This window comes from Nitrosomonas sp. JL21 (assembly GCF_009833095.1).
In the GTDB taxonomy this organism is placed as follows: domain Bacteria; phylum Pseudomonadota; class Gammaproteobacteria; order Burkholderiales; family Nitrosomonadaceae; genus Nitrosomonas.
The window spans coordinates 1-51765 of sequence record NZ_QRCB01000047.1 but is presented as its reverse complement, the minus strand read 5'-3'; the positions used below and the strand labels follow the sequence as shown (position 1 = coordinate 51765).

Annotated in this window: 41 protein-coding genes, 1 pseudogene and 1 riboswitch; of the genes and pseudogenes, 30 read left to right on the top strand and 12 right to left on the bottom strand. The window is 45.0% G+C overall.

Translation table 11 applies throughout. The features are described 5' to 3' along the window. The first annotated feature begins 402 nt into the window (after window positions 1-402). Window positions 403-558 (top strand): hypothetical protein, encoded by a 156-nt coding sequence (locus ABF87_RS12965; protein WP_160829536.1) that lies wholly within the window; start codon window positions 403-405, stop codon window positions 556-558. Between the two features lie 203 nt (window positions 559-761). Here ABF87_RS12965 and ABF87_RS12960 read toward each other — a convergent pair. Next, a pseudogene (locus tag ABF87_RS12960) lies at window positions 762-1268 on the bottom strand (IS5 family transposase); the annotation flags it as partial. A gap of 285 nt (window positions 1269-1553) precedes the next feature. Here ABF87_RS12960 and ABF87_RS12955 point away from each other — a divergent pair. Both ABF87_RS12955 and ABF87_RS12950 read left to right on the top strand, forming a co-directional pair. Further along, a complete protein-coding gene (locus tag ABF87_RS12955) occupies window positions 1554-2042 on the top strand; it encodes a type II secretion system protein (RefSeq protein ID WP_160829535.1) in 489 nt (162 codons plus the stop codon). A gap of 131 nt (window positions 2043-2173) precedes the next feature. Next, window positions 2174-4945: an EAL domain-containing protein gene (locus ABF87_RS12950; protein ID WP_160829534.1), complete on the top strand. Its 2772-nt coding sequence runs from the start codon at window positions 2174-2176 to the stop codon at window positions 4943-4945. Between the two features lie 176 nt (window positions 4946-5121). Here the strand turns inward: ABF87_RS12950 and ABF87_RS12945 are convergent, their stop codons facing one another. Further along, window positions 5122-5514 (bottom strand): hypothetical protein, encoded by a 393-nt coding sequence (locus tag ABF87_RS12945; protein WP_160829533.1) that lies wholly within the window; start codon window positions 5512-5514, stop codon window positions 5122-5124. 427 nt (window positions 5515-5941) lie between these two features. On the opposite strand from ABF87_RS12945, the gene ABF87_RS12940 reads away from it, so the two are divergent. Further along, complete coding sequence (locus tag ABF87_RS12940) at window positions 5942-6793, top strand: endonuclease/exonuclease/phosphatase family protein (protein WP_240143679.1); 852 nt, start codon at window positions 5942-5944, stop codon at window positions 6791-6793. A 29-nt stretch (window positions 6794-6822) separates the two neighbouring features. Here ABF87_RS12940 and ABF87_RS12935 read toward each other — a convergent pair whose 3' ends face one another. The 6 genes from ABF87_RS12935 to gcvT all read right to left on the bottom strand — a co-directional run bounded on the left by ABF87_RS12935 (window position 6823) and on the right by gcvT (window position 12734). Then, window positions 6823-7758 (bottom strand): carbohydrate kinase family protein, encoded by a 936-nt coding sequence (locus tag ABF87_RS12935; protein WP_160829532.1) that lies wholly within the window; start codon window positions 7756-7758, stop codon window positions 6823-6825. A 20-nt stretch (window positions 7759-7778) separates the two neighbouring features. Then, entirely contained in the window at window positions 7779-9230 is a 1452-nt protein-coding gene (gcvPB, locus tag ABF87_RS12930; RefSeq protein ID WP_160829531.1) for an aminomethyl-transferring glycine dehydrogenase subunit GcvPB, read from the bottom strand. Window positions 9231-9253: 23 nt separating this feature from the next. Then, the gene (gene tpx, locus ABF87_RS12925; RefSeq protein ID WP_160829530.1) at window positions 9254-9748 is read right to left on the bottom strand and encodes a thiol peroxidase; all 495 of its coding nucleotides are present in this window, start codon (window positions 9746-9748) and stop codon (window positions 9254-9256) included. Between the two features lie 32 nt (window positions 9749-9780). Then, on the bottom strand, window positions 9781-11136 hold the full coding sequence (gcvPA, locus tag ABF87_RS12920) for an aminomethyl-transferring glycine dehydrogenase subunit GcvPA (protein WP_160829529.1): 1356 nt from the start codon (window positions 11134-11136) through the stop codon (window positions 9781-9783). A 73-nt stretch (window positions 11137-11209) separates the two neighbouring features. Beyond that, entirely contained in the window at window positions 11210-11599 is a 390-nt protein-coding gene (gcvH, locus tag ABF87_RS12915) for a glycine cleavage system protein GcvH (RefSeq protein ID WP_160829528.1), read from the bottom strand. A 43-nt stretch (window positions 11600-11642) separates the two neighbouring features. Further along, window positions 11643-12734 carry a glycine cleavage system aminomethyltransferase GcvT gene (gene gcvT, locus ABF87_RS12910; protein ID WP_160829527.1) on the bottom strand — a complete coding sequence of 364 codons (1092 nt, stop codon included), beginning with the start codon at window positions 12732-12734 and terminating at the stop codon, window positions 11643-11645. A gap of 42 nt (window positions 12735-12776) precedes the next feature. Further along, window positions 12777-12874, bottom strand: a riboswitch (glycine riboswitch). 993 nt (window positions 12875-13867) lie between these two features. Here gcvT and ABF87_RS15165 point away from each other — a divergent pair. Then, window positions 13868-14059 carry a hypothetical protein gene (locus ABF87_RS15165; RefSeq protein ID WP_240143677.1) on the top strand — a complete coding sequence of 64 codons (192 nt, stop codon included), beginning with the start codon at window positions 13868-13870 and terminating at the stop codon, window positions 14057-14059. Window positions 14060-14326: 267 nt separating this feature from the next. Here ABF87_RS15165 and nadB read toward each other — a convergent pair whose 3' ends face one another. Continuing rightward, a complete protein-coding gene (nadB, locus tag ABF87_RS12900; protein ID WP_160829525.1) occupies window positions 14327-15931 on the bottom strand; it encodes an L-aspartate oxidase in 1605 nt (534 codons plus the stop codon). Window positions 15932-16227: 296 nt separating this feature from the next. On the opposite strand from nadB, the gene rpoE reads away from it, so the two are divergent. The 14 genes from rpoE to lpdA all read left to right on the top strand — a co-directional run bounded on the left by rpoE (window position 16228) and on the right by lpdA (window position 28831). Next, window positions 16228-16824, top strand: coding sequence for an RNA polymerase sigma factor RpoE (rpoE, locus tag ABF87_RS12895; protein WP_160829524.1), 597 nt, complete (start codon window positions 16228-16230; stop codon window positions 16822-16824). A 1-nt stretch (window position 16825) separates the two neighbouring features. Then, the gene (locus tag ABF87_RS12890) at window positions 16826-17374 is read left to right on the top strand and encodes a sigma-E factor negative regulatory protein (RefSeq protein ID WP_160829523.1); all 549 of its coding nucleotides are present in this window, start codon (window positions 16826-16828) and stop codon (window positions 17372-17374) included. Window positions 17375-17483: 109 nt separating this feature from the next. After that, entirely contained in the window at window positions 17484-18356 is an 873-nt protein-coding gene (locus tag ABF87_RS12885; RefSeq protein ID WP_160829522.1) for a MucB/RseB C-terminal domain-containing protein, read from the top strand. A gap of 196 nt (window positions 18357-18552) precedes the next feature. Beyond that, on the top strand, window positions 18553-19965 hold the full coding sequence (locus ABF87_RS12880) for a DegQ family serine endoprotease (protein ID WP_160829540.1): 1413 nt from the start codon (window positions 18553-18555) through the stop codon (window positions 19963-19965). Continuing rightward, window positions 19949-20233, top strand: a complete 285-nt coding sequence (locus ABF87_RS12875) for a glutaredoxin family protein (RefSeq protein ID WP_205012701.1) — start codon at window positions 19949-19951, stop codon at window positions 20231-20233. Before ABF87_RS12880 ends, ABF87_RS12875 begins: the two co-directional genes overlap by 17 nt. Before the next feature lie 103 nt (window positions 20234-20336). Continuing rightward, the gene (lepA, locus tag ABF87_RS12870; RefSeq protein WP_193568015.1) at window positions 20337-22133 is read left to right on the top strand and encodes a translation elongation factor 4; all 1797 of its coding nucleotides are present in this window, start codon (window positions 20337-20339) and stop codon (window positions 22131-22133) included. Window positions 22134-22230: 97 nt separating this feature from the next. Beyond that, complete coding sequence (gene lepB / locus ABF87_RS12865) at window positions 22231-23034, top strand: signal peptidase I (protein ID WP_160829520.1); 804 nt, start codon at window positions 22231-22233, stop codon at window positions 23032-23034. A 26-nt stretch (window positions 23035-23060) separates the two neighbouring features. Next, complete coding sequence (locus ABF87_RS12860) at window positions 23061-23426, top strand: DUF4845 domain-containing protein (protein WP_160829519.1); 366 nt, start codon at window positions 23061-23063, stop codon at window positions 23424-23426. A gap of 23 nt (window positions 23427-23449) precedes the next feature. Then, window positions 23450-24142, top strand: a complete 693-nt coding sequence (gene rnc / locus ABF87_RS12855; RefSeq protein WP_164503240.1) for a ribonuclease III — start codon at window positions 23450-23452, stop codon at window positions 24140-24142. 59 nt (window positions 24143-24201) lie between these two features. Continuing rightward, on the top strand, window positions 24202-25092 hold the full coding sequence (gene era / locus ABF87_RS12850) for a GTPase Era (RefSeq protein WP_160829518.1): 891 nt from the start codon (window positions 24202-24204) through the stop codon (window positions 25090-25092). A gap of 38 nt (window positions 25093-25130) precedes the next feature. After that, a complete protein-coding gene (gene pdxJ, locus ABF87_RS12845; RefSeq protein WP_160829517.1) occupies window positions 25131-25856 on the top strand; it encodes a pyridoxine 5'-phosphate synthase in 726 nt (241 codons plus the stop codon). Continuing rightward, the gene (gene acpS, locus ABF87_RS12840) at window positions 25853-26230 is read left to right on the top strand and encodes a holo-ACP synthase (protein WP_160829516.1); all 378 of its coding nucleotides are present in this window, start codon (window positions 25853-25855) and stop codon (window positions 26228-26230) included. The genes pdxJ and acpS overlap by 4 nt, the downstream gene beginning before the upstream one ends. 2 nt (window positions 26231-26232) lie before the next feature. After that, entirely contained in the window at window positions 26233-27285 is a 1053-nt protein-coding gene (gene nagZ / locus ABF87_RS12835; protein ID WP_160829515.1) for a beta-N-acetylhexosaminidase, read from the top strand. 85 nt (window positions 27286-27370) lie between these two features. Continuing rightward, a complete protein-coding gene (lpdA, locus tag ABF87_RS12830; RefSeq protein ID WP_160829514.1) occupies window positions 27371-28831 on the top strand; it encodes a dihydrolipoyl dehydrogenase in 1461 nt (486 codons plus the stop codon). A 227-nt stretch (window positions 28832-29058) separates the two neighbouring features. Here lpdA and ABF87_RS12825 read toward each other — a convergent pair whose 3' ends face one another. After that, a complete protein-coding gene (locus ABF87_RS12825; RefSeq protein WP_160829513.1) occupies window positions 29059-29490 on the bottom strand; it encodes a hypothetical protein in 432 nt (143 codons plus the stop codon). 384 nt (window positions 29491-29874) lie between these two features. Here ABF87_RS12825 and ccmA point away from each other — a divergent pair, with 384 nt between their 5' ends. The 10 genes from ccmA to ABF87_RS12775 all read left to right on the top strand — a co-directional run bounded on the left by ccmA (window position 29875) and on the right by ABF87_RS12775 (window position 37737). Next, window positions 29875-30489, top strand: coding sequence for a cytochrome c biogenesis heme-transporting ATPase CcmA (gene ccmA / locus ABF87_RS12820; RefSeq protein WP_160829512.1), 615 nt, complete (start codon window positions 29875-29877; stop codon window positions 30487-30489). Between the two features lies 1 nt (window position 30490). Continuing rightward, window positions 30491-31150, top strand: coding sequence for a heme exporter protein CcmB (ccmB, locus tag ABF87_RS12815; protein WP_160829511.1), 660 nt, complete (start codon window positions 30491-30493; stop codon window positions 31148-31150). 203 nt (window positions 31151-31353) lie between these two features. Beyond that, on the top strand, window positions 31354-32100 hold the full coding sequence (locus ABF87_RS12810; protein WP_160829510.1) for a heme ABC transporter permease: 747 nt from the start codon (window positions 31354-31356) through the stop codon (window positions 32098-32100). Continuing rightward, the gene (gene ccmD, locus ABF87_RS12805; protein ID WP_160829509.1) at window positions 32097-32294 is read left to right on the top strand and encodes a heme exporter protein CcmD; all 198 of its coding nucleotides are present in this window, start codon (window positions 32097-32099) and stop codon (window positions 32292-32294) included. Before ABF87_RS12810 ends, ccmD begins: the two co-directional genes overlap by 4 nt. Further along, the gene (ccmE, locus tag ABF87_RS12800; protein ID WP_160829508.1) at window positions 32278-32727 is read left to right on the top strand and encodes a cytochrome c maturation protein CcmE; all 450 of its coding nucleotides are present in this window, start codon (window positions 32278-32280) and stop codon (window positions 32725-32727) included. The genes ccmD and ccmE overlap by 17 nt, the downstream gene beginning before the upstream one ends. Window positions 32728-32811: 84 nt before the next feature. Beyond that, window positions 32812-34872 (top strand): heme lyase CcmF/NrfE family subunit, encoded by a 2061-nt coding sequence (locus ABF87_RS12795; RefSeq protein ID WP_160829507.1) that lies wholly within the window; start codon window positions 32812-32814, stop codon window positions 34870-34872. Continuing rightward, window positions 34869-35399 carry a DsbE family thiol:disulfide interchange protein gene (locus ABF87_RS12790; protein WP_160829506.1) on the top strand — a complete coding sequence of 177 codons (531 nt, stop codon included), beginning with the start codon at window positions 34869-34871 and terminating at the stop codon, window positions 35397-35399. The genes ABF87_RS12795 and ABF87_RS12790 overlap by 4 nt, the downstream gene beginning before the upstream one ends. An 80-nt stretch (window positions 35400-35479) precedes the next feature. Then, complete coding sequence (locus ABF87_RS12785; protein ID WP_240143676.1) at window positions 35480-35935, top strand: cytochrome c-type biogenesis protein; 456 nt, start codon at window positions 35480-35482, stop codon at window positions 35933-35935. Further along, window positions 35932-37254: a c-type cytochrome biogenesis protein CcmI gene (gene ccmI / locus ABF87_RS12780; protein ID WP_160829505.1), complete on the top strand. Its 1323-nt coding sequence runs from the start codon at window positions 35932-35934 to the stop codon at window positions 37252-37254. Before ABF87_RS12785 ends, ccmI begins: the two co-directional genes overlap by 4 nt. 12 nt (window positions 37255-37266) lie before the next feature. Next, window positions 37267-37737, top strand: a complete 471-nt coding sequence (locus ABF87_RS12775) for a peroxiredoxin (RefSeq protein ID WP_160829504.1) — start codon at window positions 37267-37269, stop codon at window positions 37735-37737. Between the two features lie 71 nt (window positions 37738-37808). Here the strand turns inward: ABF87_RS12775 and ABF87_RS12770 are convergent, their stop codons facing one another. Next, window positions 37809-40721, bottom strand: a complete 2913-nt coding sequence (locus ABF87_RS12770) for a calcium-binding protein (RefSeq protein WP_160829503.1) — start codon at window positions 40719-40721, stop codon at window positions 37809-37811. A 1115-nt stretch (window positions 40722-41836) separates the two neighbouring features. Between ABF87_RS12770 and ABF87_RS12765 the strand changes: the two genes are divergently transcribed. Beyond that, entirely contained in the window at window positions 41837-44713 is a 2877-nt protein-coding gene (locus ABF87_RS12765; protein ID WP_160829502.1) for an FG-GAP-like repeat-containing protein, read from the top strand. Between the two features lie 148 nt (window positions 44714-44861). On the opposite strand, the gene ABF87_RS15360 is transcribed toward ABF87_RS12765, so the two are convergent. Next, the gene (locus ABF87_RS15360) at window positions 44862-51677 is read right to left on the bottom strand and encodes a putative Ig domain-containing protein (protein ID WP_275689470.1); all 6816 of its coding nucleotides are present in this window, start codon (window positions 51675-51677) and stop codon (window positions 44862-44864) included. Window positions 51678-51765: the final 88 nt, after the last annotated feature.

Genomic DNA, 51765 nt, shown 5'->3' with positions numbered 1-51765 from the left:
GTTAAAAATGGGAGGATTACCCATCGACCATGTGTCATTGGGCCGTTCTGGCACAGCCAATGGCTCCGGGGGCTTTATTGCACCACTACTTTGGCACTTTGATGCCGTTTAGGGTAGCGGACGTCCACTCCATTATTTTTACACCGCTATTTATGCTTATCAGCAGATAAGCATTCCTATTTTGCTGCTTAATGACAATAAATGTCATATTGAATCGGCATGGAATGGATATTGGCATAGATTATCAAAGCGACCGCATCGACCAAGACAATTAAATAACCCCGCCGTAAGCGGCAAAGTATTTTTGCTCAGAATAACACAAGCTGATAAACCGAGAAGGTCGGTGGCTACACCCCACAAGGAAGGCCTGGTGGTCGGCATGCGTAGTTTGCCCGGCAATCCATGCGACGGTCCACGCTCCCCGAAGCCATTGAGCAGATCACCATCCTGACTGACCAGAAACCCGAGGCCGTGTTTGTCGACAAGGGTTATCGCGTGTCAGCGTTAAGGGGGTGGCGATCTGGCGCAGTGGTCAGAAACGCGGCGTCATACAATTGATCAGGAAAGCTATTCGCTGACGAAGCGCTATTGAGCTTGCGACCAGTCACATGAAAAGCGAAGGTCAACTGCGGCGAAACTGGCTCAAGGGCATCTCGGCGATGCCCCAATGCCGTTCTATGCGGTGCCGGGCGCCAATCTACGGAGATTCTGCGAGCCATCTGGCTTTTTTGTCCTTGGATGCTGTGCTTCTCGACTGCCTAGACTAATTGGATGTCCGCAACAATCGCTTTCGCGTCAGGTAATCTGGCAATCAAATCAGGTGCTGCAGAACAATCATTGACTTTTCCGCCGGTGATTTTAAACTCAACTGGCAAGCCATAACTATCAACTACCAGGTGAATCTTGGTGGTATTACCTGCGCGGCTTTTTCCAATCGCTTGGGGTTCCTTGTTTGCTGCCCCTGCACTATGCTGGTGCGCTTTAACATAGCTGCCATCAATAAATTTCCATTCACAATCCGGATCAATAACCAACGTCTTGAAAATCCTTAATCATTTACTGTTTAACGACCACGCATTAAATCTTTTGTAGATGGAATTCCAGCATCCGAATGTTTTGGGTAAGTCTCGCCATGGACAGCCAACTCGCATTCGATACAGCATTCCTTCTACCGTCAGGCGCAAATTGCGCTTGTTATAAATCGCTTCTTGAAGCAAAATCTTTTCCAGCTTCGACCAGAACTCATCACTGAGCATCAATCGGGGCATCGCAAACTCGTCTTAATGGTGGTATAGGACTCAATATTACGAGTTTGCTTCTTTCCTTGAAATACTTATCTCAAAACGTCAACAGACCCTAGTCTAAAGCTTAAAATTTTTTACTCCCAAGATATTTTCTCTATGTAGCATCGTAGATAATAAATACATTAAATAACAATGAGTTATTCAGATAAAATTTTATTTTAGTTTTTTTCTCACTAACCGTTAATTATTACTATTCATAGAGTAATGAGTATGAAATAACGACATTAACAATGAACCTTAGTATTGGTTATGAGCAATAAATCCATTCATTACCATGCCCAACAAGCATTTACACTAGTCGAACTGCTGGTGACGATCGCGATATTGGCGGTTGTGTCGACGGTTGCCGTTCCGGCTTACACAGATTATTCAGAACGAATCAAAGTTGAACAAGCGATCTTCGATATCAGCAAAATTGAAATGCGTATCGAAAGCTATATTCCGACAGGACCGAATCTTTATCCAAATTCCCTGGCTGAAGTTGGTATGGATGGCCTTATTGATCCATGGGGCAATCCTTATCAATATTTGAATCATTCTAATCCCAATATCAAGGGAATCAACGGGAAAATACGCAAAGACCATAACTTGCATCCCATCAGTTCAGATTATGACTTGTACAGCATGGGAAAGGACGGCAGCAGCCAGTCGCCGCTGACAGCAAAAGCAAGCCGTGATGACATCGTTCGCGCTAATAATGGCCGTTTTATTGATTTGGCATCAAAATATTCGAGCTAAATAGTCCAATGAAAATAAAAGATACTCTATTGCGCAGTCAAGTTGGCCGTAGGATGTTGATATTTTTTATGCTGTCAACGTTCATTCCCATTTTCGCTTTGGCACTTCTGTCATATTCGGAATCGAATGACATGCTACTTAAAAAAGCACATCATCAACTTAATGCAGCGGGTGATACATACAATAAAGCCATTTACGAGCGCTTATTGATGATTGAGCAATTATTCATGGATAGTACGCAGTTTTCTGATGAATCTCATCTTCCGGAGATAGGGAGTCAGTTCAAACAACGGTTTCGCAATTTGGCAATTGTTCTTTCCGATGATCAAGTAATGAATCTGTATGGCACACTGTATCTCACGGAAAAAATTAGTTTGACGGCTAGTGAATTACGGCATTTATCGCTTGAACGCTCGATCATTAAAATGCAAAAGGCTGGGACAGAGACCAAGTTACTGTTTCTCAAAGCACTGCACGTGGATGCTCCTGAGAAAGGTATAGTCATTGCAGAAATTGTTTCGGATTATGTGTGGGGCGACCCCAGCGCATTTGCTTACAATTTGGAGCAATGTGTTTTAAGCAACCAGTACGTAACGCTTTTTTGCGCTCACCAAAGTGATATCTCATTAAAAAAAGAATTTATCGAGCCTATTACTCAAGAAATTAAAGGAGAGTTTGATTGGTATAGTAATCATGAACATTATATTGCCAACTACCATGAGGTTTTTCTCGATGCGCATTTCATGACACCACGCTGGTTGGTCGTATCGATGCAATCCAAAGCGGATGCGATTGGCAATACGTCTAACCTTAATACGATTTTTTGGGGCAGCGTGGGTTTATCGATATTGCTCATCATGTTGTTCAGCATGATACAAATTCGACGTATTCTCGTGCCACTGGAAAAATTGATTGAAGGAACCCGACGGCTGGGAAATCATGATTTTTCTTCTCATATCGATGTCATCAGTTCGGATGAATTCGGCGAACTGGCAACATCCTTCAATACCATGACCACGCAAGTAGGTGAGCAATTCGAAATGCTGACTGCGTTGTCGCGTATAGATCAGGAAATATTATCGGGCCTGAATATCGATAAGATTGTCTACTTGACATTGATTCACATGAATAAGATTGTTAAAGCAGATGTGGTCAGCATTACTGTACTCGATCCGGATGATGCCGGAAAAGGTTATGTATATGAACTAGCTATTAAAGATCACTCTGTGATGACTGCTGATTGCAAAGTTTTAGATTCCATTCAACAATTGCTTCAAAACCATTCCAAAGGAATGTGGATAGATTGCACTGCCTTGCAGCAATTACCTCTGGAAGAATTATCGCGCGAAGGGCAGGGAAAGAATTTGGCATGCTCATTTCTGCTGCCTTTAAATTGGAATCACCAGTTGGTCGGATATGTTTTGTTAGGTTTTGTTCACGCGCTTAGCAGGAGCCAGGAAAACATCCAATACATCAATGATTATGCTGATCGAGTTGCAGTGGCGCTATTCACCAAAAATCGTGAAGAATTATTGCTGCGTCAAGTACGTATCGATGCATTGACGGGTTTGCCCAATCGCTTTTTGTTTATGGAACAATTGCAGAAGGAAATTGCACAGAGCCAACGGGGCGAGCGTAAATTGGCTGTGCTATATGTTGATTTTGATCGATTCAAAATGGTTAATGACAGTTATGGGCATGCGATTGGCGATGAATTACTGTGTGAAGCCGGCGAACGTTTTCTTCAATGCATTGATGCAGGAGATACTGCGGCTCGTCTGGGAGGTGACGAATTTGCGGTCATTGTCTGTGACTTGGACTCGAGTCAGGCCATTCAATCGATAGCCCAGAAGATTATTCTCGGTCTGGCTGAACCCTATTTCTTTCGTGGCGAGCAAAATATACTTACAGTGAGTATCGGAATTGCTGTCTATCCCCAGGATGGAGCAAATACTGCCGATTTGATGAGAAACTCCGACATCGCTTTGTATCGTGCTAAAGCGAATGGGGGTAATCAATTTGTTTTCTTTGAAGAAAGCATGAATACCGAGATCAGTAAGCGTTTGATGATCGAACGAGAAATGCGAAAGGCCGTTTCTGAACAACAATTTGTGTTGCATTATCAACCGCAAGTAGATCCCAAAACAAACCGTGTTCGCGGTGTTGAGACATTAGTGCGCTGGAACCATCCGGAACTTGGTTTTGTGCCTCCCGGCGTGTTTATTCCGATTGCAGAAGATACGGGATTGATTATCGACATCGGGCGTATCGTACTCGATGGAGCTTGCAGGCAGTACCGTGAATGGATTAATCAAGGCATTTGCCTGGACTACGTTGCTGTTAATGTGTCGGTCAAGCAGTTTCGCCAGCCTGATTTTTTCCAAATGGTTGAGAGTGTTCTGAAAAGAAATGAGCTGGATCCACACTGTTTGGAACTTGAGATTACCGAAAGTGTTTTTATGGAAGATATGCAAGAAGTGTTGAGAATGTTGGAAAAACTTAAACACTTGGGCATTCAACTTTCAATCGATGATTTTGGCACTGGCTATTCTTCCATGTCATATCTGGAGCAGTTGCCATTTGATACGCTTAAAATTGACATCTCATTTGTGCGTAAAATCAACGAGAATGGTGAAGGCGGTACAATAGCAGCTACCATTGCCGCCATGGCACACACTCTTGATAAAAGAATCGTTGCTGAGGGTGTTGAAAATCAAGCTCAGTTAGAATTTCTGAAAAAATATGATTGTGAGCTGATTCAAGGTTATTTTTATTGTCGGCCATTGCCCGCTGATGAACTCGCCAATTTTGTGGCGCAGAATCATGCCAAAAACGCTCATTTTATTCCCTCGCATCACCCTCATTCACAGCCTATTCGACTTGTCTCAAACGCTCCGTCTTAATCGTTTGCAGCAGAATTAACAATTATTATCAGTCTCTGAAATAAGTGCCTAAGCCATTTGAGTAATTAGCACATTAAAAAAGAAACAGCCTGGAGACATCACAGAAGGGGAAGATGTTCCAGGCTGTATTTTACGATCAGTAAGAGGGGTATTACTGACCGAGTGCTGCTGACCTCTTATCGTGAACGGCAAGTTCTGGTGGATTGGGCAACCGTGAATCCATTCTCATTGATGAGTTGTCCCGTGACTGTTCCGTGAATGAAATTGCGGCTGATACGAGTCGCACCTGCAGCCACATCACCTGGATCGCTATCAAAATCAAATTCTACTTCATCGCCAGTGGTTGATTTAGGCGCAGATTTCTTTGTATTGCTGCCAGATATAATTTTTGCAGTGTAATTACCTGCCACAAGATTAGTGCCATCGACAGATACTTTTGAACGATTGGCTCTTTTTTCGCACTCTACACGAATGCCTGCTGCATTTGCGTCAGCGACAGGAAGTGAGGTTGCGAATACCGTTAATACTGCGGCTAAAGCCGTTGAAGTTTTGATCATTGATAATTTCATTTTCTTTCTCCATTGATATATTGATTAATCAGATCGCTTCTTCCACTGTTCAGGCTGTGGAGTTCTGTGTGAATATTTCCCACGAACAATTGCGACTATACGTGGGAAATAATCCCATGTCAATAAGTGTGTCAGATATTTTGAGTTAATTTTTCGAGAATGTATTTAATTTATTGTTTTTAAATACAATTTATCTATAAGAAATTCATGGCATTGTTTTGTATCTAGTGGTGAAGAAAAATTGATTGAAGATATCGGAGACAGTTGAGCATCAAGTGTAAAAATATTTCTCTCCGTTGATTAACTGAAATCAGGAATGCATGAAATGAGTCATTGAAGGGATGGATTTCGAAAAAAGCGAAATATGCATATTTAATCCCTCATTACAGAGTCGACCGAGGTTCTATGGAGAACGATTGTGAGAAAAATGATGAAATTATTGAGCTGGAATATTCAGTGGGGAAAGGGCTTGGATGGATGTGTTGATTTGCCGAGAATTGTTCAGACCATCCAACGACAAGGCGATTTTGATATTATTTGCCTGCAAGAGGTAGCGGTTAACTTCGTTGATTTACCAGGAAGTCGGGGAGAAAATCAATTTGATAGGTTATCAAGTGCGTTAACTGGCTTTAACGGTATTTGGGGGGTAGCCACCGACATACCAGATAAATGCGGAGGCAGAAATTTATTCGGTAATGCAATCTTTAGCCGTTTCCCGGTAGGTCAAATTTGGCGCCATTTGCTACCTTGGCAAGCTGAATTGATGACTCCCAGCATGCAGCGTGTTCTGATAGAAGCAGTTATTTATACGAATCTAGGCGCTGTAAGAGTCATGACGACTCATCTTGAATATTATTCACAACATCAACGCGAAACCCAGATTAATGCAATCCGGGATTTACATCGAAATGCTTGCGCCATGTCACGTCGCGAATCTTTGAAAGAAGAAGAGGGAGGGCCATTCGAAGTTTTTTCTCGCCCAGAGCAAGCTCTGCTATGCGGAGATTTAAATTTTCCGGCTTGGGCGCTGGAACGTGAACAAATTCTTGCTCCCTTTGAAGATGCTGTACCCAATTTCTTTGATGCATGGTCAACCTTGCACCCTGATACTCAGCACTCACCTACCGTGGGCATTCATTCAGGCGACTTTGTCGATCGCCCCGAATGTTTTGATTATATTTTTGTAACCGATGGATTGATTCCCCGGCTCAGGACTTATGGCATCGATATGATGACACAAGCCTCAGATCATCAACCCATATGGGTTGAGTTTGAATAGATACAACGGATATAGGAGTTGAAATTGGATTAAAAAATACGGTGACCAAAATTTTCAAAGTAATACTGGTCAATTTCGTCGCGTGAGAACTGATGGTTTTGTCCGCCGCGCCGAGCGATTTTCAATGAACCCATCAATGAGGCAAGTTGACCTGCCATGTTCCAATCCATATGATTCACAATACCGTACAGTAAACCAGCACGATAGGCGTCGCCACAGCCGGTAGGATCGATGATTTCCGTCGGCGTGACGCAGGGAATCTCAAATTTCTCTCCATTGGCGTAAATGACCGAGCCTTGGGCACCCAAGGTAATAATCAATGCCTTGGCTTTGCTTGCCAACGATTCAAGATGGCATCCGGTGCGATCTTGCAGCATCTGACCTTCATAATCGTTAACTGCGATGTAATCTGCCATATCGATGAAATCGAGAAGTTCGGTACCATTGTACATAGGCAAACCCTGGCCCGGATCAAAAATAAAGGGAATCCCGGCTTCATGAAATTCTCGAGCATGTTGCAGCATGCCATCGCGCCCGTCGGGCGCTATGATGCCGAGACTGATATCGTGCGCATTTTCTACGGAATTGAGATGGGAAAAGTTCATCGCGCCCGGATGAAATGCAGTGATCTGGTTATCTGCCAAATCAGTGGTGATGAAAGCTTGAGCTGTAAAAGTATCAGGAACATGCTGCACGTATTCCTGAGTAATGCTCAACTGTTCAAATCGTGTGGAATAGGGTGAGAAATCATCGCCGACAGTCGCCATCATGACCGGTTCTCCACCCAGCATTTTTAAATTATAAGCAATATTGCCTGCGCAACCGCCAAATTCACGGCGCATTTCCGGAACCAGAAATGCGACATTCAGCATGTGAATTTTTTCCGGCAGAATATGATTTTTAAAATGATCCGGAAAGACCATGATATTGTCGTAGGCGATGGAGCCGCAAATCAATGTACGCATATTGTCTTAATATTGTATCTTCAAGCGCTTGGTTTCCAGGATAGATCCAGCTCCCTAGCTGCCTTGACATCATCCAATTTCCGTACCGGCATAGAATGAGGTGCCCCTTTGACCAAATCGGGTTGTAATTCGATTTCACGCAGGATCTCTTTCATTGATAAAACGAAAGCATCCAGCGTTTCTTTCGATTCTGTCTCTGCTGGTTCAATTAACAAGCATTCTGGAACCAATAAGGGAAAGTACGTCGTAGGCGCATGGTAACCTTTATCCAATAATCGCTTGGCAAGATTCATCGCAGTCACGCCGGTGTTATCCTTGATGTCTTTCAGCGTCACAATGAATTCATGACTTGCGCGACGGTTATCATAGGCGATTTGAAAGCCTGCTTTTCGTAATTCTGCCATCAGATAATTGGCATTCAGGGTAGCAAATTCAGAAATGCGGTGCATGCCGTCAACGCCCAACAGTCGAACGTAAATATAAGCGCGCAGCAGAACGCCCGCATTGCCCATGTGTGCTGACAATCGACCTATTGACTGGGGTTTGTCCTTCTCGGTGATCCAGCGATAGGTTTCGCCTTCCTTGGCAACGATCGGGATTGGCATGAAGGGTAATAATCGTTCGGCTACACCCACCGGTGCGGAGCCTGGGCCGCCGCCGCCATGAGGTGTAGAAAATGTTTTATGCAAATTAATATGAATGACGTCGAAACCCATATCGCCCGGTTTTACCTTTCCGAGCACTGCATTCAGATTTGCGCCATCGTAATACAGTAGCCCGCCGGCTTGATGTACGACACGACTCATTTCCGCCACATTTTTTTCAAAGACACCGAGGGTGGATGGGTTGGTCAGCATCAATCCGGCTGTTTGAGGACCCACGGCTGCTTTCAATGCTTCCAGATCGACATTGCCATCCTTGTCGGTTGCAATTTCTACTACTTTGAAGCCACACATCACTGCCGTCGCGGGATTGGTGCCATGAGCTGCGTCCGGCACAATGATTTCAGTACGTGCAAAATCACCACGAGATTCATGGTAGGCACGTATCATCATGACACCAATCAATTCGCCTTGGGCACCAGCCATCGGGGTTAAGCTGACGCCAGCCATACCGGTGACTGATTTCAGGATTTCCTGCAACTCATACATACAGGCGAGAAAACCTTGACCGGTGTCTTCGGGAGCCAGCGGATGCCGAGATAAGAATTGCGGCAACATGGCCAATGAATTACAGGCGCGAGGATTGTACTTCATCGTGCAAGAACCCAAAGGATAAAACTCAGTGTCTATCGAAAAATTCTTTTGCGACAAACGCGTGTAGTGACGAACCGTATCCATTTCCGATACTTCGGGCAGAAGTACAGGGGATTTACGCAACAGATTTTGCGGGATAGCGGATTTACTCGCCGGTTTGATCGGTGACTGTGAGTAATTTCGACGGCCTGGACGTGAGTGTTCAAATATCAGCATGATGTGTAATTGCGATCGTTAATTTATTTTAAGGCGGCTAATGCGGCTTCATAATTGGGTTCATCGGCGATTTCAGGAACTAATTCGGCATGAATTACAGTGTCGGATTCATCCAGTACAATCACTGCCCGGGCTGTAATGCCAGCAAATGGGCTGTCAGCTATGAATACGCCATAATCTTTCATGAAATTGGCGCCGCGCATTGTCGATAGCGTGATCACCTTATCTAATCCTTCGGCATCAATGAAGCGGCTCATCGCGAACGGCAAATCAGCCGCAATGATCAAAACGACCGTATTTTTCATATCGCTGGCTTGCTGATTGAATTTGCGAGTGGAAATCGCACACACCGGTGTATCTAAGCTTGGGACGATGTTGAGCACTTTCTTTTTGCCGGCGAAATTCGCTAAAGTGGTATCGATCAAATCTCTATTGACTAGTGAGAATGCAGGTGCTTTTTGTCCAACCTGAGGGAATGTGCCTTCAATTTTGATGGGTTTACCTTTGAGAGTGACCATGGTGTTTCCTGTATGAAGAATTGAAAAGATCGTTACGAGCTGAGCGCATGTTTCAAGGCATCGGTATAAGCACGAATGTCAGTCGCGGTTTTGGTTTCAGTGGCGCAGACGAGTACTGCATTGCCTAAGTCAGGATAATATCCGTGCAGATCCAAGCCACCAACGATGCCTTTCTGTTTCAATTTTGCCAGTACACCAGCAGCTGGAGCTGGTAGACTGAGTGCCGCTTCATGGAAGATGGTGCCGGTGAAGATTCTTTTCACACCCTTGATGGCTTCTAATTGGTCTACCAAATCTAAAGTATTTGCATGTGATTGCGCGGCGACTCGGCGCAATCCTTCCGGTCCCACCAAAGACATATAAATTGTTGCAGCAGTGACCATGAGACCTTGATTGGTGCAAATATTGGAAGTGGCTTTCGAGCGGCGAATATGCTGCTCACGGGCCTGTAACGTCAGTACGAAGCCCGATTTATTATCCAGATCTGTGGTACGGCCGATGATACGCCCAGGCATTTGACGAACCAGATCATTCTTGCACGCCATGAAGCCAAAATAAGGGCCGCCGCTGGATAATGGGATACCTAATGGCTGACCTTCACCTACGGCAATATCAGCACCTTTGCTGCCCCATTCACCCGGTGGAGTCAGTAACGCTAGAGCGGTCGGATTGACTACTCCGATGGCGAAGGCATTTTTGCTGTGTGCCCAATCGGTTAAGGCATCGACTTGTTCCAATACACCGAAGAAATTAGGTTGAGGTATGACCAGTGCTGCAAAATCCCCATGATTGGATTGGGCCAATGATTCCGGTAGAACTTGGCCGGATTCGGGGCAGAATGGCAACTCAACCACTTCGATTTTCTGATTGCTGACGATTGCGCGAACGACTTGCCGATATACAGGGTGTACTGTTTGCGGTATCAGGATACGCCGTGAGGTCTTATGGGATCTCACCGCCATCAGAGCGGCTTCTGCCAGCGCGGTTGCTCCGTCATACATACTGGCGTTGGATACGTCCATACCGGTCAATGAAGCCATCATCGTCTGATATTCATACAATAATTGCAGAGTACCTTGACTGGCTTCAGCTTGATATGGCGTATATGACGAATAGAATTCACCCCGCGTCGTAATCTGCCAAACTGCAGCAGGGATATGATGTTCATAAGCGCCTGCTCCAATGAAATTCTGGTAAATCCCATCCTTGCCGGCTCGCTCCATCATCAGGCGTGTAATTTCCATTTCGCTGAGACCGGCGGGAACGCCTGTCAATTGACCACTGATCAATTCCTTTGGAATTTCATCGAAAAGTTCTTCAATTGTTTTGGCGCCAATGCTGGCCAGCATGTCGGCGATATCTTCTTCGGTATGTGGAATAAACGGCATGATTAATTAAATAAAACGTGAAGTAATGGTGTAAAAATAAGGAAGCGCATTCAATTCAGCAGAAGTCGATTTTTTAATGATCTTCGCTATCGACCAATTCCGTGTATGCAGCGGCATCAAGCAATCCATCCAATTCAGCGGCATTGCTCGGTTTCATTTTGAACAGCCAGGCAGAATAGGCATCTTCGTTGATTTTTCCTGGCTCGTCCACTAATGGGGAATTTACAGCCGTGACTTCGCCCGAAAGAGGTGAATACACATCGGCGGCTGCCTTCACGGATTCCGCGACCGCACATTCTTCTTTTTGTTTAAGAACGCGCCCGACTTCTGGTAATTCGATGAACACCATGTCGCCCAGCAGTTCCTGGGCGTGATGGGTAATACCTATGGTAACTGTTCCATCAGCTTCAGATTTTACCCACTCGTGGGACTTACTATATTTTAATTGTGTTGGGATGCTCATTTTTTCACCTCAGATAAAAGAAATTCATTGTTACAATTCTAAATTAAATCATAATCTTACCATTTCGCACAAACGGGTATTTCACTACGTTGGCGCGTAGCTGTTTGTCACGAACAATCACATTGACCTCATCGCCGATTGTTATTTGCATGGGCATGCGCGCAAGCGCAATGGATTGGTTCATGGTCGGTGAAAAACCACCACTGGTAATTTCTCCCTGATACTCGCTACCATCTTTGTGTCCAACGACATGTTGATGACTCCGTAATACGCCACGGTCGATTAATACCAAACCAACGAGGTGGTGTGTGGTCGAGGTATTCAATAAGGCATTTTTGCCGATGAAATCACGCTCGCTCTTCAGATCAACAGTCCAAGTCAGACCCGACTCCATAGGATGCTTGGTTTCATCCATATCTTGGCCATACAAATTCATACCTGCTTCTAAACGTAACGTGTCACGGGCTCCTAATCCTGCCGGGGCAACTCCGGCAGCATGCAGTGCTTTCCATAATGAAGGTGCATCAGCAGCGGGAAGAATAATTTCGAAACCATCTTCCCCTGTGTAGCCAGTCCGTGCAATGAAATATTGACCGACGGCAGCCGATTGAAATTGTTTTAATTCTTCGGTGAGGGATTGAGAACCCGGGATCACCTGCCAGACTTTGGCGCGCGCATTGGGACCTTGCACGGCAATCATGGCTAAATCCCGTCGTGGAGAAATCTCTAATTGAGGTGCGGACTGGTCACGTTGTTTGAGCATCCAAGCGACGTCTTTGTCCGCAGTTCCTGCATTCACGACGATGCGGAACCAAGTTTCGGATAAAAAATAAATGATCAGATCATCGATAATGCCGCCTTGGGGCGTCAGCATGCAGGAATATAACGCTTTTCCCGGAAGTGTAAGTTTATCGACATTGTTGGCAACCAAGTGACGTAAAAAATCACGTACCTGAGGGCCTCTGATATCCACTGGCAGCATGTGTGATACATCAAACATGCCGGAATCCTGGCGGATTTTGTGATGCTCATCTAATTGCGAGCCGTAATGTAACGGCATATCCCAACCACCAAAGTCGACCATTTTGGCATTCATGTCACGGTGGACGTGATTAAGGGGTGTCATTTTCAGCATGAATATTCTCCCGGAAATAAAAAAGTCATTTTCACAATGACTTATCACCCCTCTGTCCTTTTTACCTGAGAGATTTACAGATCAGAGTCTGTGTGCCCCTTCGGTGGCCGAAAAATTCAGCACTCTCCAGATTGCCTGTCATAAGCGGTTCATTTGGAACAAGTTGGACTTGACCATGCCTGAGCGATTCCGGGGGGTTACGCCTTCGGCGGCGCTGAATCAGCAGCGCGCTCTCCTGCCTGGACCTGTATGGCAAAGTGCGAACTATACCTTAGTACGAATGATGAATACAAGACATTCAGATAAATTTTGTCGTTAAATTCAGATGATATACGATGTTTTTTAAAGAATGCCTCTAGATTGATTGGAAGGGAATATGGCTATGAAAGAGTTCGCGCCACTTCTGTAGTTTCGTTACTCGGTTGAGCCAGATGATATGTTTTATCTGCGAATGTATAAATAAACCGTCAACTTGATATTTGCCATAATTCAGGCCATCTAAAAATGATAGGGGGAAGATGATAAGGATATGATTGTTGTAAATCTCACGAATGATTTTTCTTATTATGAATTCGAGCCAATTTATTTTCCCTTGACTACAACCCATTTTTATTTGGCTATAATGATCAGGCTTCAGGCTATTTCAATACAAACATGAGCACGAAGTTGGACATTAAGGAAACTCTGATTAATTGATTGCACGAGCGAATCGTTTCGTTGCGCGATACTTACTCCCTTGCTTATCTCGTTGATATGTCTCGGCTGTTGCATTTCGTGCGCCTATCGATTCATTTCATTTGCTGAAGTAATCAACGTTTCTTCAATACACACATTCAAATAACAAATTTATTGGCAAGCAGATGTAATTGATACATAGAGTAATGATTTCTTGATTTGTCTGTTGTCATCATTCATTTAAAGGGAGAAAAAATATGAGTATGGAAAGTGAGTTCAGAATGCGGTTTGGGGGATTCTGGAATTCTCTCATTTTATTGTTCGTAATTATTGTATGCCTTCGGTTTGCTAGCCTCGAGCTAGCGCAAGAAAGCTTACCAGAAAGGGTGCATTGTGCGATTCATTTGTTTCTAGGATGTGTCGCAGCAGGTATTTTACTGGGGATCTTAAAGATATTCTTGTCGTTTTCCAATCAAACCTATACTCGCGCTCCGGCTTCGGCAAATTTCGTGCAGGGCATTAAATATGGCATCGTTACAGGCGGCTTATTGATTCTGATTGTGGGAATGATGCAGTTGAATAATTTTCTTGGCGTATTTCAGCCAATAGCCAATGGAATACTTGCCAAATTAACTGCAGTATTCGCTTAAGCGGAAGCTCAGACGAACTGTTGAGTTAGTCATGCAGTGTTAAATCAGACTCAGGATGCTCATTTACTCCTCGTAAATTCATTGTTCGCCTGATTCCGCGGCATCTAACTGTTGCTCGTCTTTTTAAAGGCCAGATCAACTGGCCTTTAATTTTTAAATGAAACTGTCAATATGCGCTTTACAGGGGATGTGGACATTTGGGGCATAGATTTGACAAATCTTGGGTAGATTTCGATCAGATATTTTTAGATCGACAGGTTTTCCAGGTCATTTTGCGCGTTCTTTCTGCAATATCGTATTCTGAGCAACGTGTGAGGTATTGGGAAAATCCTTGCTATAGTGCAATCCCCTGCTTTCGTGGCGCAACATCGCGCTTTTTACGATGAGATCGGCACTATCGACCAGATTTCGCAATTCCAGTAGATCGCTTGTGACTCTGAAATTCGTATAATATTCGTTAATTTCTTCACGTAATAATTCGATTCTCCGCTGAGCTCGCTGGAGGCGTTTGGTGGTTCGTACGATTCCGACATAGTTCCACATAAAACGCCGTAATTCGTCCCAGTTATGAGCGATCACAATTTCTTCGTCGGCGTCGGTCACGCGACTTTCATCCCAGGCTGGCAACCCAGGCAATAGCTGAGGAGAGTGATTTAGAATATCGATTGCCGCGGACTGAGCCAACACCAGGCACTCAAGTAGGGAATTACTGGCAAGCCGATTCGCACCATGTAATCCGGTGTGAGCCGTTTCTCCTATGGCATACAAATTGTTCAAATCGGTCTTTCCATTCTTATCTGTGACTACTCCTCCACATGTGTAGTGGGCGGCAGGAACGACCGGAATGGGTTCTTTGGTGATATTGATTCCCAATTCCAGACATCGCGTGAAAATAGTCGGAAAATGTTGTTTTAAAAAGTCCGCCGGTTTATGCGAGATATCCAGATAAACGCAATCCAACCCTCTTTTTTTCATTTCAAAGTCAATGGCGCGGGCAACAACATCGCGCGGAGCAAGCTCGGCACGTGAGTCATGCCGGAGCATAAAGCGATCACCATTCGGCAATTTCAAGAGACCACCTTCACCACGTACAGCTTCACTGATCAGGAATGATTTGGCATGAGGGTGATACAGACAGGTAGGGTGAAATTGAATGAATTCCATATTGGCAATCCGACAACCTGCGCGCCACCCCATCGAGATGCCATCGCCAGTGGCTGTATCCGGATTGGTCGTGTAGAGATAAACTTTACTGGCTCCACCCGTGGCGAGAATGGTGTCTTGTGCACTAAACGTATGAACCGTGCCTTTTTTCTTATCGAGCACATAAGCACCTACACAGCGTCGATTTTGCTGTGGAATTTGATCGTTAGACAATCTATCGCTCGTGATCAGGTCGATGGCAATATGATGTTCCAATACGCAAATATTGGGGTGATTACGAATTTTCTCGACCAAGGTGTGTTGAATGGCTTGGCCCGTGGCATCGCCGCTATGAATAATGCGCCGTACACTATGGCCGCCTTCTTTGGTCAAGTGGTAGCCGGTTTCACTGGTTTGATCAGAAGTAAAGTGCACGCCTTGATTGATGAGCCAGTGAATCGATTCCGAAGCATTCTCAACAATATAGCGGGTCATTTCCTGATCACATAACCCGGCCCCAGCAATTAGAGTGTCCTGGAAATGTTTCGTAGGAGAATCTTCGGAGGATAACGCTGCAGCGATGCCTCCCTGTGCCCATGAACTCGCCCCGGAATCAACTGTTTGCTTAGTAACAATGCAGATTTTTTTTTGATCGGCCAAATGAAGCGCCAGTGTGAATCCGGCCAATCCACTGCCGATAATAAGTACATCATAATGATTGTCGAACATTGGAATCGGATTGGTAGTCGTTTAAAAAAGTGTTGAGAAATAAGCATTGGATGATAGCAGACTCAGTCTGTTTTATGTTTTTATTCACTAGGCTCTGAGGTGTTTGTTTTTATGATTAAATTGTGAACTAACTCTGTAAGCGGATTGTCTTTAGGAAACGCTATAGTTAATTACCTAGTTCCCCAGATTTGATTGAATGGATATACTTGTTGGCTTATGTCATTATGCTGCATGTAGAAGATCAAGAATAAAACTGCACATTCATTCAAAAACAAAATGCTCAGGGAACAGGTGGTATGGGTGATCGGGAGGTCGATCAACAATTAGTAGAACGAGTTCAAAGCGGAGACAAGCATGCATTTGATCTACTAGTCATTAAATATCAGCGTAAGCTAGCGCGTCTGCTATCACATTTTATTCGTGATGCAGCGGAAGTTGAGGATGTAACTCAGGAAGCCTTTGTTAAAGCTTATCGAGCATTACCTTTATTTAGAGGAGACAGCGCTTTTTATACTTGGTTATATCGAATTGGTATCAATACCGCCAAAAACTTCCTGGTGTCGCAAGGGCGCAAAGTCCCGACCTTGCAAGAATTCGATAACGAAGACGCCGAGAGCTTTGAAGATAGCTTGTTAAAGGAATTGAATACTCCAGAGAGTGAACTGATGAGCAAGCAGATTGCTCAAACAGTTAATCAGACTCTCGATTCTTTACCTGAAGAATTACGAACAGCGATCGTTTTAAGAGAAATTGATGGATTAAGTTATGAAGAAATTGCGAATATCATGAATTGCCCAATAGGCACTGTACGGTCGCGAATATTTCGCGCCCGTGAAGCAATCTCTGAACAGCTGCGTCCTTTATTGGGTACTAGTAAAGACAAGAGGTGGTAAGGTGAAAAGCAAAATATCAGCATTTATGGATGGCGAACTTCTGAAGCAGGATGCGTCAACTGTTATTAAAGGATTGAAAGAAGATGGTGATTTACGAGAGGAATGGAAAACTTATCATTTAATTGGCGACGCATTGAGGCACTCATCCCGATTATCGACAGACGTTTCACCAAGTGTCAATCAGGTATTAAAAACCGAGCCGGTCATTTTTCTTCCCAATACATTCAACAATCCCAACCACGAAAAACTCAAAGTCCTTGCCTTTTCCGTTGCAGCTTCTGTCATTGCGATGATTTCAGCATGGGCACTCATTTATAACTCTTCGTATTCTCCTCAACCTTCACTCATCGCAGATAATCAGAAACAGAACAATAATTTAACAGCCGTACCTACATTAGTTACCACTCCTCCGATGATGAATACTTATCCACCTGCTGAAATAAATGACTATCTGTTTGTCCATCGAGAATTCTCTCCGGGCGGACATATGCGTGGACAAGTAACTAATGTGAACAGCGTGACTCAACATAATGAAAGATATGGTAGATGAATAGTCATAAAATAATCGGACTTTTTTTTTACTTGCACTTTGTTTTCAGGTCGCTCATGCACGAGACTTGCCCTCTTCATCCAGTGGTGCGCTTGAGTGGTTAAAAAGAATGGCCGATGCGCCACGTCAGCATAATTATGCGGGAACATTTGTATACTATGCCGATGATCACATGGAAACTACCCGGATCACCCATAAAGCCGATCAAGCAGGGGAGCGTGAAAAGATAGAAGTTCTGGATGGTTCGCCCCGCATCGTATTTCGCAATAACGATGAAATGAAGTGTTATCTTCCTGAGAGTAAGAAGGTATATACCGAAAAACGCTGGTTCCGCAAATTTTTTCCCAATCTACTTCCACAATCTTTTGAAGGTATCGATGACAACTATCACGTCACAGAAGTTAAGCGTGAACGTATAACTGATCGCGAATGCCAAGTTCTGCTGCTAACTCCAAGAGATTCTTTGCGATATGGTCATCAATTCTGGATTGATACTGAGACTGGTCTACTGCTGAAAGTGGCTGTGCTGGATGGAAACGATATCGTTGAGCAATTTGCATTTGTACAGCTTGAAATTGATAAAGAAATCCCGCCGGAATCACTTAAGCTGGATCAGTCCATTTTGAAAGGGGAGTGGCATGTTACTGATTTGGTAACTTCTTTTCTTAAAGAAGGCGAATTGAAGTGGCAGATCAAAAAGCTGCCCACAGGTTTCAAGAAATTAGTTGAAATGCGGCGGAATTTAACCGATAAATCACCATTGGTTGATCATGTTGCATTATCAGATGGGTTGGCAACCGTTTCAATTTTCATCGAAGCCCTTAAAAAAGATGCGCCTCCCCCTGCTCCCGGGTTCTTTACGAGTCGAGGAGCCATCAATATTTATGTACGAACCCAGGATGATCATAAGATTACAACAGTGGGGGAAGTTCCCGTGGAAACCATTAAATTAATTGGTGATTCCGTAATCAAGCAAGAATGAAAAACATATATCACCCCAAACACACATAAAAACTTATTTAGGATATTCCTAGGTCTGAATCGATATTTTCGATTTTATCGAGCGGGACTCTCATTTCAGTAATAAGCTTCGCATATATTAAAATTAATTTATTCTTATTTGATTGACTATGAACAACGTATTCATTGTAGTTACTGGTATGGCAAAAATAAAAAACATGCTGCAGTTGGCGATATTTTTCTTATTCCTCTCGTCGGCTGTAGTCTTTGCGCAAGTTAAGGAACTTCCGGATTTTACCGGGCTTGTCGATAAATACAGCGCTGCTGTCGTCAATATCAGTGCAGTACAGACTTCGAATGCGGTAAATGGCCAGATGCTTCCGGAGTTACCGGGTATTCCGGAAAATTCTCCCTTTTATGAGTTTTTCAAGAAGCATATGCAGCCTTTTCCTGCCCCGAGGAGATCCGAACCTCGCTCATTAGGCTCTGGTTTTATCATTAGTTCCGATGGTTATATTTTGACGAATGCGCATGTGGTGGAAACTGCCGATGAGATTACGGTAAAACTCAATGATAAACGTGAGTTTGCAGCTGAAGTGATTGGTACCGATCGAAAGACCGATATTGCCTTAATCAAAATCAATGCTACGGATCTGCCCATTGTTGCGCAAGGAAATCCTGAGAACCTCAAAGTTGGTGAGTGGGTAGTGGCGATCGGCTCACCTTTTGGTTTTGAGCACAGCGTAACAGCCGGCATTGTGAGCGCCAAAGGCCGTTCTCTTGCTCAGGAAAATTACGTTCCCTTCATTCAAACCGATGTGGCGATCAACCCTGGGAACTCGGGGGGGCCGTTATTCAATATGAAAGGGGAGGTGGTGGGAATTAACTCGCAGATCTACAGCCGAACTGGTGGATTCATGGGGCTGTCATTCGCTATTCCGATCAATGTTGCTACCGAAATTGCTGATCAATTAAAGGTTAATGGCAAAGTAAATCGTGGAAGGATAGGCGTGATGATTCAGGAGGTTACTAAGGAATTGGCTGAATCTTTTGGTTTATCTGAAAATAATGGCGCATTAGTGGTTACCGTTGAAAAAGGTGGTCCTGCCGATAAAGCCGGCATCAAAGCGCGGGACATCATTTTGAAATTTGATGAAAAAGATGTCGCTATCTCAGCTGATTTGCCTCGTATCGTAGGGAATACAAAGCCCGGATCAACCGTACCCGTGTATGTATGGCGCGATGGTTCTTTTAAAACCCTTGAAATAAAAGTAGGCGAGACTTCCACCGATGAGGGTGCAGATTCTCGCCGATTAAAACAAAATAAAAAATCTGATACTTCCAATCGGTTGGGGTTGGTATTAAGCGAAATTACTGCGGAACAGAAAAAACAACTGGAAATTACCAATGGATTGTTGGTGGAAGACATACAGCCAGGGATTGCGAGCCGCTCAGGAATACGCCTGGGCGATATCATTCTCGGATTCAACAGCAAGGATGTGGAAAGTATATCCCAATTCAATGAATTGCTGAGTCAGGCTAAGAGTGGTAAGAACATTGCGTTGTTGATCAAAAGAGGGGAGATCACCACCTTCATCACGATGAAGTTAACTGATGACGATAAGAAATAATCAAACCATTTCCTCTATGAAACCTCGATTCATCGTTTATGGGCGAGAAGAATGCCATCTTTGCCAGGATATGATACTTGCGTTGCATACTTTGCAACAGCAAGTATCATTCGATCTGCAAATCGTTGATATTGATTCAGATACAGAATTGATTGCCCAATATGGAGAAAAAATTCCGGTGTTAATATCTGCTGATGATCATCAAGAAATTTGTCATTATTTTTTGAATATGACAGCTTTAGATGATTATCTAGCCAAATTTCGTTAGAATGCTGCCTCCCTAAATCGCCCTTTCGCTATTGAGTTTCCGATTCGACGATTGATTTTTGCAATTGTTTTCTTTATAGGTAAGGCAATTTGCTGAGTATATTTTGATGCAGCATATTCGAAACTTTTCCATCATTGCTCATATCGACCATGGCAAATCAACGCTAGCCGATCGCATCATTCATTTATGCGGAGGATTGTCCGATCGCGAAATGGAAGAGCAAGTGCTCGACTCCATGGATTTGGAGCGCGAACGGGGAATCACCATCAAAGCACAAACTGCGGCTTTGCAGTATAAAGCGAAAAATGGTGAAACCTATCTGTTGAATTTGATCGACACGCCCGGTCATGTCGATTTTTCGTATGAAGTTTCCCGCTCATTGGCTGCTTGCGAGGGAGCGTTGCTGGTAGTAGATGCTTCGCAAGGGGTTGAAGCCCAGACCGTGGCTAACTGCTACACTGCGATCGAGCAGGGCGTAGAAGTAATCCCTGTGCTGAACAAGATTGACCTGCCGGCCGCCGATCCTGAGCGCGTCATCAGCAATATCGAAGAAGTGATTGGCATCGATGCGCAGGATGCTGTTCGAGTGAGTGCGAAAACTGGCGAAGGTGTGGCTGATGTGCTGGAAGCACTGATTGCCAAAATTCCCGCACCTCAAGGCGATCCCACCAAACCGCTCAAAGCGCTGATTATCGATTCATGGTTCGATAATTATGTCGGCGTCGTGATATTGGTCAGGGTGATGGATGGCATCCTTAAGCCCGGTGACAAGATTTTATTGATGGCTAGCAGGGCAGTGCAGTTATGTGAGCAGGTTGGCGTTTTTGTGCCAAAATCGGTATTTCATGACTCACTGAGTGCCGGCGAGGTTGGTTTTATTATCTCCGGTATCAAAGAACTGGATGCCGCAAAAGTCGGTGATACGGTAACTTCTGCAAACCACCCGGCCGACCAGCCGCTCCAAGGTTTCAAGGAAATAAAACCGCAGGTATTTGCAGGTTTGTACCCGGTTGAATCGAATCAATATGATGCATTGCGCTCAGCATTGGAAAAATTGAAATTAAACGATTCATCCTTGCATTTTGAACCGGAAGTATCGCAAGCACTTGGTTTTGGTTTTCGTTGTGGCTTTCTTGGTTTGTTGCACATGGATATTGTGCAGGAACGGTTAGAAAGAGAATACGACATGGATTTGATCACCACTGCGCCGACAGTGGTTTATCAGATTCTGATGCGCGATGGCAGCGTGATGGAAATTGAAAATCCTTCAAAAATACCTGATCTTTCCAAAATAGCCGAAATTCGTGAACCTATCATCACGTCGACCATTCTGGTGCCGGAAGAATATGTGGGTGCAGTGATTACCCTATGTGTCAGCAAGCGTGGTAATCAGGTCAATATGCAATACATGGGCAGGCAGGTCATGTTGACTTATGAGATGCCTTTAAACGAAGTCGTGATGGATTTTTTTGATCGACTGAAATCGACCAGCCGTGGCTATGCCTCGTTGGACTATGAATTCAAGGAATTTCGGGCATCGGATTTGGTTAAACTGGACATCTTGATCAATGGCGATAAGGTTGATGCACTATCGTTGATTGTTCATAGAAGCAGTAGCCAGTATCGTGGTCGAGAACTCGTGCAAAAAATGCGCCAACTGATTCCACGTCAAATGTTTGATATCGCGGTGCAAGCTGCCATTGGGGCACACATCATCGCGCGTGAAACTGTAAAGGCGTTACGTAAGAATGTGTTGGCAAAATGTTACGGTGGCGACATTACCCGTAAACGAAAGTTGCTGGAAAAACAAAAAGCAGGTAAAAAGAGGATGAAACGAGTGGGTAATGTTGAAATTCCTCAAGAAGCCTTTCTAGCAATTTTGCAAGTTGATGATAAATAATGATCGGTAAAAATAGAATTCTTATAACGGATAACCAGATTTGTTGGTGCGGTAATTCCTATAGTGATATGTATGTGGGATTTTCGAAAGGAAATCTATGAATTTTCCTCTGATTTTATTTATTTTATTGGTTATCACGGGGTGTATCTGGCTCTTGGATTCACTGCTGTGGAAGAAAAAGCGAAGCGCCGCTGAAAATGAACCTTGGTGGATTGAATATCCCAAGAGTTTTTTCCCCATCATATTGATCGTATTTACGCTACGTTCATTTGTCATGGAGCCTTTCAAGATTCCATCCGGCTCTATGATACCTACATTATTGATAGGCGATTTCATTCTTGTGAACAAATATACCTACGGAATCAGGTTGCCGGTGATCAATAAAAAAATAATCGATATTAATGAGCCCAAGCGTGGCGATGTATTGGTATTTCGTTATCCCGAGGATCCATCCGTCGATTACATTAAACGGGTCGTCGGATTACCGGGCGATACCATCACTTATCATAATAAGCGATTAATTATTAATGGAGAGACTATCCAGACAGACTACGAAGGGGATTATAAATATGTGGAAGCCGGTTTCGGATATATATATGCTGATCGTTTTTCTGAATACTTGGCGGAAGAAAGTCATTCAATACTGGTCAATCAGGATGTCAAAGGAATTCAATTTTCGAATGTCAGACAATTTGAGTTTCGGGAAAACTGTAAATATCGACGTACGGGATTCACTTGCGAAGTGCCCCCAGGAAGTTACTTCACGTTGGGAGATAACCGTGACAGCAGCAGCGATAGCCGTTATTGGGGATTTGTTCCGGAGCAGAATATAGTGGGTAAGGCATTCATGATTTGGTGGAATTTTGGAGATTTCAGTCGCATCGGACTAGCCATCAAATAACTGATCACGTTTTCTCGGGGGCATTTATGATGAACGTTCGAAAACAGCAGGGTTTGAGTCTATCGAGCTTATTAGTATGGGCAATCATCCTTACCGTAAGCGCGATTTTTAGTATGAAACTAGTGCCGGTCTATCTTGAACATTCCGTCATTGAGAAAAATCTGACCTCGATCGCCAAAGACGCCAATGCCGGAAATCTGGATATCAATCAAATCAGGATGTCATTCAGTAAATATGCGCAAATCGATAATATCAAATCCATCAATGGTCAAGATATTATTATTGACCGCGATGGTGGCAGAGTGAATTTGAGCGCAAAATATACGTCTAAAATTCCTCTGATCGCTAACATATCGCTGCTGATTGACTTTGACGCCATCAGCAATCCTTGAGCAGAATCCTGTCTGATGCAACGATGCACAGTAACCGAAAATTTTTACTTGACACGTTTTGTGAACGATTAGGATATATCTTCAAACGATCTGAATTATTGCAAGAAGCTTTAACTCATCGGAGTCACACCGGCGTCAATAATGAACGTCTTGAGTTTCTGGGAGATGCGATATTGAATTGCGCAATCGCTGGATTAGTTTTTCGTTCTTTTCCAGATGTACCCGAAGGGCATCTATCTCGACTTCGTGCTAGTTTCGTCAATCAGCGAGCGCTGTCGGAACTGGCGCTCAGTTTGCAAATGGATAAAATTATTCGTCTTGGTGAGGGCGAATTGAAAAGTGGTGGCAGTCATCGTTCATCCATTTTGGCTGATGCTTTCGAAGCAATTCTGGGGGCCATTTATTTGGACAGTGATTACACGCACGCAGAAATCGTCGTGAAGAGGCTATATTTACCTCTAATCGAGAAAGTGGATCTTAATGGACACGGTAAAGATCCAAAAACTCTATTGCAGGAATTTTTGCAAAGCCAGAAATTGGCATTACCAGAATATACTGTCGTGACCACGGCCGGTAAAGCGCATAAACAATGGTTCACAGTTGAATGTCTCATACCGATGTTCAATATTCGAACTATCGGTGAAGGAACAAGCCGCCGGGGTGCAGAGCAGGAAGCAGCAAAATTGGCCTACCAAGAAGTTTGCTTTTATCATTAATCCTTGATTTGAATCTGCTTGACTACAGATCAGATGCGCTTCAATTACGCTCAACCAGAATGACGACCGATGCCGATTTCCGCACTGGGTACATTGCAATCATCGGACGTCCGAATGTAGGTAAATCCACATTATTAAATAATCTACTGCAACATAAAGTCAGTATCACTTCACGAAAAGAACAGACCACGCGCTTCAGGATCAACGGCATTCTGACCGACCACCGAACCCAATATATTTTCGTCGATACCCCGGGCTTTCAAAAACAATATACCAATCGGCTCAATACAGCGATGAACCGCGTAGTGTCACAGAGCCTGCTTGACGTGGACGCTATTTTATTCGTCATAGAAGCGATGCAGTTTAATCAGCGCGATGCGGATGTGTTGAAAATTCTTCCTGCACATATTCCGATTATTTTAGTCATCAACAAAATCGATCACCTATCCGACAAAAGTCAGTTATTGCCATTCTTAAGCAAAATTGATACTGCTAGATTCGCGGCCCTCATACCGGTAAGTGCTGAGAAAAAAATTCAACTGACTCAATTGCTGGAAACTATCCGAGCGTATTTGCCCCTCAATCAACCTTTCTTTGACAAGGATGAAATAACCGATCGTAGTGAGCGGTTCATTGCTGGAGAATTCATTCGCGAGAAACTATTCCGTTTAATTGGCGATGAAATTCCCTATTCAGCAACGGTTGTCGTGGATCAGTTCAAACTGGAAGGCAGTTTGCATAAAATACATGCCACCATATTGGTTGAAAAACCCAATCAAAAAGCGATTATCATTGGGAAAAAAGGTGAAAAATTAAAACAGATCGCCAGTGAAGCCCGCAAGGATATGGAGCGTTTATTTGGAGAAAAAGTTTACCTGGAGGTCTGGGTCAAGGTTAAGAGTGGCTGGGCTGATGATGAAGCAGCATTGAGAAACTTGGGTTATGAATAATATACAAAATAATCAGGATTTTTTTGGAGGCACTGATCATGATTGAATTGGGCGTCAATATTGATCACGTGGCAACGCTTCGTCAAGCTCGCGGCACGACCTATCCTGACCCCATAGCGGCTGCGTTGATTGCCGAATCAGCGGGTGCAGATGCGATTACCTTGCATTTGCGGGAGGATCGGCGTCATATTCAGGATAGGGATGTCGAAATCCTGCGTGAGCGTTTAACTACCCGGATGAATTTAGAAAGCGCGGTAACCGATGAGATGATCGCGATCGCATTGAAAATCAAGCCTGAGGATATGTGTTTGGTGCCGGAAAGGCGCGAGGAATTAACGACTGAAGGCGGGCTAGATGTGGTCAAGCATTTTGATCAGATCAAGCGAGTATGCCAGAGATTGGCAGAAGCAGGCATCCGGGTATCGCTGTTCATCAACGCTGATCCATTGCAAATTGAAGCAGCTGCCCGGGCAGGCGCACCGGCCATAGAGATTCATACCGGTAATTACGCGGATGCTGTGACGCCTGATACGCAAAAGGAGCAATTCCGTGCGGTGCAGAAAGCTGTTCAAATAGGCATGGACTGTGGTCTAAAAGTGAATGCGGGTCATGGCTTGCATTATGAGAATGTTCAGGCCATTGCCGCCCTTTGCGAAATATCTGAACTGAATATTGGGCATGCTATTGTCGCACGGGCAATTTTTGTCGGCTTTAAGCAAGCCGTGGCGGAAATGAAGCAGTTGATGATTGAGGCACGCGCATGATTTTTGGGATTGGCGCCGATATCGTTGAGTCGGCGCGGATAGCGCAATCCCTGGATCGATTCGGCGAACGCTTTGCGCGGCGCATTTTGACCGACGACGAGTGGCTCGAATATCATGTCAGCAGTAAACCGGTATTATTTCTTGCCAGCCGTTTTGCGGCTAAGGAAGCGTTGTCGAAAGCGATGGGAACGGGTTTGCGCCATCCAGTCAATTTAAGTTATATATCGATCATCCACGATGATCTAGGAAAGCCTTACTTTGAATTTCATCCAGATCTGAATCGATTGATGAGTGATAAAGGCATCACGCAGCATCATCTTTCGATCAGCGATGAGATTAATATGGTATGTGCTTTCGTCGTGCTGGAAAAATAACGATGTCACTCGGTCCCGTTATGTTGGATATTGCCGGTACGCAACTGACGGAGGACGATATCCGGCGGTTGCAACATCCTCTGACTGGAGGAGTCATCCTGTTTTCGCGCAATTATTCCGATCAGTATCAGCTGGCAGAACTGACCCAGCAAATCCATGGCCTACGGAATCCACGTTTGTTGATTGCGGTTGATCATGAAGGAGGGCGCGTACAGCGTTTTCGAGACGATTTCACGCGCATACCTGCGATGCGCGAGTTTGGAAAAATCTGGGACAGACAACCGACCCGCGCCCGTCATCTCGTGCAGCAAGCCGGTTTTGTGCTCGCAGCGGAATTGAATGCCTGTGGCGTTGATTTTAGCTTCACGCCGGTACTAGATCTCGATTATGGACAAAGCAGCGTGATTGGCGATCGCGCTTTTCATCCTGATCCTCATGTTGTGTCATCGCTTGCGCTAAATTTGATGATCGGCCTCAAGAAGGGAGGTATGGTGGCGGTTGGCAAGCACTTTCCTGGACACGGCTATATTGAGGCCGATTCTCATTTGGAAATAGCGGTCGATACGCGCGAATATGCAGATATTGCCATTAAGGATTTAATTCCATTCCAGAGCATGATAGAGCATGGATTGGCGGGAATCATGCCAGCGCATGTCATCTACGAAAGAGTAGATCCGAAGCCGGCCGGTTTTTCCACAGTTTGGTTGCAGCGAATTCTACGTACTGAATTGCAATTTGAAGGCTGTATCTTCAGCGATGATCTGAGTATGCGCGGGGCTGGAAAGTATTTGCCATCGATGTGCTTACGGGCGCAGTCGGCGCTGAATGCGGGCTGCGATATGGTCTTGGTATGCAATGATTCTGCGGGTGCCGACGAAGTCCTGGCGTCACTGAAGTGGGAAATGTCCGCGTTGAGCATGGCGCGCCTTGCTCATATGCATGCGCGGAATATGTTTGGTTCAATGACCAAACTACGCGAAAATGGAGAATATGTTCAAGCGATCAAAGAAATTGGTGTCATTGGTTGTGAAAGCGAAGAATTACCTTGGACATAAATTGTTCGTTCATCGGTGCATTCGCAGGACTTGTCTTTTAGTCTAGAATTTTTTGGAAGTTTTTTATAAGTTTGAAGGTTTAATTATGGCTGAAATATTTGATGTAGCTGTGATAGGGGCAGGACCAGGGGGCTATGTGGCGGCAATTCGTTGCGCGCAATTGGGCTTGAATACTGTATGCGTTGATGAATGGAAAAATGCCAAGAGCAAGCCCAGTCTTGGAGGAACTTGCTTGAATGTAGGGTGTATCCCATCCAAGGCTTTATTGGAATCATCGGAGAATTTTCATCACATTCGGCATAAAGCCTCTGTTCACGGCATCGCTACCGAGGGTGTATCGATGGATATCCCGGTCATGATAGCGCGCAAGGATAAGATCGTTACCACCTTCACGATGGGGATCGCATCACTCTTCAAAAAAAATAAGGTTAAGTCCATGCACGGCAGAGGAACGTTGTTGAAGCGTGAAGGAGCGACAACGACATGGCAGATAAAAGTCACTGATGACGGTCAGTCTGAAATCATTGAGGCTAAACATGTGATCGTGGCAACGGGGTCGACGCCACGGCCTTTGCCGTTTGCACCGATTGACAATGATAGGATTCTTGATAATGCCGGTGCTTTAGCGTTGACTGAGGTTCCTAAACGGCTGGGCGTGATCGGAGCCGGCGTGATTGGTCTTGAAATGGGCAGTGTATGGCGCAGATTGGGTGCAGAGGTAACCGTTTTGGAGGCGATGCCAGGATTTTTGATGGCTGCGGATGAGCAAGTTGCCAAAGAAGCCAAAAATATATTTACCAAGGAAACCGGTTTGCACATCAATACCGGTGTTACGATCCAATCGGTCAAGATCTCCGATCAGGTTGTGATCGTAGATTACAGCAATTCCAACAATGAGCAGCAAACGTTGGAAGTCGATAAATTAATCGTGGCGATTGGTCGCATTCCCAATACATTGGGACTGGGCACCGAAGAGAATGGACTATTATTGGATGATCGAGGATTCATCGTGGTTGACCAATTCTGCCGTACGAATCTTGATCATGTGTATGCTGTTGGCGATGTGGTTCGAGGCCCGATGTTAGCCCACAAGGCTTCCGAAGAAGGTGTTGCCGTGGCGGAAATGATCGAACATATTGAAAAAGGTCTAACAGGCGACACTGAAGCCATTGATTTAAATACCATACCTTGGGTAATTTATACAGCTCCGGAAATTGCCTGGGCGGGAAAGAATGAACAGGAATTGAAAGCTGCCGGAGTTGCCTATAAAGTTGGTCAATTTCCCTTCATTGCCAACGGTCGAGCCCGAGCGATGGGGGAAACCAGCGGATTTATCAAGGTATTAGCGGACGAACAAACGGATCGTGTGCTGGGCGTGCATATGATAGGTCCCCATGTTTCCGAGCTTATTTCTGAGGCGGTCATGGCGATGAAATTTTCCGCCAGCAGCCAGGATATTGCGTGCATTGTCCATGCCCACCCTTCGCTATCGGAAGTGTTCCACGAAGCCGCATTGGATGTCGATAAGCGTGCTCTCCATATCTAATCGTAAAGAAGCTAACAATCTACTGCGCTCGGTTTTACCGAGCGTTTGAGTTAAGGATCAGGTTCAAAAGCTCACTTTTTATTTTATACACTGCGCGTGTTGAACCTGATTGTGTTTTGCCTGAAGTCCGCTCGCTACCTTTTTCAGAATTTCCTTATTGCGAGGGAGAAGATGCGGTTTTTATAGATTCGGTGATACGTGTTGGCATCGCGGCTAACGCTTTGCTTTTAGAAACATTGACCTTTGACAGGATTGACACTGCATGACCAGCGCAATTGATGAATACCGGCAGTTTTATTGACGACATATTCAGCCTTCAGTTGCTTGTTTTGTTCCGTAGTCAACGATACTTTTTCTGGAATGTATCGCTCCTGACTCCAGAATCGGATTCTGCAAAATTCATCGTCAGTGCGGCAGAGTCTGTTAATCGCAGCGCTATAGACAGTTTTGTCGGTGTGAACATCATGATCGACCAGTATCATATGAACTAATTTTCCAGAGGTACCCATCTCGATAGCACGAACAACACGCCAACCATGGCCGCTTTCTAACTGTGAATCAGAATGATCGTGGTCATGATCTTCTCCTTCATGAGAAAACGCGGTATGAGATAGAGAAAATACTAAGAATAATAAAGCGTTTGCTAAAAATTTGTGCATAAGTTCTCCTTAGCGGATGCCAATTAATTATTTATAAATATATTATTTGATATTTTAATCAACAGATTGATGCAGCAAAATGCTGTTCACTGAATCAATCTAGCCGCGGGGCAGTATACTCGAAATTTTGATTTTAAACATTATTGATCATTTGGTTGGGAGTACTAGTAGATTTAATGTGCGCCTAAAAAAGATAGTTTGATTTTGTCACTCGACAGTCCGTCCCATACCCACTGTGTCAGCATTCCAACCGAATTTGTTGAATCTGCCTCTTTATTTCAAGTAATAGCTATAATTGGCAAATAGTTGGAAGTGTGCTGTTATGAACACTGTCAACACGCTATAATTATCCGCTTTTATTCCATCTCACCGATAAACTCCGATATGTTGCAAGGAATTAATCTCGCATGTGTTCGCGGAGATCGCGAATTATTCAAAGATATCAATTTCTTGCTTGAATCCGGTGGGTTGATGCAGGTGCGTGGGCCGAATGGCAGCGGTAAAACAAGCTTACTACGCATGTTATGTGGATTATCGCATCCGGCAGCAGGTGACATCCTCTGGGAAGACCAGAATATTCGTGCTTTAGATAGCGATTTTTTTGCAGCAGTTACCTACATCGGTCATTTGAGCGGCACCAAGGACGATTTGACGGTACTGGAAAATCTGCAAATCTCAAGCGCGCTCGCCGGTATGGAAATCAGTACCGAACAAGCTAACGATGCGCTGCACTATATTGGGTTGAAAGGAAGGGAAGCGCTGCCTGTCAAAGTGTTGTCTCAGGGTCAAAGGCGTCGCGTTGCTCTGGCTCGTCTGCTGGTATGTAAAACTTCCCTATGGATTTTGGATGAGCCTCTCGTCGCGCTGGATGTGATGGCTGTCAAGCTAGTTCGGGGAGTACTGGAAGAACACTTGCAACAAGGAGGCATGGTAGTCATGACGACACACCAGGAAATCGACATTTCTGCCGCATCAATCATGGAATTACAATTGGCCTAATATGCTTATATGGATCATTAAACGCGATTTGTTGCTGGCGGTACGTCGTCAATCCGATGTGTTAACGACATTGTTTTTCTTCATTATTGTAGTGAGCCTGTTCCCCTTGAGTGTGGGGCCGGAAATGAATTTGTTGCGCACAATGGCGCCAGGCATAGTTTGGGTTGCAGCCTTGCTTGCTTCAATGTTGTCGCTAGGAAGAATGTTTTCCAACGATTATATAGACGGTACATTGGAACAAATGTTGCTGTCTCCTCAATCGTTATCGTTGCTGGTGCTCGGTAAGGCTCTTGCGCATTGGTTAGTCACCGGAATCCCGCTGGTTCTGATGGCGCCGGTATTGGGAATTCAATATGATTTGCCCGGAGATGCACTAGCTATTCTGACAATTTCTTTATTACTGGGTACGCCTGTACTCAGTCTGATTGGTGCCATTGGTGCAGCATTGACGTTGGGATTGCGAGGTGGCGGGGTATTGGTTTCATTGCTGGTTTTGCCTTTATATATTCCCATCTTGATTTTTGGGGCAGGTGCGGTGGAAGCCAGCATGGCAGGAGTTGGGTTTGATGCGCACTTATCGCTGATTGGAGCTTTCCTTCTGGTGTCGCTGGTATTTGCGCCGTGGGCGGCGGCTTCTTCTTTGAAGGTGTCATTGGAATAGGCTCTGCAGCTTTATTGACTGCGATTATGGAATATTTTTGCTTCATAAGCTTTTGCTCCTCCGTTTTTCACGGTCTGAATTGTGAAGAGAAAGCCATTCGTGATTTAGTGTTTTTGGTATAAAATTGGCGACTAAAAAACGCATCGAACACTGTAGAGTAGAATTCAGGACTCTGATAACTATAAAGAATTTAAAATTTAAATATGGCAATTAATTGGTTCAAATATTCATCTCCTGCAAGCTTTTATTCGCTGGCAGGCAAAATGATTCCTTTTTTTACTGTGATTGCGATCATTTTGCTGGCTGCAGGGCTTTATGTCGGTTTTTTTGTCGCCCCTACCGATTTTCAGCAAGGCGAAGCTTATCGAATTATTTTCATTCATGTTCCTGCTGCGTGGATGTCCATGTTTTTATATGTCGTGATGGCTTTTTGGGCAGGTATCGGTCTGGCCTTTAATACCCGATTGTCGGCAATGTTTGCTTCAGCCATTGCTCCAACCGGTGCTATGTTTACTTTTATTGCATTATGGACCGGATCATTGTGGGGAAAACCGATGTGGGGTACATGGTGGGTATGGGATGCCCGACTGACATCCGAATTGATTCTGCTGTTTCTCTATATTGGATTTATGTCCTTACAGGCAGCCATCGACGATCCCCGCAGAGCGGATAAAGCCGGGGCAATCATTGCATTAGTCGGGGTGGTAAATATTCCGATCATTTATTTTTCGGTGCAATGGTGGAATACCTTGCATCAGGGCGCATCTGTGAGCGTTAATCAAGCGCCTTCGATGGCTACGACGATGTTGGCAGGCATGCTGATCATGGTCTTTGCGAGCTGGATGTACTCGATCGCCGTCATATTGAAGCGGACGCGCATCATTATCTTGGAACGCGAGAGCCATACTGCGTGGGTGGCAGGACTGCAAAAAAAGGGAACCGTATCATGAATTGGTCAAATATATCTGAATTTTTTTCAATGGGGGGATATGGCCTTTATGTTTGGGGTTCGTATGGTGTGACATTGATTTGTATCGTCGGAGAGATACTTTTGATTAAAAATCGTCACCGAACTTTAGAAAAACAGTATGGTCTGACTCACGATATCAATAAAAAAGAGACAACACATGAAACCACGTCATAAGAAACTTGTAATCATTGCTTCAGCAGTTACGGCATTGGGTGTAGCTTCGGTTTTGGTATTAAACGCGTTTCAAAGTAATCTGGTTTTTTTCTTCAGTCCATCCCAAGTTGTTGCTAAAGAAGCACCCATTGGAAAAAGCTTTCGAATCGGCGGCTTGGTTACAGAAGGCAGTGTACAACGTGAAGAAGGCAGCACCACCGTTCGCTTTTCAGTGACTGATACAGTCGAAACCATTCCGGTCATGTATACCGGTATCCTTCCCGATTTATTCAGAGAAGGTAAAGGCATCGTCGCTCAAGGAAAAATATCAGCCAATGGCATATTCCAGGCCGACGAAGTCCTTGCCAAGCACGATGAAAACTATATGCCTCCAGAAGCAGCAGAGGCTTTGGAACAAGCAGCCAAAGCACAAAAAGCTTCACTTATTCAATAATGCATTCATATTCTTAGAACATACTCCTTTGATTCGTCAGGTTTGTTGTCTATCATAAAATCATTAACTTATAGTGTATAAATCATGATTCCAGAAATTGGTAACTTTTCTCTCATCCTTGCTTTGCTGCTGGCGATTACGCAAGGGACGCTTCCGATTATAGGCGCTACGCGCGGCATTCCTTCCTGGATCGCATTGGCCAGACCTGTGGTTCAAGGACAATTTGTGTTTGTGTTGATTGCCTTTTTGTGTCTAGGGTATTCATTCGTCAGCAGTGATTTTTCGGTAGAGAATGTCGCAAGGAATTCTAATACTGAATTACCGTTTCATTATAGATTAGCGGCCACCTGGGGTTCGCATGAAGGCTCTTTATTGCTATGGGTGTTGATGTTGGCGAGCTGGTCAGTTGCTGTCAGCGTGTTCAGTAAGCAATTACCCGATGACATCGTCGCGAGGGTACTCGGCATTCTGGGCCTAGTGAGCGTAGGTTTTCTTCTGTTCATGCTCTTCACGTCGAATCCGTTCGATCGCTTATTACCCGCAGCGATGGAAGGCAGTGATTTAAATCCATTATTGCAAGACGCAGGCATGGTGATACATCCGCCCATGCTGTATATGGGTTATGTGGGTTTCTCGGTAGCCTTTGCGTTTGCGATTGCCGCCCTGTTGAGTGGAAGGCTAGACGCCACATGGGCTCGCTGGTCGCGCCCCTGGACCATCGTAGCTTGGGTATTTCTGACGTGTGGAATCATGCTGGGAAGCTGGTGGGCCTATTATGAGCTGGGCTGGGGAGGCTGGTGGTTTTGGGATCCAGTGGAAAATGCGTCATTTATGCCGTGGTTAGTGGGAACTGCCTTGGTGCATTCTCTGGCAGTGACCGAGAAACGCGGCAGTTTCAAGAGCTGGACAGTTTTGCTGGCGATTTGCACCTTTGCGTTGAGCTTGTTGGGAACCTTCTTGGTGCGATCGGGTGTATTAACCTCTGTGCATGCGTTTGCAACAGATCCGGCCCGTGGCGTATTTATTCTTGTTTTTCTCGTGGTTGTCATTAGCGCTTCTTTAATTTTGTTTGCTTGGCGTGCTCCTAAAGTTGGACTGGGGGGGAAATTTGATCTTCTTTCGCGGGAGTCTCTGTTACTTGCAAACAACATCTTATTATTGGTGGCGGCAGGCAGCGTACTGCTTGGCACGTTATATCCTCTAATCATTGATGCGCTCGGTCTAGGCAAACTATCGGTAGGCCCTCCCTATTTTGAAGCCGTATTTGTGCCGATGATGACGCCGGCCATTTTCTTGATTGGCATTGGTCCGATTGCACGGTGGAAACAGATGAGCTTGCCAGCATTGGCGGTGCGTTTGCGTTGGGCATTTGCCGTCAGCGTCATTTCTGCTTTGGTTACTCCTTATTTCATGGGGGAATGGAAGCCACTGGTGAGTTTTGGTTTGTTGTTGGCATTCTGGGTCGTGCTGTGCGCGGTGGTTAATTTGAAGCATCGCCTCAGTAATAGTGGAGAAGGAAATATTTTCACGAAATTGGCGAGGCAGTCTCGTAGTTATTACGGCATGCATTGCGCGCATATCGGGGTGGCGGTGTTCATCATCGGTGTAACTCTGGTGAATGGCTATGAAACTGAAAAAGATGTGCGCATGGATATCGGCAGCAAAGTGACCGTGGGTGGCTATACATTTCAATTTGATGGAACAAGCGATGTCGTCGGTCCCAACTATAAAGCAGTTCGTGGCGATATCACCGTCATTCATGACGATAAGATCGTCCGCACGCTGCATCCAGAGAAACGCACCTATAATGCATCCGGTATGGCGATGACTGAAGCAGCCATTGATACCGGTCTATTCCGTGATCTCTATATCGCGCTGGGTGAGCCATTGGCCAATAACGCTTGGGTTGTTCGTGCGTATCATAAACCTTTCGTTGATTGGATTTGGTTAGGATGCTTATTGATGGCGATTGGCGGGATACTTTCTGTGACAGATCGTCGTTATCGACTCAAAGTGAGCAAAACGAACGTAACTGTGACCAAGCTCGCCGAAACGAAGAGCTCCAATGACGAAATTCCAGTGGCTGGCACAGTAACTTCATCCATCAGTCATTCTGTTCTGTCGCCGGAGACTAGAAAAGTATGATGCGATATTTGCTTCCCCTCATTGGTTTTATGATACTGGCGGCGTTTTTGTTAGTAGGGCTGACGTTGAATCCTCGACAAGTGCCATCGCCGCTTATTGATAAACCGGCGCCGGTATTTGAGTTGACTCAGTTGCACGACCCCGCCAAGATGATGGCTTCCGGTGATAATTTGGGCAAGGTCTGGTTATTGAATGTGTGGGCTTCCTGGTGTGTGGCTTGCCGTGATGAGCATCCGTTGCTGGTTCAGTTAGCCAATTCCGGGGTGGTGCCCATCTACGGTCTGAATTATAAGGATGAGCGCACCACTGCCATCCAATGGTTGAAGCGGTATGGTGATCCTTATGCGATCAGCATCGTTGATTCGGATGGCAAAGTAGGCATTGACTACGGCGTTTATGGTGTCCCTGAGACCTACGTGATCGATAAAAAGGGAATTATTAGACACAAACAGATCGGTCCGGTAACGGTTGATTCGCTGCAGAAAACAATCCTTCCGCTCATTCTCGAACTACAAAAACAGGCTTGAGGCATGGATTTCATATGATTAAAAATTATGCGCTTTCTAATTACTTGATGACTTTGAAGTTAAATAGAATCATTTGCTGTATGTTGTTCTTGTTGGTCATCATCCCCTCATTAGCGTTGTCGAAAGAAGCCATTCCTGTAGCTGAGGATCCGGAAGTTGAAAAACGAATGCTTGCATTGACGATGGATCTGCGCTGCCTGGTATGCCAGAATGAATCCATTGCTGATTCACGGGCTGATTTTTCAAACGATATACGGCGTGAAATTCGTGAGCAGATCAAAGCAAACAAGAGTGATCCCGAGATCGTTCAATTCCTAGTCGACCGCTACGGCGATTTCGTTCTCTATAATCCCCCCATCAAACCCACTACTGTTCTTTTGTGGTTTGGTCCCGTTGCATTGTTCTTGATAGGGTTTGGTGCGCTGATCGTGTATCTGAAGCGCCGGCGTCAGCAGATTGAGGACGTTCCCTTATCGGAAGATCAGCTTAAGAAAGCTGAAGCACTATTGGATGAAAAAAAAGGTAAGAAGGTATGACGTCATTTTGGGTTATTTCTGGTATTTTTATAGTCACAGCGCTGCTGTTCATCATCCCGACCTTGATGCGAAGCAGGGATATACAACAAGCAAATCTGGAACATGATGCGGTCAATATCACGGTGTACCGTGATCAATTGGCTGAACTTGAAAATGACTTGCGCAATGATATCCTGACTCAGGAGCAGTATGACAAAAGTAAGCAAGAACTCCAGCAACGCATGTTGCAGGATATTCCTGATGGAGAAACGTTTTCGATTGGTAAAACCAAAAGAATTCATAATATTGCGATATCGGTTCTTATCGCCTTGATATTGCCGCTGGCAGCAGTTTCCCTATATCTTATGGTGGGAGAAACCAGAGGACTGTTACCGCAAGCGCAACTTGCCAGTGCAACACAGATGAAGCAAAGTAACAGTGGTGAAAATCCCCAAGGGCACGAGAATCTTTCTGCCGCCCTGGAAGGCCTCATTTCAAGACTCAGCGCTAATCCTGGCGATATTGAAGGTTGGGTCATGCTTGGGCGTACTTATAGCAGCATGGAACGATATACCGAAGCTACTAATACGTACGCAAAAATAGTTGAATTGGTACCCGATAATCCACAGATTCTGAGTGAATACGCACGTGTCTTGGCCATGAAAAATAATGGCACGTTGGCGGGTAAACCCACGGAATTGTTATATCAAGCCTTAACGATTGATCCACAATTTCCCCCTGCCTTAGCGCTTGCGGGTCATGCGGAATTTGAACAAGGACACTACACTCAAGCTTCAGCACATTGGGAGAAATTATTGGCGAGCATTCCACCGGATACGCCATTGGTTAAATCCATCAAAGACAGCATTGCTGAAGCTAAGCTGCTTGCTTCCAATGGAACAGGGAAAACGTCTGAGCAACCCGTTGCGGCGCCTGAACCGGTGGAGACGAATATCCAACCCGTCAAAAATGATACTGACACCCCTACGGGGAACTCTACATCGGTTTCGGGGCGGGTTGCCATCAAACCCGAACTGTCCTCCAAAGCTGCCTCAAGTGATACTTTATTCATTTACGCGCGCGCTAAATCGGGGCCCAAAATGCCATTGGCCATTTTACGACTGAAGGTTAGCGATTTGCCTGCATCATTTACATTGACAGATGATATGGCAATGACACCGACAATGAAAATGTCGAGTTTCCCGGAAGTTGTGATAGAAGCAAGGATATCCAAATCAGGCCAGGCTGTGCCTGCGAGCGGCGATCTCCAAGGGTTCAGTGAACCTGTCAAACTTGGTCACAATGACATCTCGATTGTCATTGATAAGCAAATTCCCTAACGAGGACGAATCATGGTAAAGATCGATCATCCTGTTGAGAATTTTAGTTTACCCTCGACCGGTGCTGAGGAGTTTTTGTTAGCACAGCATTTGGGCAAGCACATAGTCATCTATTTTTATCCCAAGGACGATACGCCAGGCTGCACCACGGAAGGTCAAGATTTTCGCGATCAATGGAATAACTTCACCGAAAAGAATTGCATCATCGTTGGAATTTCCCGAGATAGCGTTCAATCGCACCTTGACTTCAAGCAGAAAATGCAATTTCCGTTTGAATTGTTGAGTGATGTTAATGAAACCGTATGCAATCAATTTGATGTCATGAAAATGAAGAATATGTATGGTAAGCAAGTGCGGGGCATTGAGCGCAGTACTTTTGTGATCGATACTCAGGGTACCCTGAGGAAAGAATGGCGGGGTGTCAAGGTTCCAGGGCACGTGCAAGAGGTTTTGGAGTATGTTTCAACTTTACAGCAAGTCTAAAAATTAATGATGGTCGCTCGATCGCAGAAAATACAAAAATTGCGTAATAGCTATTCTTAAAGCGCCTGAACTTAAATCGCGTGAAAATCCCAGTTAGTCAATGCCAATCCGGTACTCAGTGTCGCAAATTGCACCGCGGCTCCAGCACTATTACCATCGGCATCATATAGCACTGCACCTGTAGCGCTATTGTAGATAATGAAATCATTGCCATCCAGCGCCTGCGTACCGATTACAAATTGATCGGCAGGTATTTTATCGGGCGTAATCATGTTGGAAAACACCGTAAATATACTATTCTCAAGCTTGATGGTGTCATCGAACACGTTATAGTCGGTAATTGTATCAATCCGGCCACCTGTAATATGATCCGCCGTTTTAAATTGAAAATAATCCTTACCCGTACCGCCTGTTAACGTATTATTACCTGCTGCGCCATTGAGAATATCATTTCCTCCTCCTCCAATTAACTGATTTGACGCAGAATTTCCAACTATAGTATTAGCTATTCCGTTGCCGGTAGCATTAATTGCTGAGCTCGCAATCAAGGTAATATTTTCCACATTATCTGATAACACATAACTCGCGCTACTATTGACTCTATCAATGCCCTCATTGAGATTTTCAACAATAATGTCGCCCGCATTATCAATCGTATAAATATCGTCACCCAATCCACCGATAAGGGTATCTGCTCCCGTAGCGCCATTGAGCGAATTCGCTGCTGCATTTCCAGTGATTGTGTTGGCCAAAACATTACCGGTACCATTAATGGCTGCAGTACCGGTTAGTAATAAATGTTCAATATTGCTTTTCAAGGTAAAAGTTATATTGCTGTTAACCGTATCGATACCGGCATTTAGATTTTCAGTAACGATATCTCCTACACTATCAATAATATAAGTATCGTCACCAGCTCCGCCTTTTAGCGTATCTGCACCACTCAATCCATCAAGCACATTAGCTGCCGAATTTCCTAACAAAATGTTAGCGAGACCATTGCCAGTACCATTAATGAGTGCGGTACCCGTTAACGTCAGGTCCTCAACTTCATTAGGCAAGGTATAAGTAATGCCACTGTTAATTTTATCAATTCCCTCATTCAAGCTTTCAGAAATGATATCGTTTGCGTTATCAACAAAGTAAATATCATTACCTAGCCCACCGATAATAATATCTGCGCCGGCACCGCCATTCAATGTATTGTTTGCTGAATTTCCAGTGATCAAATTAGCTAAAGTATTGCCTGTGCCATTAATATTTGCTGTGCCTATTAGAGTAAGATTTTCAACTTGACTGGGTAAAGTGTAGGTGACGCTATTCTTGATTGTATCAATGCCCGCATTGAATTTTTCAATAACGATATCACTCGCGAGGTTGACGATATAATTATCGTTACCTAATCCACCTGCTAAAGTATCGGTGCCAATACCACCGTCGAGAATATTATTTTGTGAATTTCCTACCAAATTATCGTCGAAACTACTACCGATCAAGTTATCGATATTATTTAATATATCTAGTCCAGCACCACCCGTATTTTGTGAACCTGTCAGCGCTAAAGAGATCGTGACAGGGGCTGTCGCATACGCATAGGTAACGGTATCGTTTGCTCCTGTACCGGCAAAAACGTCATTTGCACTGGTATTAACTAGCAACTGACCTGTATCAAACGCAGTAACTGTCAGCGTTAGAGTATCCTCAACAAAAAGTCCGCGAGTATCAGTGGCAATTATTTCCAGCGCGTAAGTTCCATAATTACTAAAATTAGGTGTTCCCGTTAGTATTCCGGTCGTTTCATTGATTTGAATCCAGGCGGGCAAAGCTCCCCCACCCACGAGCGTAGCGCTAAAAAACAAAGAATCTTCATCGCTAAAAGACGCACCGGCATCGTAACTCCAGTTAGTCGTGTCATATTGCACTGCTTGATCAACCAATGGCATTGCAAGCTCTGGAGCTTGATTCGCGCCCGTCACAGCCACAGTCGGATCGCTGGTTAGGCTCTCAAGTGTGCTCTGTCCGTCGGTGTAACTGACCGAGACGCTGATTTGTGCGCCAATATCGGCGGTACTCAGCGTATAGCTGCCGTTTGTCGCACCGCTTATCGCGACATTATCGCGTAGCCATTGGTAGCTGAATGCGCCCAATCCATCGGTGTCCGCGATGGTGCCGGTAATAGCGGTGAGCGTGGCGTTTTCCTGCGCGGTTCCTTCTATCGTCACGGCGCCTGTGAGTGGGTCGTTGGTGGGTGTCACGATAAAATTGAATATACCTGTAGCTGGTGGAATACCATTTTCACTGCCATCAGATAATGAAAATTCAAAACCGGCACTGAGCGTTTCAGAGCCATTATGCGAAAAACTAACTTTGCCATCGATTACATCTTGAGCGCTAAACGATGAGGTCGTATAACCATCAAGCTTAACAACGCCATTCGTTTGTGATATCAATGTATAAATTAATTCCCCAGCAGCATCATCTGGATCGACCTCGTCAAGGTCAACCACTGTAAACACATAATCACTTGCCTCGCTAATTGTTGCAGTAAGATCACCAGTAATTACAGGAGCATCATTGGATGCTACTACTGTAAGAGTATAGGTTATTGGAATACTAGCTGATGTTTCCGGCCCAATCGTATCCAATGCGACAACCGAGATTTCATGAGTTCCAAGCGGATCATCCGAAGAATTGCTATAAAGCACTGAGCGCAGCACTGATTGCCAGTTGACGTCTGAAATATCGCCAGTATCACTACTGATGGTAAGTACACCAGTAATTGAATCATAGGAAGATATGTAATGTGTTGGCAAAGAAGGAGCTAAAAGAAGCTCAGACGGAAGTGCACTACCCAATGTAATTTGTACGATATCTACAAGACTATCATCGCTAGAAAGAAAGTTAGCTGCAGCGAAAAGAATCATATCGCCTTGATTTTCTGTATAACTTCCACTGGTGCTATTCAGCTCGACCATAATAGGCATATTTTTCTCTTAATTCCCAGTATTATCGCTGCAATGTTCATTATTAATTTTCATATTCAGTCTAAGTCTCTATTAAGCAGTTGATTCTTAAACGAACAATTAGCATATCTATTTTGTATAAAATGCTATGAATACCTTATCTATAGAAAAAGACACAGTATTCATGATAGTTTTGAGAAGTATGTTGAAGCGCTTCATAGCAGCCTCATATTTGCATTTACTTTAGTATAGAGCACTTAAGCTAAAAAATGAGGTAATTATTTTAGTATGTTTAAGCTACATCCGATTTTAGCAGCTCCCTTGTTCACGTTTCATTATGAGGTTTTTTCCTCTTCAGTCTACTGATCTGTAAAAGATGACGTGCTATATCGCTTTGATCAGTAGCTGTTTTTAGCACTCATCAAGACTTCGTTGTCGTGTGCTTCTCCATTCCGCTGAACGTTACCCTTCCTTTAAAAATCTCGCAAATAACGAGTGACGATCAGATTAGCCGCATCGGCTAAAATGCGCAGCTTAAGAAACTTAAGGAGCGCGCCGAACCTGTGATTTCAACATACTCCGATAAAGTTGGAGCAGAGTAGAGTTTGCCGAGTTTTTTCTAAGATAATGCTTAGGGAGAAATAAGTATTATCTTATTTACTTATCAATTTGGTAAATCTAAGATCCTTCAAAGATATCCTTCTCATACAGTTTCATAGTAGGTTTGCGTGATTCACTCAGAATGAATCGTAATAGCTGACATTTAAGACAATGAAAACTAATATGCAAAATTGCTCTGGAACAATCCACCGTAAGTTTTCTGCCGGTCTTTCCTTGCTCGCTTCTGATGCACGCAACAGATTTCACTATGATTCGTTGTTTTTGGTGATGTTATTGCAATGTAGTCAGTTTGCTCATGTGCAATAAAACACTTCATTGGATCAATCATTCGTATCTAATGGGAATACTCAGATTCAAGTAATGGGAAAAATCCATGAATTAGTCATGCATCGCATGATCTAAACCCGAAAAATGGGGGGTCACTCATTGATCCTACGTAGCGGTTTTTGAAAAAATTGTAATCAGCTGAGCACGGTAATACATTTAACATTCTATCTACTATGGGGAATTATATTATGTCTGATCCTGTATTTAGCTTTATGGGCCTGAACCAACTGGGTCTGGGTGACGTGGGCAGTTTATCAGGTCCATTTTTTGCTGATATCGATGGCGATGGCGACTTAGATGGTTTTGTCAGTAATGGCGATAGCAATACATTGTTTTACAGAAATGTTGGCACAACTAAGAAACCAGTCTTTGCGGCACCTCTTACCAATCCCTTTGGCCTGAAAACGGGCGCAATCAATCCGAAGTTCGTGGATATTGATAATGATGGTGATCTGGATGCATTTGCAGGGAAAGCAGACGGCACAACTGTTTTCTATCGGAACACTGGAACGGCCGTTAATCCGGTATTTGCTGCGCCTGTTGCTAACTCGTTTGGCTTGAGCACGAAAGAGACGCTGGGAAATGCCACATTCGTGGATATCGACGGTGATGGCGATTTGGATGCCTTTGCGGGAAATTACAATGGTGACACATTATTTTTTAAGAATGCCGGCACAGCCAGCAACCCAATATTTTCGGCTTCTCCTCAACTGAATCCTTTTGGATTGGACGAAGTGAATGGATATTCCTTCCCAACCTTTGTTGATGTCGATGGCGACGGCGATTTGGATGCGTTTGTCGGTATGCAGCATTATAGCAGCGGCGGCGGGTTACAGTTTTTCAGAAACATAGGTACATCCGAGAAGCCATTATTTCATCTCGATAGCAAAAATCCGTTCGGCTTGAATGAAGCCGGTGGCTATATCATTAATCCCACTTTTGCGGATATCGATGGTGATGGCGATAGCGATGCGGTGATCGGAGATGTCAGTGGCAACACTGCATTTTTTCAGAATAGCGGTCCAGGAACCCTGCCTTATTTTTCTTCCGGGGACTCATTTAATTTCAATGAAACCAGTTATTTTTCTGATCCCACTTTTGTAGATATCGATGGTGATGGAGATTTAGACGCGTTTGTAGGCATGGGATATACCTATGGCGGCAATACCAGCGGCAATACGCTCTTTTTTAAAAACACCGGCACCGCGAAGCAACCGCTTTTTGCTTCACCGATCGTAAATGCATTCGGGTTGAAGGATGTGGGTGATTTTGCCAGTCCAGTGCTTGTGGATATCGATAACGATGGGGATTTCGATGCCTTCATTGGGAATGATGCTGGTAATCTGATGTTTTTCCGGAATACCGGTACTGATCATGCGTCTCGATTTGCCGCTCCCGTGACTAATCCGTTTGGTTTGAAGGATATAGGGAGTTATGCCGAACCGACGTTTGTGGATATTGATAATGATCGTGACCTGGATTTGTTCGTGGCCAATCTGTTTTTCAAGAATGTGGGCACGATGAGCAAACCAGCATTTGCGCAACCCATGGTCGATTCATTTGGGCTGAGCGGTTCAAACCCGACATTCATTGATATCGATGAAGACGGTGACCTTGATGCTTTCACCGACGCCACTCATTTTTTTCGGAATACCGGAACAGCCAAGAATCCTGTTTTTTCCGAGGACGTTTTCAGTACCTTTGGATTGCTGGACGGCTCTTATCGTGCATCCATCGATACATTGACTTTTGCCGATATGGATGGCGATGGGGATATGGATGCTTATATCACAGGCACTTATCAATATGGCAGTATCACTCCCTGGGAATCTCTGTTCATCAACAACACAGCCCCGAATGTAGCCAATCTTACTGCTTCGGAGAATTACACCAAAAATACGCCGTTGAACCTGAAGGACATCATCATCAGTGATGCCGACAATGCGACGGTGACTGCCACGTTGACCCTGTCGAATGCCGCCGCCGGTAAGTTGAGCACGGCTACGTCGGGTGGAGTGACTTCCAGCTACGATGCAGCAACAGGTGAATGGGAAGCCAGCGGCGCTATTGCGAATGTGAACGCGCTATTAGCGGGCGTAGTATTTAAACCGGCTCCCAATTTTTCCGGTGCATTTTCGATCAACGCCAGCATTACCGATAACGTTGCATCCGCGCTCACAGGATCTAAAGATTTTACCGTCATGCTGACGAGCACACCCGGTAATACCATTCTGAAAGGCACAACTTCAAGCAATGATACGGTTACGTATGCATCAGCCAGCGGGCCAGTAACGGTTTCACTCAATATCACGACTCCGCAAAATACTAGTGGTGCTGGGCGGGATACATTGACGGGTGTGGAAAACCTGATCGGTAGTAAATTTGGAGATACGCTCACGGGTAATTCGACCTACAACATCTTGGATGGGCAAGCAGGCAATGACATTCTGCGCGGATGGTCGGGAGCGGATACGCTGATCGGCGGACCCGGCAATGACACGTTGTTTGTCGAGAATACGCGCGATATCGTGATGGAGAAACCAAATGAAGGGATTGATACGGTCAGCAGCAGCATTACGTACATTCTGCCTGTCAATGTCGAAAAACTGATCCTGACCGGCACTAACGCCATCAATGGCACAGGTAATGGATTAGCGAATGTGATTACCGGCAACGCGGCTGCCAATCAACTTAATGGCGGCGCAGGAAACGACATATTGGATGGGGGATATGGCATCAATCGATTAACGGGGGGTGCCGGTAATGACATTTTCAAATTTACCAGCAAAGGACCCGTGGATGTGATTACGGATTATCACGTCGCGAATGACACGATCCAGCTGGAAAACAGCGTGTTCAACGCGTTGACTGATCCAGGCGTATTGGCGGCTGGTCAATTCCGGGTCGGTGCCAAAGCGCTGGATGCCAATGATCATATCATTTACAACAGTGCGACTGGCGCGTTGATTTACGATGCTAACGGTAATGGTTCCGGCGGCATCACACAGATCGCTACGATCGGCACCGGATTAGCCCTGACGCATGCGGATATTGTAGTGATTTAATCGCTTCGGGTTTAATTCATCGCCTCTTGGGGCGAAAGCTGGTTGAAAACCAACAGATTGAAGAGCAAGTTAATACCCCGCTGCTTGCAGCGGGGTACGTTATTCTGCTTTTGATTGCCTGACCTTCATAGCTGCTTTTTTAAGCTACTCAGATGATGACAATATCGGTATGCGTCAGCGCCAAGCCTGCGCTGAGCGTGGCAAAATGTATCGCAGCTGTGGCACCATTACCATCAGCATCGTAGCGTAATGCCCCGGTTGCAGCGTTATAGAGAATATAATCATCGGCATCTGTTGCAAAATTACCTATTTTGAAACTGCTACTTGGCAAAGATCCATCGTGACTGAGTGCGGTAAATACTGCATTGTCCAGTTTGAGGGTATCGTTCCTGACTGAGAAGTCGGTAATCGTGTCGATAGAGTCGATTTGAGTGAATTTGAAAATATCCTTACCAGAACCACCAATTAATTCATCTTTGCCCCCTTTGCCATCCAACGTGTCGTTACTGGTGCCGCCAAAGAGCCGATTGGCGGAATTGTTTCCGACGATGATATTGGGAAGATCATTGCCGGTGGCATCGATGGATGAGGTACCGGTTAAGGTTAAATGCTCAAAGTGTTTGCCCAAGGTGAACGTGACCGTGCTGAAGATTCGGTCAATTCCTTCATTGCGGTATTCCACTGTCAAATCATTGGCATTGTCAACTCGATACACGTCATTGCCGACTCCACCAAGCATGAGGTCTCTGCCCTTGCCACCACTGAGTTTATCGTTACCGCTTCCACCGATTAGCGTATCGTTTCCAGAACCACCATTCAGCCGATCATCTCCTGCATTGCCCGATAATGTGTCATCACCCGCAAAACCATACAATATGTCATTGACTGATTCTCCCTTCAAGATATCGGAACCGGATGTGCCACGAAGAATTCCAGTTTCGGATTGGATGGTGAGCGTAAAAGTGTCTGATACCGTCAAGTCGTTGTTGTCCTTAGCAGTGACCGTCACATTGAGTATTCCTGGGGTATCGGGTGTACCGATAAAAGTCTGAGTTGAGGCATCAAAATGAAGCCATGCGGGTAATGCTCCACCGTTGCTCAGTAGTGCACTGTAGCTGAGATTATCCACGGCATCAGGATCAGTGAATGTATGTGAATCAATGGCATAGTTGAAAGTGCTTCCTAGGATCGTTTTCTGATCGGGTAAGGCAATCGATAATTCGGGAGCGTGATTCGTTTCCAGTCGCGCCATGATTGCGGCCAGATCCCAAGTGACATCCTCATCAGAGAAATTAATTTCTTCAACAGAAGAGGGTGAAACTCCGTTATCTGCGAAGTAATCAAGCACCGTGAGTTCATCACCAGCATCAAGAACGGTCAGCACCAAGTGATCGCCGCTGCGGCTAGCGCGCACCTTATCGGCACTAATGCCATGACCGAACTCAATGTAATCAAATTCTTCGGTAGTCGTGTCGTGATTATTCACTGTATCCTTACCAAAGCCTTGGTCAAATAAATAGCTGTCGTTGCCGGGACCACCCGTCAAAGTGTCATTGCCTGATCCACCGGCAAGAATGTCATCGCCTTGTCCACCCATGAGTGTGTCATTGCCTCCTTCGCCATACAGCACATCGTTCGAGTCTTGCCCAGCCAAGACATTATCTTGGTTTTGAGGATTCAACGTTGAAGTTGGGTGGGCAAAATCAATTAATTCGGCCATTGTGAATTCATTACCGTTGTCCAACTGAATTCGCTCTAACCCAAAACCGGGCAAATCGGTCGAATTGGGTAGAACGATTTCGACACCGCCGCCTGTCCAGGATAGGGTGAGAGTGGCGTGAGTAGTTTGAGTATGTAGTGCTTCAACAAATCGGAGGTCTTCATCTTCTTCTCTGATTTCGCGTATGCCTCCGACCATACGCTCGCCCCATGTAAAACTGATATCCCCAGGGTTAATCCCGACGAGGCGGAGCGTGTCCTGAGCGATGGGTTTAGGTTCCAGGGTATAATTTAAACCAATATTTACCTCATCTTTAAAAAAACTCCCGCTTTGTCGTATTTGCGCTCCGGTATCCCAAATAACATCGATTCCCACTTCGCCAGCGAACATGAAATAGCTGTCTTGACTGAAGCCGCCGTCGAGAACATCATCGCCATCGCCGCCTATCAATGTATCTCGGGCATGATTGCCATATAAGTTGTCGTTACCGTTATTACCATACAGAAAGCCGCCAACTTTCGGGGAGGTATCGGTGTAATAATAGACTTCACTGTTAAGGTGAATTTTTCCGGAAGCATAGAGCGTATCGTTACCGTTTCCTCCATCGATAATTGAAACTTCGTTCCAGGAATTGGAATCGCTGGGTTCGTTTCCATTGCTGTACTGATAATCATCGCCGTGTTTGTAGCCTATGATGACATTATCACTGTCGCCGCCTTGGATGTGCTCGACCTGGGCATTGGTCGTTGTATGAGTTTGCCAATGGTTTTGTACCACCTTAGGTGTGGTAAAGAATGAAAAATCGAGTATGAAGCCGACTAGTAAATTATACGTGTCGTAGACAGGCGTCATGCCGTTGAAGATCTCGATATCTGAAACAGGTTCTTTATACAGTTGCGCCCATTCGTGGACCGGAACGAATAGCAGTTTTTCAGATGGAGGCTCCTGTCCCCGATCCGCAGTATCAGCAGGATTGGGATTCAGAAGATCTATACGCGTGCTGGAGGAACTTTCGCTATTCGATTGCCGTTGTATGAAGGAAGTATCGGCTGTAGTGTTCACTATTGTAAAATGATGAGTGTCAATTTTTGTTTCATAGGTACTGACGGATTCTGCATGATACGTTGTAGGATTGATTGCTTCTAAGGATCCTAAATTATTGTAGTATTCATTATTCAATAAAGAATTTGCCCACTGCGTACGTGCCGTCTCCAGGAAGTCTGCTTCCAGTTGTTCAAGATCAATCGCAGGTTCGGGCAAAGCCAACCACTCGGCCATATCGAGCATGACATTGTTTTCTACCCGAATGCTCCATTGTTGCGAGAATAAGTAGTAATCCTTCAAGGTGAGTGTGGCGGTGCTGCCACGCAAAGATATAATCAGGTCATCTCCGTATTGCGCATGCCGCAAGTCAGCGATCACAGTCCCTTTTTCCAATGCGATTGTATTGCTGCCGGCAAGTTCTGTAATGATATCGTTACCTTGTGAATTCCAACCAAAAAGATAGGTATCCTCGCCTTCTCCGCCCACCAGTAGATCATTGCCAGACCGACCATCCAAAATATCGTTGCCGGCATACCCTTCAATATGATCGTCGGCGACTGTTCCGACGAGCGTATCATCATGTATTGTTCCTCCGAGAATGCCTGTGGCCAACATATTTATTTCGTCCACACTCATCATTGTCCCGTCGCTGAACCGCAGTGCCGTAATATTCGGCCCCTGGGTAAACCATTCTTTGAAAAGCAGGCTATCTTGAGTGTCAGCAATACGTAGCAGCAGATCACCATTGGCTAACTGGAAAAAGCGAAGATCAGCTGTAGTGATCCCTGCACCAAAATGAACCTCGTCACCGGATGCATCGTCGCTATTCGTTGCAGTTATAGTGTCTCCACCATCGCCACGGTTGAAGATATAGCTATCGGCGCCACTGCCACCGGTGTATCGATCCTCGCCCGACCCGCCTTGCAGCGTATCATTGCCAGCCTCGCCAAATAGTGCATCATCACCAACTCCGCCGTCGATTAGATCATTGCCGTTGCCACTCAACAAATAATCATTACCGCCATGTCCTCTCAGCGAGTCGTCATGAGTACTACCTTGAAGCAGATCATCGTCGGCACCACCATAAGCTTGGTTGATGGGTTCATCGGAAATTACTCCGAGAGATGATAAATTCAGTATGACAGGTTCATGTAAATTCTCACTGATCCACGCTTCCATGTCGACGGAATTGCTGCCATTGAATTGAATCTGGGCATTCATACCATACATGGCGTACTTCAAATCAAGAATGCCACCATTAGCCTGAGTAATGCGCAAAGTGCTGGAATCTTCCAGCCATGTCATTTGAGAAGGTTCTTCTGATTCTGGGTTATCCAAAGCGAGGCTGGTATCGGCCAGTACAATTATGGAGTGGCCATTCAGATCATTGATGACATCACCTTCTTCGACATTGAGATAGGTATCATCACCTACACCGCCTAGCAGCACATCATTGCCTTCTCCGCCATCGAGCGTATCATTACCACCACCGCCAGAAAGTACATCATCGCCAGCTCCGCCATCGAATACATCATCACCTTGATAAACCAGAGGAATATCGATTGCGTCACCAATCAATAGATCGTTATCTGCACCTCCTAGCAGATAATCCGAACCGCCGTTTCCCAATAATTCATCTTTCCCATTTCCACCATCGAGATAATCATCGCCATGGAGCGATGCATTCAGACGGTTGGGTGAGTTATCTCCGAATAACTTATCATTTCCTGCTTGTCCCAGCAGTGTGTCATTACCGGCTTCACCAAATGCAACATCATCATCTGCACCGGCATCGATGAAATCATTACCACCCTGCGCAAATATCCAGTCTTTTCCGGTACTGCTATAAATGACGTCATCATCACCTACATTTCCTCCTATTTCGACAGTATTAAAATTGTAGAAACGTGAATAATGGGTTGTGTTACCGACGGTGTTGACCGATTGAGTTATATTCCAATTGCGCTCGACTAATCCAAAACTGACGTCGCCTTCTATCATATCGTCACCACCCAGGCCGACCAAAACATCTTCACCTAGGCCGCCCATCAATATGTCATTCCCGGCATTACCCATGAGTATGTCCTTACCAAGACCGCCATCAAGAAGGTCACCTCGCTTGCCAGTACCTGTTTGAGTTTTGCCGAGAATGTAAGCGTCATCCAAGGTAAATTCGGTTTCTGCGTAAAGCCGGTCATTGCCTTGTTGACCAGAAATGATGTCGCTGTCAGTACCGCCCAGCATGAGATCATCATTTTTTCCGCCCGCGAGAACATCTTCTCCTGCGCCACCTTCAATACGATCTTTGCCATCTTTGCCATCAACCTCATCATTTCCGCCCAGACTGCGAATATGATCGTTCTCGGCGCTGCCGAACAACATATCTTCGCGATCGGGATCTTCTTCTTCAGTGACGATCAGGTTATCGAATTCATCGTATTGAGTCGGCTTTTCAGGCTCGAGATCACCCAGGATAATGCGATCGAACATCAAAGATTCGGGTTGAGCATTTTCGCCAAGCGTGATGCCGAACTGACCATTGCTCCAGTTCTTGATCCGCACCCTCGCGCTGTCGTTGGCACCGACATAGCTGATGAACAAGTCAGAATTGCCGTTGTCCTGGACAGCACGTAAATAAATCAGATCATTTTTTTGATCTATCCAACTGTCACCCATTTTTATCCAATCTTTCCGATCGGTTACACCGCTTTTACCACGCGCGACAGTGCCGCCGAATTCAACAACACCCATTCCATCTGTGTCCAGTATGGTATCGGTGCCATCGCCGGGATTCAGCATGTAAGTATCCAATCCGGAGCCGCCTTCCAGATAATCATTTCCCTTGAGTCCCTTCAGCATGTCATCGCCTTCGCCGCCATAAAAATGGTCCTCGACGGCGGAAGCGGCAGGACTATCCCAGCTATCGCCACCAAAAAAATAGCGCGGCGTTTTATTCGTTAACTCACCTTGAGAGATTTTGTATCCTGAAGTGACGTCTTCAGAGTAATCGTTGATATTCTGAAACCGATGATTGCTCGAACTCGGCTCGATGGTAGAATCCAGCGGATTCTTGTCTTCAATGTTGAACCAGTTTTTGCGTATCAGCATCGTCAAGCGATCAATGATGTAGGACGAGGTCAAGGTACCGGCGCCTGCTTCCAAATCGAAGAGTTCCAGGGCACCGTACGTGTTGAAAGCCTCATAATCGATAGTTTCTCCTTCCAGAATGAAGGGATTAAGTGCCACTAACGCAAAGCGCGTGGCGAGACCTTGCTGATCGTTGCTTTCCAATTTGGAGAGAATGTCGTTGGTGGAAAGATCGAAGAAGGGCGTCAATTCGACATTGTCAGCCAGCTCCGCTAGCTTATTCTTGAATGTTTCATTATTTAATTGGGCGTAAAACTGATCGCGGTTGTCAATGGAAGTTTTGTGATTTTCACCCAGCACAATTTTTCCATTTTCGGGATTGATTAAAATGGTGCGCAACGCATCCACAGCCGATTCAAGGGTTTTGGCATTCGATCCGCCAATATCCTTGGTTGAGCCAAACGCATCGATCAGCGTGCTCATCTGTTGAATTTCTTGATCGGGCAGAAGCTGAGAATAGGTCGAGTAAACAGCAAGCGCGTCGGTCAGCAATACGATGCTGTGATTGTTGTTAGAAGCTTCAGTTTGAATGTTGACCGGCGAGCCAAGTTGATACCCTAAACTTGCAATGATTGGAAAGCCTTCGGAACCGCGTAGATTCCAGATATTACTTTCATCGATCGTGTTCAGACCAAAGACGTCGCTGATGACGTCCGCCAGATTGCCCATCAACCCACCAACGCCAGGGGCATTAAAAAGATAAGCTTCCGTAACTTGCGGAAAGTTTTGTTTGATTGCAGCAGCCAGATAACCACCCAGGCTGTGACCGGTAACAGTAAATGTTTGACCTTGAAGAATATTGGGATCATTCAGCCAAGCATTTAATTTAAACTGCAGCATAGCGTATTGAGGATTAAGCACTGCAGGCAGAGCAGAGGCTAGAATTCCGTCAGCTAATAAATCTTTGTCTTCAAGCTCAGTGCCGCGAATTGCGAGACACTTGGTTCCGTCGGAGGATTCAAAAACAGTGGCCGAAACTCCAGTGAGTGGATCGATGTATTGGGCTGAGACTCTCCAAATTTTCGTAAATTCAGCAGCCTGGGATGGAGACATCTCTACATCATCGCTCGTTAATTCTTCAATTCTGATTAAACCTGTTGAGAATTCTCCATAAGCCACTTGACCTGTCTGGAAATTTCCT

What these genes read in the sequence shown, in the direction of transcription:
- lpdA (WP_160829514.1), top strand. Translation starts at nt 27,371, where the DNA reads ATGGCTGAAATATTTGATGTAGCTGTGATAGGGGCAGGACCAGGGGGC.
- rpoE (WP_160829524.1), top strand. Translation starts at nt 16,228, where the DNA reads ATGGGTGATCGGGAGGTCGATCAACAATTAGTAGAACGAGTTCAAAGC.
- ccmB (WP_160829511.1), top strand. Translation starts at nt 30,491, where the DNA reads ATGCTTATATGGATCATTAAACGCGATTTGTTGCTGGCGGTACGTCGT.
- ABF87_RS12955 (WP_160829535.1), top strand. Translation starts at nt 1,554, where the DNA reads ATGAGCAATAAATCCATTCATTACCATGCCCAACAAGCATTTACACTA.
- nagZ (WP_160829515.1), top strand. Translation starts at nt 26,233, where the DNA reads ATGTCACTCGGTCCCGTTATGTTGGATATTGCCGGTACGCAACTGACG.
- ABF87_RS12775 (WP_160829504.1), top strand. Translation starts at nt 37,267, where the DNA reads ATGGTAAAGATCGATCATCCTGTTGAGAATTTTAGTTTACCCTCGACC.
- ABF87_RS12765 (WP_160829502.1), top strand. Translation starts at nt 41,837, where the DNA reads ATGTCTGATCCTGTATTTAGCTTTATGGGCCTGAACCAACTGGGTCTG.
- tpx (WP_160829530.1), bottom strand. Translation starts at nt 9,748, where the DNA reads ATGGTCACTCTCAAAGGTAAACCCATCAAAATTGAAGGCACATTCCCT.
- ABF87_RS12770 (WP_160829503.1), bottom strand. Translation starts at nt 40,721, where the DNA reads ATGCCTATTATGGTCGAGCTGAATAGCACCAGTGGAAGTTATACAGAA.
- nadB (WP_160829525.1), bottom strand. Translation starts at nt 15,931, where the DNA reads ATGTTCGACAATCATTATGATGTACTTATTATCGGCAGTGGATTGGCC.
- gcvH (WP_160829528.1), bottom strand. Translation starts at nt 11,599, where the DNA reads ATGAGCATCCCAACACAATTAAAATATAGTAAGTCCCACGAGTGGGTA.
- ABF87_RS12875 (WP_205012701.1), top strand. Translation starts at nt 19,949, where the DNA reads ATGACGATAAGAAATAATCAAACCATTTCCTCTATGAAACCTCGATTC.
- era (WP_160829518.1), top strand. Translation starts at nt 24,202, where the DNA reads ATGACGACCGATGCCGATTTCCGCACTGGGTACATTGCAATCATCGGA.
- gcvT (WP_160829527.1), bottom strand. Translation starts at nt 12,734, where the DNA reads ATGCTGAAAATGACACCCCTTAATCACGTCCACCGTGACATGAATGCC.
- ABF87_RS12965 (WP_160829536.1), top strand. Translation starts at nt 403, where the DNA reads ATGCGACGGTCCACGCTCCCCGAAGCCATTGAGCAGATCACCATCCTG.
- ABF87_RS12785 (WP_240143676.1), top strand. Translation starts at nt 35,480, where the DNA reads ATGTTGTTCTTGTTGGTCATCATCCCCTCATTAGCGTTGTCGAAAGAA.
- acpS (WP_160829516.1), top strand. Translation starts at nt 25,853, where the DNA reads ATGATTTTTGGGATTGGCGCCGATATCGTTGAGTCGGCGCGGATAGCG.
- ABF87_RS12825 (WP_160829513.1), bottom strand. Translation starts at nt 29,490, where the DNA reads ATGCACAAATTTTTAGCAAACGCTTTATTATTCTTAGTATTTTCTCTA.
- ABF87_RS12790 (WP_160829506.1), top strand. Translation starts at nt 34,869, where the DNA reads ATGATGCGATATTTGCTTCCCCTCATTGGTTTTATGATACTGGCGGCG.
- ccmE (WP_160829508.1), top strand. Translation starts at nt 32,278, where the DNA reads ATGAAACCACGTCATAAGAAACTTGTAATCATTGCTTCAGCAGTTACG.
- ABF87_RS12880 (WP_160829540.1), top strand. Translation starts at nt 18,553, where the DNA reads ATGCTGCAGTTGGCGATATTTTTCTTATTCCTCTCGTCGGCTGTAGTC.
- ccmI (WP_160829505.1), top strand. Translation starts at nt 35,932, where the DNA reads ATGACGTCATTTTGGGTTATTTCTGGTATTTTTATAGTCACAGCGCTG.
- ABF87_RS15360 (WP_275689470.1), bottom strand. Translation starts at nt 51,677, where the DNA reads ATGTCTCCATCCCAGGCTGCTGAATTTACGAAAATTTGGAGAGTCTCA.
- ABF87_RS12795 (WP_160829507.1), top strand. Translation starts at nt 32,812, where the DNA reads ATGATTCCAGAAATTGGTAACTTTTCTCTCATCCTTGCTTTGCTGCTG.
- ABF87_RS12860 (WP_160829519.1), top strand. Translation starts at nt 23,061, where the DNA reads ATGATGAACGTTCGAAAACAGCAGGGTTTGAGTCTATCGAGCTTATTA.
- rnc (WP_164503240.1), top strand. Translation starts at nt 23,450, where the DNA reads ATGCACAGTAACCGAAAATTTTTACTTGACACGTTTTGTGAACGATTA.
- ABF87_RS12945 (WP_160829533.1), bottom strand. Translation starts at nt 5,514, where the DNA reads ATGAAATTATCAATGATCAAAACTTCAACGGCTTTAGCCGCAGTATTA.
- ccmA (WP_160829512.1), top strand. Translation starts at nt 29,875, where the DNA reads ATGTTGCAAGGAATTAATCTCGCATGTGTTCGCGGAGATCGCGAATTA.
- lepB (WP_160829520.1), top strand. Translation starts at nt 22,231, where the DNA reads ATGAATTTTCCTCTGATTTTATTTATTTTATTGGTTATCACGGGGTGT.
- gcvPB (WP_160829531.1), bottom strand. Translation starts at nt 9,230, where the DNA reads ATGCTGATATTTGAACACTCACGTCCAGGCCGTCGAAATTACTCACAG.
- pdxJ (WP_160829517.1), top strand. Translation starts at nt 25,131, where the DNA reads ATGATTGAATTGGGCGTCAATATTGATCACGTGGCAACGCTTCGTCAA.
- ABF87_RS12950 (WP_160829534.1), top strand. Translation starts at nt 2,174, where the DNA reads ATGCTACTTAAAAAAGCACATCATCAACTTAATGCAGCGGGTGATACA.
- ABF87_RS12810 (WP_160829510.1), top strand. Translation starts at nt 31,354, where the DNA reads ATGGCAATTAATTGGTTCAAATATTCATCTCCTGCAAGCTTTTATTCG.
- ABF87_RS12935 (WP_160829532.1), bottom strand. Translation starts at nt 7,758, where the DNA reads ATGCGTACATTGATTTGCGGCTCCATCGCCTACGACAATATCATGGTC.
- ABF87_RS12940 (WP_240143679.1), top strand. Translation starts at nt 5,942, where the DNA reads ATGATGAAATTATTGAGCTGGAATATTCAGTGGGGAAAGGGCTTGGAT.
- gcvPA (WP_160829529.1), bottom strand. Translation starts at nt 11,136, where the DNA reads ATGCCGTTTATTCCACATACCGAAGAAGATATCGCCGACATGCTGGCC.
- ccmD (WP_160829509.1), top strand. Translation starts at nt 32,097, where the DNA reads ATGAATTGGTCAAATATATCTGAATTTTTTTCAATGGGGGGATATGGC.
- ABF87_RS12885 (WP_160829522.1), top strand. Translation starts at nt 17,484, where the DNA reads ATGGCCGATGCGCCACGTCAGCATAATTATGCGGGAACATTTGTATAC.